Origin of the sequence: Streptococcus sp. 2100 (assembly GCF_013276335.1) — a bacterium.
In the GTDB taxonomy this organism is placed as follows: Bacteria; Bacillota; Bacilli; order Lactobacillales; family Streptococcaceae; genus Streptococcus; species Streptococcus pseudopneumoniae.
Genome location: NZ_VMKV01000001.1, coordinates 1 through 55,417, shown reverse-complemented (window position 1 = coordinate 55,417; position 55,417 = coordinate 1). Strand labels below are relative to the sequence as shown.

Annotated in this window: 50 protein-coding genes, 3 tRNA genes and 2 pseudogenes; 24 read left to right on the top strand and 31 right to left on the bottom strand. The window is 36.5% G+C overall.

Annotated features, from left to right (window positions below; translation table 11 throughout):
- Positions 1-506: 506 nt before the first annotated feature.
- From cbpD to HT669_RS00230, 8 genes are all read right to left on the bottom strand, one after another.
- Positions 507-1,625, bottom strand: coding sequence for a choline binding-anchored murein hydrolase CbpD (cbpD, locus tag HT669_RS00265; protein WP_172922144.1), 1,119 nt, complete (start codon positions 1,623-1,625; stop codon positions 507-509).
- An 88-nt stretch (positions 1,626-1,713) separates the two neighbouring features.
- Positions 1,714-1,980 carry a Veg family protein gene (locus tag HT669_RS00260; RefSeq protein ID WP_001278160.1) on the bottom strand — a complete coding sequence of 89 codons (267 nt, stop codon included), beginning with the start codon at positions 1,978-1,980 and terminating at the stop codon, positions 1,714-1,716.
- Position 1,981: 1 nt separating this feature from the next.
- Positions 1,982-3,334 carry a replicative DNA helicase gene (gene dnaB, locus HT669_RS00255; RefSeq protein ID WP_000852490.1) on the bottom strand — a complete coding sequence of 451 codons (1,353 nt, stop codon included), beginning with the start codon at positions 3,332-3,334 and terminating at the stop codon, positions 1,982-1,984.
- A gap of 43 nt (positions 3,335-3,377) precedes the next feature.
- On the bottom strand, positions 3,378-3,830 hold the full coding sequence (rplI, locus tag HT669_RS00250; RefSeq protein WP_000864214.1) for a 50S ribosomal protein L9: 453 nt from the start codon (positions 3,828-3,830) through the stop codon (positions 3,378-3,380).
- Positions 3,827-5,800 carry a DHH family phosphoesterase gene (locus HT669_RS00245; protein ID WP_172933592.1) on the bottom strand — a complete coding sequence of 658 codons (1,974 nt, stop codon included), beginning with the start codon at positions 5,798-5,800 and terminating at the stop codon, positions 3,827-3,829. The genes rplI and HT669_RS00245 overlap by 4 nt, the downstream gene beginning before the upstream one ends.
- Positions 5,801-5,935: 135 nt before the next feature.
- Positions 5,936-6,484 (bottom strand): ribosome-associated translation inhibitor RaiA, encoded by a 549-nt coding sequence (raiA, locus tag HT669_RS00240; RefSeq protein ID WP_000599099.1) that lies wholly within the window; start codon positions 6,482-6,484, stop codon positions 5,936-5,938.
- A gap of 79 nt (positions 6,485-6,563) precedes the next feature.
- The gene (locus HT669_RS00235; protein WP_023936284.1) at positions 6,564-7,226 is read right to left on the bottom strand and encodes a ComF family protein; all 663 of its coding nucleotides are present in this window, start codon (positions 7,224-7,226) and stop codon (positions 6,564-6,566) included.
- Positions 7,223-8,521 carry a DEAD/DEAH box helicase gene (locus tag HT669_RS00230; protein WP_055387780.1) on the bottom strand — a complete coding sequence of 433 codons (1,299 nt, stop codon included), beginning with the start codon at positions 8,519-8,521 and terminating at the stop codon, positions 7,223-7,225. Before HT669_RS00230 ends, HT669_RS00235 begins: the two co-directional genes overlap by 4 nt.
- A gap of 55 nt (positions 8,522-8,576) precedes the next feature.
- Between HT669_RS00230 and HT669_RS00225 the strand changes: the two genes are divergently transcribed.
- The 3 genes and pseudogenes from HT669_RS00225 (at position 8,577) to cysK (ending at position 10,423) form a co-directional block, all read left to right on the top strand.
- Positions 8,577-9,212 (top strand): YigZ family protein, encoded by a 636-nt coding sequence (locus HT669_RS00225; RefSeq protein ID WP_055387779.1) that lies wholly within the window; start codon positions 8,577-8,579, stop codon positions 9,210-9,212.
- 104 nt (positions 9,213-9,316) lie between these two features.
- Positions 9,317-9,400 (top strand): annotated as a pseudogene (locus tag HT669_RS10910) (PH domain-containing protein); the annotation flags it as partial.
- Between the two features lie 96 nt (positions 9,401-9,496).
- On the top strand, positions 9,497-10,423 hold the full coding sequence (gene cysK, locus HT669_RS00220; RefSeq protein WP_172922142.1) for a cysteine synthase A: 927 nt from the start codon (positions 9,497-9,499) through the stop codon (positions 10,421-10,423).
- A gap of 121 nt (positions 10,424-10,544) precedes the next feature.
- Here the strand turns inward: cysK and tsf are convergent, their stop codons facing one another.
- From tsf to HT669_RS00160, 12 genes are all read right to left on the bottom strand, one after another.
- On the bottom strand, positions 10,545-11,585 hold the full coding sequence (tsf, locus tag HT669_RS00215; protein WP_023936278.1) for a translation elongation factor Ts: 1,041 nt from the start codon (positions 11,583-11,585) through the stop codon (positions 10,545-10,547).
- Positions 11,586-11,663: 78 nt separating this feature from the next.
- Positions 11,664-12,443 (bottom strand): 30S ribosomal protein S2, encoded by a 780-nt coding sequence (rpsB, locus tag HT669_RS00210; RefSeq protein WP_000268466.1) that lies wholly within the window; start codon positions 12,441-12,443, stop codon positions 11,664-11,666.
- Between the two features lie 222 nt (positions 12,444-12,665).
- Complete coding sequence (locus HT669_RS00205; protein WP_055356775.1) at positions 12,666-13,853, bottom strand: CHAP domain-containing protein; 1,188 nt, start codon at positions 13,851-13,853, stop codon at positions 12,666-12,668.
- A gap of 93 nt (positions 13,854-13,946) precedes the next feature.
- Entirely contained in the window at positions 13,947-14,441 is a 495-nt protein-coding gene (mreD, locus tag HT669_RS00200; RefSeq protein ID WP_023933023.1) for a rod shape-determining protein MreD, read from the bottom strand.
- Positions 14,441-15,259: a rod shape-determining protein MreC gene (gene mreC / locus HT669_RS00195; RefSeq protein WP_001078988.1), complete on the bottom strand. Its 819-nt coding sequence runs from the start codon at positions 15,257-15,259 to the stop codon at positions 14,441-14,443. Before mreC ends, mreD begins: the two co-directional genes overlap by 1 nt.
- Before the next feature lie 59 nt (positions 15,260-15,318).
- The gene (locus tag HT669_RS00190) at positions 15,319-16,113 is read right to left on the bottom strand and encodes an energy-coupling factor transporter transmembrane protein EcfT (RefSeq protein WP_050207771.1); all 795 of its coding nucleotides are present in this window, start codon (positions 16,111-16,113) and stop codon (positions 15,319-15,321) included.
- Complete coding sequence (locus HT669_RS00185) at positions 16,106-16,945, bottom strand: energy-coupling factor transporter ATPase (RefSeq protein ID WP_023936271.1); 840 nt, start codon at positions 16,943-16,945, stop codon at positions 16,106-16,108. Before HT669_RS00185 ends, HT669_RS00190 begins: the two co-directional genes overlap by 8 nt.
- On the bottom strand, positions 16,930-17,757 hold the full coding sequence (locus HT669_RS00180) for an energy-coupling factor ABC transporter ATP-binding protein (protein WP_000835726.1): 828 nt from the start codon (positions 17,755-17,757) through the stop codon (positions 16,930-16,932). Before HT669_RS00180 ends, HT669_RS00185 begins: the two co-directional genes overlap by 16 nt.
- Positions 17,754-18,299: a CDP-diacylglycerol--glycerol-3-phosphate 3-phosphatidyltransferase gene (gene pgsA / locus HT669_RS00175; protein WP_000712127.1), complete on the bottom strand. Its 546-nt coding sequence runs from the start codon at positions 18,297-18,299 to the stop codon at positions 17,754-17,756. Before pgsA ends, HT669_RS00180 begins: the two co-directional genes overlap by 4 nt.
- Before the next feature lie 10 nt (positions 18,300-18,309).
- Positions 18,310-19,152 (bottom strand): cytoskeleton protein RodZ, encoded by an 843-nt coding sequence (gene rodZ / locus HT669_RS00170; protein WP_023936269.1) that lies wholly within the window; start codon positions 19,150-19,152, stop codon positions 18,310-18,312.
- 41 nt (positions 19,153-19,193) lie between these two features.
- Entirely contained in the window at positions 19,194-20,477 is a 1,284-nt protein-coding gene (locus HT669_RS00165) for a pitrilysin family protein (protein ID WP_000170199.1), read from the bottom strand.
- The gene (locus HT669_RS00160; protein ID WP_000424266.1) at positions 20,474-21,724 is read right to left on the bottom strand and encodes a pitrilysin family protein; all 1,251 of its coding nucleotides are present in this window, start codon (positions 21,722-21,724) and stop codon (positions 20,474-20,476) included. The genes HT669_RS00165 and HT669_RS00160 overlap by 4 nt, the downstream gene beginning before the upstream one ends.
- Positions 21,725-21,882: 158 nt before the next feature.
- Here HT669_RS00160 and yaaA point away from each other — a divergent pair, with 158 nt between their 5' ends.
- Together yaaA and recF are read left to right on the top strand one after the other, a co-directional pair.
- Complete coding sequence (yaaA, locus tag HT669_RS00155; RefSeq protein WP_000455902.1) at positions 21,883-22,251, top strand: S4 domain-containing protein YaaA; 369 nt, start codon at positions 21,883-21,885, stop codon at positions 22,249-22,251.
- A 2-nt stretch (positions 22,252-22,253) separates the two neighbouring features.
- A complete protein-coding gene (gene recF, locus HT669_RS00150) occupies positions 22,254-23,351 on the top strand; it encodes a DNA replication/repair protein RecF (RefSeq protein ID WP_000266672.1) in 1,098 nt (365 codons plus the stop codon).
- A 49-nt stretch (positions 23,352-23,400) separates the two neighbouring features.
- On the opposite strand, the gene guaB is transcribed toward recF, so the two are convergent.
- Both guaB and trpS read right to left on the bottom strand, forming a co-directional pair.
- Positions 23,401-24,879, bottom strand: a complete 1,479-nt coding sequence (gene guaB / locus HT669_RS00145) for an IMP dehydrogenase (protein ID WP_000073428.1) — start codon at positions 24,877-24,879, stop codon at positions 23,401-23,403.
- Between the two features lie 151 nt (positions 24,880-25,030).
- Positions 25,031-26,056 (bottom strand): tryptophan--tRNA ligase, encoded by a 1,026-nt coding sequence (gene trpS, locus HT669_RS00140; RefSeq protein WP_023936262.1) that lies wholly within the window; start codon positions 26,054-26,056, stop codon positions 25,031-25,033.
- Positions 26,057-26,261: 205 nt separating this feature from the next.
- Between trpS and HT669_RS00135 the strand changes: the two genes are divergently transcribed.
- Both HT669_RS00135 and HT669_RS00130 read left to right on the top strand, forming a co-directional pair.
- Positions 26,262-27,884 (top strand): ATP-binding cassette domain-containing protein, encoded by a 1,623-nt coding sequence (locus tag HT669_RS00135; protein WP_000958774.1) that lies wholly within the window; start codon positions 26,262-26,264, stop codon positions 27,882-27,884.
- A gap of 59 nt (positions 27,885-27,943) precedes the next feature.
- The gene (locus HT669_RS00130; RefSeq protein WP_172933591.1) at positions 27,944-30,487 is read left to right on the top strand and encodes a YfhO family protein; all 2,544 of its coding nucleotides are present in this window, start codon (positions 27,944-27,946) and stop codon (positions 30,485-30,487) included.
- 29 nt (positions 30,488-30,516) lie between these two features.
- On the opposite strand, the gene HT669_RS00125 is transcribed toward HT669_RS00130, so the two are convergent.
- Positions 30,517-33,156 (bottom strand): YhgE/Pip domain-containing protein, encoded by a 2,640-nt coding sequence (locus HT669_RS00125; RefSeq protein ID WP_050207765.1) that lies wholly within the window; start codon positions 33,154-33,156, stop codon positions 30,517-30,519.
- 127 nt (positions 33,157-33,283) lie between these two features.
- Here HT669_RS00125 and HT669_RS00120 point away from each other — a divergent pair, with 127 nt between their 5' ends.
- Complete coding sequence (locus HT669_RS00120) at positions 33,284-33,826, top strand: TetR-like C-terminal domain-containing protein (RefSeq protein ID WP_001158278.1); 543 nt, start codon at positions 33,284-33,286, stop codon at positions 33,824-33,826.
- 40 nt (positions 33,827-33,866) lie between these two features.
- Here the strand turns inward: HT669_RS00120 and HT669_RS00115 are convergent.
- The 7 genes from HT669_RS00115 to rlmH form a co-directional block, all read right to left on the bottom strand.
- Positions 33,867-33,940 (bottom strand) — tRNA-Asn (locus HT669_RS00115).
- Positions 33,941-33,945: 5 nt separating this feature from the next.
- Positions 33,946-34,017: transfer RNA gene (locus HT669_RS00110), tRNA-Glu, on the bottom strand.
- Positions 34,018-34,068: 51 nt separating this feature from the next.
- The gene (comE, locus tag HT669_RS00105) at positions 34,069-34,821 is read right to left on the bottom strand and encodes a competence system response regulator transcription factor ComE (protein WP_000866065.1); all 753 of its coding nucleotides are present in this window, start codon (positions 34,819-34,821) and stop codon (positions 34,069-34,071) included.
- The gene (comD, locus tag HT669_RS00100) at positions 34,818-36,143 is read right to left on the bottom strand and encodes a competence system sensor histidine kinase ComD (RefSeq protein ID WP_172933590.1); all 1,326 of its coding nucleotides are present in this window, start codon (positions 36,141-36,143) and stop codon (positions 34,818-34,820) included. The genes comE and comD overlap by 4 nt, the downstream gene beginning before the upstream one ends.
- Before the next feature lie 20 nt (positions 36,144-36,163).
- On the bottom strand, positions 36,164-36,289 hold the full coding sequence (comC, locus tag HT669_RS00095) for a competence-stimulating peptide ComC (protein ID WP_000799687.1): 126 nt from the start codon (positions 36,287-36,289) through the stop codon (positions 36,164-36,166).
- Between the two features lie 164 nt (positions 36,290-36,453).
- Positions 36,454-36,527, bottom strand: a tRNA-Arg gene (locus HT669_RS00090).
- 40 nt (positions 36,528-36,567) lie between these two features.
- Positions 36,568-37,047 (bottom strand): 23S rRNA (pseudouridine(1915)-N(3))-methyltransferase RlmH, encoded by a 480-nt coding sequence (gene rlmH / locus HT669_RS00085; protein WP_000695932.1) that lies wholly within the window; start codon positions 37,045-37,047, stop codon positions 36,568-36,570.
- Positions 37,048-37,229: 182 nt separating this feature from the next.
- Here rlmH and HT669_RS00080 point away from each other — a divergent pair, with 182 nt between their 5' ends.
- From HT669_RS00080 to HT669_RS00010, 16 genes are all read left to right on the top strand, one after another.
- The gene (locus HT669_RS00080) at positions 37,230-38,411 is read left to right on the top strand and encodes a S1C family serine protease (protein ID WP_000681604.1); all 1,182 of its coding nucleotides are present in this window, start codon (positions 37,230-37,232) and stop codon (positions 38,409-38,411) included.
- A gap of 57 nt (positions 38,412-38,468) precedes the next feature.
- Positions 38,469-39,227, top strand: a complete 759-nt coding sequence (locus HT669_RS00075) for a ParB/RepB/Spo0J family partition protein (protein ID WP_050207760.1) — start codon at positions 38,469-38,471, stop codon at positions 39,225-39,227.
- 212 nt (positions 39,228-39,439) lie between these two features.
- Complete coding sequence (gene dnaA / locus HT669_RS00070) at positions 39,440-40,801, top strand: chromosomal replication initiator protein DnaA (protein WP_023936251.1); 1,362 nt, start codon at positions 39,440-39,442, stop codon at positions 40,799-40,801.
- Between the two features lie 158 nt (positions 40,802-40,959).
- Complete coding sequence (gene dnaN, locus HT669_RS00065; RefSeq protein ID WP_172925058.1) at positions 40,960-42,096, top strand: DNA polymerase III subunit beta; 1,137 nt, start codon at positions 40,960-40,962, stop codon at positions 42,094-42,096.
- Positions 42,097-42,160: 64 nt separating this feature from the next.
- A complete protein-coding gene (locus HT669_RS00060; protein ID WP_000285186.1) occupies positions 42,161-42,355 on the top strand; it encodes a DUF951 family protein in 195 nt (64 codons plus the stop codon).
- A gap of 83 nt (positions 42,356-42,438) precedes the next feature.
- Positions 42,439-43,554, top strand: a complete 1,116-nt coding sequence (ychF, locus tag HT669_RS00055) for a redox-regulated ATPase YchF (protein WP_001218709.1) — start codon at positions 42,439-42,441, stop codon at positions 43,552-43,554.
- Positions 43,555-43,625: 71 nt separating this feature from the next.
- Entirely contained in the window at positions 43,626-44,195 is a 570-nt protein-coding gene (pth, locus tag HT669_RS00050) for an aminoacyl-tRNA hydrolase (RefSeq protein WP_000163938.1), read from the top strand.
- Positions 44,196-47,705, top strand: a complete 3,510-nt coding sequence (mfd, locus tag HT669_RS00045; protein ID WP_172922139.1) for a transcription-repair coupling factor — start codon at positions 44,196-44,198, stop codon at positions 47,703-47,705. It abuts the gene before it with no gap.
- Between the two features lie 57 nt (positions 47,706-47,762).
- On the top strand, positions 47,763-48,029 hold the full coding sequence (locus tag HT669_RS00040) for an RNA-binding S4 domain-containing protein (RefSeq protein WP_001234978.1): 267 nt from the start codon (positions 47,763-47,765) through the stop codon (positions 48,027-48,029).
- Positions 48,022-48,390: a septum formation initiator family protein gene (locus tag HT669_RS00035; protein ID WP_050216165.1), complete on the top strand. Its 369-nt coding sequence runs from the start codon at positions 48,022-48,024 to the stop codon at positions 48,388-48,390. Before HT669_RS00040 ends, HT669_RS00035 begins: the two co-directional genes overlap by 8 nt.
- Positions 48,391-48,394: 4 nt before the next feature.
- Positions 48,395-48,517 (top strand): SP_0009 family protein, encoded by a 123-nt coding sequence (locus HT669_RS11315; RefSeq protein ID WP_000429334.1) that lies wholly within the window; start codon positions 48,395-48,397, stop codon positions 48,515-48,517.
- Complete coding sequence (locus HT669_RS00030) at positions 48,510-49,778, top strand: serine hydrolase (protein ID WP_172922138.1); 1,269 nt, start codon at positions 48,510-48,512, stop codon at positions 49,776-49,778. The genes HT669_RS11315 and HT669_RS00030 overlap by 8 nt, the downstream gene beginning before the upstream one ends.
- Positions 49,775-51,052, top strand: a complete 1,278-nt coding sequence (gene tilS / locus HT669_RS00025; protein ID WP_172922137.1) for a tRNA lysidine(34) synthetase TilS — start codon at positions 49,775-49,777, stop codon at positions 51,050-51,052. The genes HT669_RS00030 and tilS overlap by 4 nt, the downstream gene beginning before the upstream one ends.
- A gap of 4 nt (positions 51,053-51,056) precedes the next feature.
- A complete protein-coding gene (gene hpt, locus HT669_RS00020; RefSeq protein WP_000892174.1) occupies positions 51,057-51,599 on the top strand; it encodes a hypoxanthine phosphoribosyltransferase in 543 nt (180 codons plus the stop codon).
- A gap of 15 nt (positions 51,600-51,614) precedes the next feature.
- Entirely contained in the window at positions 51,615-53,573 is a 1,959-nt protein-coding gene (ftsH, locus tag HT669_RS00015; protein WP_000744568.1) for an ATP-dependent zinc metalloprotease FtsH, read from the top strand.
- Positions 53,574-53,692: 119 nt separating this feature from the next.
- On the top strand, positions 53,693-54,172 hold the full coding sequence (locus tag HT669_RS00010; protein WP_050207750.1) for a transcriptional regulator: 480 nt from the start codon (positions 53,693-53,695) through the stop codon (positions 54,170-54,172).
- 296 nt (positions 54,173-54,468) lie between these two features.
- Here HT669_RS00010 and HT669_RS00005 read toward each other — a convergent pair.
- Positions 54,469-55,417 (bottom strand): annotated as a pseudogene (locus HT669_RS00005) (ISNCY family transposase); the annotation flags it as partial.

Here is a 55,417-nt window from a genome sequence, read left to right as displayed (position 1 = left end):
CTTGTTACTACGCTTTCAGAGCTCATGAGACCTCACGGGATAAGTCCTACATCTTTCCTCGTTTATACAAGATATGAGGACGTTAAAAGGTTAGAGTGAAAATAGGAAATCTGACGCAGAGTCTTTAGACTCTAGAAAGATTTATCTTTTTCACACAAACCTTAGTCCGAATTCAATTACTCTCGTGATTTACGCATATGGGTTACGACTACCTTTTTGGACTTTAGAGTTTCTGGCCCCCTTATCCGCTATATACGCCTTACTATCACCTTCCTGTTCGTAGAGCCACGATTTCGCTATCCCTTCCTCTGACGATTCTTATTTCCAGTGTCAGACTTAAAACGGTCTATCCCCAGACCGTTTTAATCCGCTACCTCACGATAGTCAGGCTTGGGAATCGCTATTGGGTTCACCGGTAGCAGGTGCCCACCGAGGACTTACACCTCAGATGCACGACATGCCCGTCGTACCAGAAAAGAGCAGGAAAAATTTCCTACTCCAATTTTCTACACTCGTTCTCCATCACTGTTTACTCTGTAGCCATCCACCGTCGTATTAACAGCTAGGGCACCTGAAGAGTAAGAATAATACCACTTACCAGAAACTTGATACCAGCCTGTTTTCATTGCCCCTGAACTATCCAGATAATACCACGAGCCATTTTCCTTTAACCATCCTGTCTGCATTTCACCAGATAATTTCAAATAATACCAGCTAGAACCGTCTTTCAGCCAGCCTGTTGATTTAGAACCATTTGATTTGAAATGATACCAACTACCATTTATTTTCTTCCAACCGACAGTTGGACTACTATTGGATATATAGCTAGAGCTATTTCCTGATTGATTCTGATAATTTTGTGAAGAAGTCACTCCCTCTAGCTGTATATAGCGACGACTTCCGTTATAAGCCGTATAACTCAACCACTTGTAGCCATCTTTTTCGAGAATTTGATCATAATGAACCTTCTCCCCAGGATAATAGTAATCAATCACAGTTGCGCTAGCTAGAGGTTGATTTTTGATAGCTGACTTAGTCTTAAAATAATGTGTGCCCCCTGTTGAAGCTAAGGATTGACTAGTCCCAACACTGCCACCAGCCAAATCTTTAAAATGAATAAATCCTGTCATCGTATTTGCTTTTATACTTCGTTTATTATAGGCTTCTGTATAACCATAGTTATATTCCTCGATCTCAATCTGATCTCCCATTACATTTGACACCCAGGCAACATGCCCATAAGTTCCTGCAGTAGACCAAGCAATGGAGCCAATCGTCGGTGTATTATCTACACGATAGCCTTCACGACGAGCACGATGCCCCCATTCATTCGCATTTCCATAAGCCCTTGGAATCTCAAAACCATTGACATTACTCAAACGAAAGGCTGCGAAAGAAGTACACTGACGAGAATACATGCGCCACTGATCAATCTCCTGGCTCCCATTTTTATAATAAGCAGGATAATCATCTCCACGCGCAATCGATCCATTCCCTCCAGAGTAGGCATAGACACTATCACCCGCTGCTAGCATCAATCCTACTACTAAAAAAGAAACAAGCTTTTTAACTGACATCTTCAAGTAATAACTTGTCCCTCTTGCTATAAACGGTAAAATTTTCATTCTTCCTCCTTGAAAAATAATATAAATCGAAGATTGCCTTCACTTAAACTATTCGGAGAAAAAAGAAAAAGTGAGAAAATCTCTCACTTTAGTCCAGATAATGAATCAAATTCTTTTCTGTAAGGATATCTGAGTAGGTAAAGGATTCAACGTAAACATTAGCTTGTTTATCTCCTTCAACGTTCCCAAATTCCACAATAAATAGGGATGGATAAACTTCAATTAACTTACCCAATCTATTTTTTTGGCGCTTGCGCCCATTTTCCAAAGTCATTTCAATTACATGACCCTCATGCGCCTTGATTTCCTCTTTGATTTTTTTCATCTTGGCTACATCTGTAAATGCATCTGACATCTTATGCCTCCCTCTTTGAGATACTTGAAAATTTATTGTATTCTTTTTGGAAAATCAATTCCACAGTTCCACGAGCTCCACTACGGTTTTTCTCGATAATAACTTCCACCTTATTATTTGGTATGCCTTCCTCTTCTTCACCACCACGCTCATAGTAATCGTCGCGATAAAGAAAGGCTACGATATCAGCGTCCTGCTCGATAGACCCAGATTCACGAATATCAGACAAGACTGGTCTTTTATCCTGACGTTGTTCTACACCACGAGACAACTGACTCAGAGCGATTACTGGAACCTTCAGTTCCTTGGCTAGGATTTTCAACTGACGTGAAATTTCTGAAACTTCTTGTTGGCGGTTTTCTCGCCCAGTTCCCGTGATAAGCTGCAAGTAATCTATCAAAATCAAACCTAGATTGCCCGTTTCTTGAGCCAGTTTACGAGAACGAGAACGAATCTCTGTAATTCGAATCCCTGGCGTATCATCGATATAGATACTTGCGTTTGCTAGGTTCCCTTGAGCAATGGTATACTTTTGCCACTCCTCATCAGTCAATTGACCCGTACGGATAGAATGGGATTCCACCAAACCTTCTGCCGCCAACATACGATCCACTAGACTTTCCGCACCCATTTCCAGTGAGAAAATAGCTACCGTCTTGTCCAACTTAGTCCCAATATTCTGAGCGATATTCAAGGCAAAGGCTGTCTTACCAACCGCCGGACGAGCTGCTAAGATAATCAACTCCTCTTCATGCAGACCAGTCGTCATATGATCTAAATCACGATAGCCTGTCGCAATACCTGTAATATCAGTCGTTTGCTGCGAGCGAGCTTCCAGATTTCCAAAGTTAACATTCAACACGTCTCGAATATTCTTAAATCCACTTCGATTAGCATTTTCACTAACATCAATCAGCCCTTTTTCTGCCTGAGCAATGATTTCATCAGCTGGTTGTGAAGCCTCGTAAGCTTGATTGACAGACTCTGTCAACTTGGCGATTAATCGCCGTAACATAGCCTTTTCTGCAACAATTTTAGCATAATACTCCGCATTAGCAGAAGTTGGCACAGAATTGACAATCTCAACCAAGTAAGACAAGCCACCAATATTCTGCAAATCGCCTTGATTATCAAGAATAGTACGAACCGTTGTTGCATCTATAGCATCACCACGATCGGATAAATCGACCATAGCTTGGAAAATCAAACGATGGGCATACTTAAAAAAGTCCCGAGACTCAATATATTCTCGCACAAAAACAAGCTTACTCTCATCAATAAAGATAGCCCCCAAAACGGATTGTTCAGCTAAGATATCTTGAGGTTGTACTCGTAACTCTTCTACTTCTGCCATCAGACTTCCCTTCCTTTTACAATCTTGTCAAGAAGGTGTAAACTTATCCTTCTTTCACACGAAGATTGATTACACTTGTGATATCTTGATAGATTTTCACTGGCACATCAATCAAACCAACCGCTCGAATCGGAGCTTGTACTTGAATATGACGTTTATCAATCTTAATTCCAAATTGCTTTTGCAATTCTTCTGCAATCTTCTTATTGGTAATAGAACCAAAGGTACGACCATCTGGACCAACTTTTTCAACAAATTCTACAACCGTTTCTTCTGCTTCAAGCTGGGCTTTAATTGCTTTTGCTTCTGCAATCATCTCAGCGTGAGCTTTCTCTTCAGATTTTTGTTTACCACGAAGTTCACCTACAGCTTGAGCAGTCGCTTCTTTTGCTAGGTTCTTTTTGATAAGAAAGTTTTGCGCATACCCTGTTGGTACTTCCTTAATTTCGCCTTTTTTACCTTTTCCTTTAACATCTGCTAAAAAGATTACTTTCATTCTTCTTTCTCCTTTTCCTTTATTTCATTTAATACAATTTCTGTCAGTTTTTCACCTGCTTCTGACAAGGTTAAATCTTTAATTTGAGCTGCTGCCAAATTAAAGTGACCTCCACCGCCTAACTCTTCCATAATCCGTTGCACATTCAGTTTACTACGACTCCGAGCTGAGATGGATATAAAGCCTTGTGTATTTTTCGCAAGAACAAAACTCGCTTCAATACCTGACATAGCTAACATGGCATCTGCTGCCTTACTAATAACAACTGTATCATAGCATTTCGTGTCCTTAGCCTCTGCTATTAGTACATCTGAACCTAATTTACGCCCCTGTAAAATCAGTTCATTGACCTCACGATATTCTTCAAAATCTGTCGCAGCGATTTCTTGGATAGCAACACTATCACTTCCGCGCGTTCTGAGATAGCTAGCAACATCAAATGTCCGACTAGTCACTCGTGAGGTGAAATTTTTAGTATCCAACATCATACCAGCCATCAAGACACTTGCTTGCATACGACTCAAACGATTTTTCTTAGAATTTTGGAACTGAATCAACTCCGTTATCAACTCACTGGCACTACTTGCACCACTTTCGATATAAGTGATAACTGCATTATCTGGAAAATCCTGATCCCTTCTGTGGTGGTCAATAACAATAGTTTGGGTAAATAAATCATAAAATTCTTTTGATAATGTTAAGGCTGTCTTTGAATGGTCTACAAGAATCAACAAAGAACGATTGGTCACCATCCCCATTGCATCCTTAACAGACAACAACTTCGTAACTCCTTCTTTTTCTAAGAATGAAACAGCTCGTTCAATATCTGGAGACATTTGTTCTTCGTCATAAAGAGCATAGCTATTTTCAATCACATTGCTGGCGAACAACTGCATACCTACAGCAGAGCCCAAAGCATCCATATCTAAATTTCTATGCCCAACTACAAACACTTGATCCACACTACGAATCTTATCAGATATGGCTGTCATCATTGATTGAGTACGGGTACGAGTGCGCTTGATGGACGCAGCCGACCCACCGCCAAAGTAGACTGGATTTTTCGTTTCATCATTCTCCTTGACAACCACCTGGTCGCCACCACGTACTTCAGCCAAGTTCAAGTTGAGCAAAGCAACTTTCCCTATTTCATCATGATTTCCATCGCCATAAGAAAATCCCATACTTAAGGTCAAGGGCAACTGCCTCTGTTTCGACTCTTCTCTGAAAGCATCAATAACAGAAAATTTATCATTCATCAAGCCCTCAAGCACCGTATAGTCAGTAAATAGATAAAATCGATCCATACTTACCCGACGAGAAAACATCATGTATTTTTCTGAAAACTCTGATATAAAATTAGCTACAAAACTATTGATTTGACTAATATCTGACTCAGAAGTTGCATCCTCCAAATCATCATAATTATCCACAGACACAACTCCAATCACTGGTCGACTCGTTACTAATTCATCTGTTATGGCTTGCTCCCTGGATACATCTACAAAATACAAAACACCGGAAGAAGAATCCATATGAACAGCATAACGCTTCTCACCCAGCTTAGCATAAGTAGACGGATTTCCTACTGAAGCCTTGATAATCGTTTGAACAGCTTCTAAATCAAAATCGCCATCTTCCTTGGTCAAAATCAATTCAGCATAGGGATTAAACCACTCAACCTCTCCAGAAGATAAATTCAATTTCATAACACCTACAGGCATCTGTTCCAATAGAGCTGTCAAACTTTCTTCCGCTTGGTGGTTTACATACTGTATCTGTTCTACATCACTCCTTGTATAATGCACTCTCAGTTTCTTAAATAAAAAAACATAGCCTCCTACAAAAAGAAACAAAATTAAAACCGTCAACAGATTATTATTAACAAAAATAATGAAAGTGGATAAGACTCCAAACGCAATCAATCCTACTAGAATAGGAAAAATTGGACTTACATAAAATTTTTTCATTCAAAACCTCTTGGCACCCATTATACCATAATACCCCTCAAAAAGCGACTTTTTAAAAGTGTAATCAGTAATTCTATCAATTATAAGAAAAAGGTAGTTTACAATTCAGTAAACCTACCTTTACACATATTGAAATTAAGATTCTTTAACCTCTAACAAACCAATTTCGCCATCCTCACGACGATAAATCACATTGGTTGTCTGATCTTCAACATCCACATAGATAAAGAAATCATGCCCCAATAAATCCATTTGTAGAATTGCTTCTTCCAAATCCATTGGTTTTAAATCAATTTGTTTTGAACGAACAACTTTAGACTGGACAACATTTGAATCTTCCACCAAAGCATCTGTAAATAATTGACCAGTTGCTACCTTATTTTTATTTTTACGCTCGATTTTTGTTTTATTTTTACGAATCTGACGTTCAATTTTATCAGTTACAAGGTCAATTGAACCATACATATCTTGAGATACATCTTCTGCACGAAGAGTAATAGAGCCAAGCGGAATCGTTACTTCCACTTTAGCAGTTTTTTCACGATACACCTTCAAGTTAACTCGAGCATCCAACTCTTGTTCAGCTTGAAAATACTTTTCGATCTTTTCGAGTTTAGAAACTACATAATCACGAATTGCTTCTGTTACTTCTAGGTTTTCACCACGTATACTATATTTAATCATATGAGTACCTTCTTTCTAAACATTTTTGTTTTTATGATTTTATTATAACGCTTTCATTCTATTTTTGCAAATTTTTTCCTCATCTTACAAGGGAAAATGTTTTTACATCCTTAGCACCAGCTTCTTCCAACAGTTTCTTGACACGATTTATAGTTGCTCCTGTAGTATAGATATCATCTATAAGTAGGATTTTTTTAGGAATAGTGACTCCACTTTTTATAAAGAAAGGAAGTTCTGTCCCCAAGCGTTCTGAACGATTTTTAGAAGAACTGGCTCTCTCTTCTCTTTTCCCTAGTAAATCCAGATACGAAAAACCTGCTGCCTCTACCAAGCCCTCAACCTGATTAAATCCTCTGTTAACATATCTATCAGGACTTAGGGGAATGACTACAAATTGATACTCTTTGTACTTTTTTAACTCCTCACTTAAAACTGAAGCAAACACTTTTCTTAAAAGGAAGTCTCCATCAAACTTATACCGACTGAAAAAATCCTTCATAGCTTGATTGTAAGTAAAAATCGCTCTATGACTGACTTCAACTCCTTCTTTACACCAAAATTGACAACCTTGACACTTTGTTGACAATCCTATTTTCATACAGTTTGGACAGTGCTCTTCTCCAATCCTCTCAAAAGTAGAATCACAATCTAAACAAAGACAGGAGGCATCATTCTTCAGAAGTAAGAGACTACTAAAAGTTAAAACAGTCTTCATAGTCTGCTCACATAACAAGCACTTCATAGACCAGCCTCCTTATTCATCATCTGAATTTCCTTAATCGCCTTCTTAATTGAAGCATTTAACCCATCATGGAAGAAAAGCAAATCTCCTGTCGGTCTATCCATACTTCGTCCAACTCGTCCACCAATTTGAATCAAACTAGACTTGGTAAACAAACGATGATTAGCCTCTACTACGAAAACATCCACACAAGGGAATGTAACTCCACGCTCCAAGATTGTCGTACTGATAAGTATTGTCAGCTCCCCATCTCGAAAAGCTTGTACTTGCTCTAATCGATCCTCTGTTACAGAAGATACAAAGCCAATTTTCTCATTTGGAAATTGCTCCTGTAAGATTTCTTTTAACTGCTCCCCTTTCTTAATTTCTGAAGCAAAAATAAGTAACGGATAACCTGTCTTTCTCTGCTTATCAATATAGGACTTTAACTTTGGCGACAAACACTTCTTATCTAAGTAGCGATTAAAATCCGATAACCAAATTGGTTTTGGAATAATCAACGGATTTCCATGAAACCGTCTCGGTAAGCTCAATCTTTTTAGTTCTCCTAAACGGACTTTCCTATCTAACTCATCTGTCGAAGTCGCTGTTAAAAAGATTCTCAATCCATTCTCCTTTACACTATTCTTGACAGCATGGTAAAGCGTGGGATTGTCAACATAAGGAAAGGCATCTACTTCATCCACTATCAGCAAATCAAAAGCTTGATAAAACTTCAATAACTGATGGGTCGTCGCAACAACTAGTGGTGTTCGAAAATACGGCTCTGATTCTCCGTGTAGTAAAGATATCTCGCAAGCAAAATCATCTTGCAGGCGCTTATACAGCTCCAAACAAACATCTATGCGAGGACTAGCCAAACACACTGCACCACCTCCATTAATCACTTTAACCACTACTTGATAAATCATTTCTGTCTTTCCAGCTCCTGTTACCGCATGAACTAAGGTTGGCTTTTGCTTGTCTACTGCTTGAAGTAGTCCCTCTGACACCTTCTCTTGAAAAGGAGTTAATTGGCCGCGCCATTTGAGAACATCTTGCTTCGGAAAATCCTCCTGCGGAAAATAGTATAAAGTTTGATCACTTCTGACTCGCTTCATCAGCAAGCACTCTCGACAATAGTAAGCACCGATGGGCAAATACCATTCTTCTAGAACAGTACTATTACAACGTTGACAGAAAAGTTTCCCCTTCTCCTTTCTCATTGCTGGAAGTTTCTCCGCCAACTGACGTTCTTCTTCTGTTAATTCATTCTCAGTAAATAAACGACCGAGATAATTTGGATTTACTTTCATACTTCTTTATTCGTAAAAACTAGCACTTTAGATGATTTTTTAGTACAATTAAATCATGGAATTTAGAACAATTAAAGAGGACGGTCAAGTCCAAGAAGAAATCAAAAAATCTCGCTTTATCTGCCATGCCAAGCGTGTTTATAGCGAAGAAGAGGCTCGTGACTTCATTACTGCCATCAAAAAAGAACACTACAAAGCGACACATAACTGCTCTGCCTTTATTATTGGAGAACGTAGTGAAATTAAACGTACAAGTGATGATGGTGAGCCTAGTGGTACTGCTGGTGTTCCCATGCTTGGGGTACTAGAAAATCACAATCTCACCAATGTCTGTGTGGTTGTGACACGCTACTTTGGTGGTATTAAACTAGGCGCTGGAGGACTAATTCGTGCTTACGCCGGCAGTGTCGCCTTAGCTGTCAAAGAAATTGGCATCATTGAAATAAAGGAACAGGCGGGCATTGCTATTCAAATGTCTTATGCTCAGTACCAAGAGTACAGTAACTTTCTTAAAGAACATAATCTCATGGAGCTGGATACAAACTTTACAGATCAAGTCGATACGATGATTTATGTTGATAAAGAAGAAAAAGAAACTATTAAAGATGCACTGGTAGAATTTTTTAATGGAAAAGTCACTTTAACTGATCAAGGTTTACGCGAAGTTGAGGTTCCTGTAAACCTAGTGTAAACAATAGATAATACAGTGTTTCACTGATATTTCCACCGCTACTTTAATTAGCAAAATAAAAAGATGCGTACCAAAATATACTAGAAAATGAAGCAATTCAAACGAAACCTGATATCGTTTTCCTTTACACCTATTTACTAGAATTAGCTGAACACAATCGCTTAAAAATTAATGGCTTAGACCTGTGATATAAAAAAATCCTATCACTTCGATAGGATTTCTATATTTTACAAATGGTATAGATAGCGTTATACTAGAAATATCTTATACAAAGAGGTATTCATATGTCTATTTATAACAACATTACTGAACTAGTCGGTCAAACACCGATTGTTAGACTCAACAACATTGTGCCAGAAGGTGCTGCAGATGTCTATGTAAAACTTGAAGCATTTAATCCTGGTTCATCTGTAAAAGACCGTATTGCCCTTAGCATGATTGAAAAAGCTGAACAAGATGGTATTCTGAAACCTGGTTCTACTATTGTTGAAGCAACAAGTGGAAACACTGGTATTGGACTTTCATGGGTAGGGGCTGCTAAAGGGTATAAAGTTGTCATCGTTATGCCTGAAACTATGAGTGTAGAACGCCGTAAGATTATCCAAGCCTATGGTGCTGAACTCGTCCTTACGCCTGGTAGCGAAGGAATGAAGGGTGCTATTGCTAAGGCTCAAGAAATCGCTGCTGAACGTGATGGCTTCCTTCCTCTTCAATTTGACAATCCAGCTAATCCAGAAGTACACGAAAGAACAACAGGAGCTGAAATACTAGCTGCTTTCGGTAAAGATGGACTAGATGCCTTTGTTGCTGGAGTGGGTACCGGTGGAACGATTTCTGGTGTTTCTCATGCACTCAAATCAGCAAATTCAAACATTCAAGTTTATGCAGTGGAAGCTGATGAATCTGCTATTCTATCTGGTGAAAAACCTGGTTCTCACAAAATTCAAGGTATCTCAGCTGGATTTATTCCTGATACACTTGATACTAAAGCCTATGATGGTATCGTTCGTGTAACATCAGATGATGCTCTTGCACTCGGACGTGAAATTGGTGGAAAAGAAGGCTTCCTTGTAGGGATTTCCTCAGCTGCAGCTATCTACGGAGCCATCGAGATTGCCAAAAAATTAGGTACAGGTAAAAAAATCCTTGCTCTAGCACCAGATAACGGTGAACGTTATCTCTCTACAGCACTCTATGAATTTGAAGTTTAGTCTCCTAAATACAATTGGCCCTTATTATAGGGCTTTTTATTTTTACCTTGAAAATAGGAAGCTCTCCCTATAAGGATCGACTGCATAGAAAAAAGGAAGCAAATTTACTTCCTTTCTATAATTAGTTATTCAAGGCTGCTGCCATTGTAGCTGCAACTTCAGCTTCAAAGTCGTTTGCAGCTTTCTCAATACCTTCACCAACTTCAAAGCGAGCGAACTCAACTACTGAAGCGTTAACTGATTCAAGGTATGCTTCAACTGTCTTGCTGTCATCCATGATGTAAACTTGTGCAAGAAGTGTATAAGCTTGGTCAACTTTAGTGTTGTCAAGCATGAAGCGATCCATTTTACCTGGGATAATTTTGTCCCAGATTTTTTCTGGTTTGCCTTCTGCAGCCAACTCAGCTTTGATGTCAGCTTCAGCTTGAGCAATCACTTCATCAGTCAATTGTGCTTTTGATCCATACTTCAAGTGTGGAAGAGCTGGTTTGTTAACCATTGCACGACTTTCGTTATCTTGGTCGATAACGTGGTTCAATTGTGCCAACTCATCTTTAACAAATTGCTCATCCAATTCTTTGTATGAAAGAACTGTTGGTTTCATCGCTGCGATGTGCATTGAAATTTGTTTAGCAAGTGCTTCGTCTCCACCTTCGATTACAGAGATAACACCGATACGTCCACCGTTATGTTGGTAAGCTCCAAAGTGTTGTGCGTCTGTTTTTTCAATCAATGCAAAGCGACGGAATGAGATTTTTTCTCCGATAGTTGCTGTTGCAGATACGTATGCAGCTTCAAGAGTTTCACCTGAAGGCATTGTCAAAGCAAGAGCTTCTTCGTTGTTAGCTGGTTTTCCTTCAACGATTGCTTTAGCTGTTGCGTTTACTAACTCAACAAATTGAGCGTTTTTCGCAACGAAGTCAGTTTCAGCATTTACTTCAACAACTGCTGCAATGTTACCGTCAACATAAACACCAGTCAAACCTTCTGCAGCAACACGGTCAGCTTTCTTAGCTGCCTTAGCCATACCTTTTTCACGAAGCAATTCAATCGCTTTTTCGATGTCACCGTCTGTTTCTACAAGCGCTTTTTTAGCGTCCATAACACCGGCACCAGATTTTTCACGCAACTCTTTTACAAGTTTAGCTGTAATTTCTGCCATTTTGATTCTCCTATATTTTTTAAAAATAGGAGAGCCGGGCTAAGCCCCGCCCTCCTAGGTAATTACTATTTATATAAATTAAGCGTTGTCGCCTTCTACAACTTCAACGATTTCTTCAATTGAATCTGCTTGAGTTTCTGAAGCTGCAAATTCTGCTTCAACTGCTACTGCATCCTCACCTTGACGTCCTTCGATGATAGCGTCAGCCAATTTAGCTGTGATCAATTTAACAGCACGGATAGCGTCATCGTTAGCTGGGATGATTACATCAATATCATCTGGATCAGTATTTGTGTCAACCATCGCTACAACTGGGATTCCCAATTTTTTAGCTTCTTTAACAGCGATTTGCTCTTTATGTGGGTCAACTACGTACATCACATCTGGGATACGAGGCATATCTTCGATACCACCCAAGAATTTTTCAAGACGCGCACGTTGTTTGTTAAGAAGTGCAACTTCTTTCTTAGGAAGAACTTCGAAAGTTCCATCTTCTTCCATACGTTTGATTTCTTTCAAACGAGCGATACGTTTTTGGATTGTTCCCCAGTTTGTAAGAGTTCCACCCAACCAACGGTGGTTGATGAAGTATTGACCTGAACGTACTGCTTCTTCAGCAACTGCATCAGCTGCTTGTTTCTTAGTACCAACGAACAATACAACTGCATCGTTAGCTGCTGCATCACGCATGAAGTCGTATGCTTGGTCAGCATATTTTACAGTTTGTTGCAAGTCGATAACGTGGATTCCGTTACGTTCAGTAAAGATGTACTTAGCCATCTTAGGGTTCCAGCGACGAGTTTGGTGACCAAAGTGTACACCAGCCTCAAGAAGTTGTTTCATTGAAATTACTGCCATGAGTATTTCTCCTTTTTGTTTTTTCCTCTTCTTGACTTCAACTCGCAAAACGACCCAAGGGCAACTGCTTCACAATTCATCAAGAATGAGTATTATCGTTCATACGACAATTTTTATTCTACCATACTTTTTCGATATTTTCAAGCTATTTTGATGGGATTTTTAATAGTTATTGTCTCTGGTAAAATCTGAAAAGAGGGCTCTATTCGAGTCCCTCTATAATTAGTCTGCATAAATATATGTTACAAAACCTTCAGAAGTCGTTGTTGGATTGAACCATCCACGGTGATTTCCAATTGTACGATTCCCAGCATAATTTGATTCTGATACTTGGATACGTGTTGTTGATTCAACAGCTGTAACAACCGCTACGTGACCATATCCACCATCGTTCCAACATGCAATTGCTCCAACTTGAGGTGTTGAACCTGTACGGAAACCTGCTGCTGCTGCACTTGTGGCCCACTGTGCTCCATTACCCCAATAGTCTCCAGCCCAAGGTGCTAATGTTTTAACTCCCCATGTACATTCACCAATTGGATAAGTTGAAGCATTTGTACTGTATGTTGGGCGTTGTTTGACTGCCACAGGAGTATATGTTGTTGATTCCGAAGAAGCTACAGCTTGAACCTGTGCTGCAAAAGTCGTATTTCCAGAAGCAACAACTGTTTGTTGTTGACTTACTTGTTTTGCCTTATAAGCTGCTTCTGCTGCCGCAGCTGCACGAGCCTCTGCCTCAGCTGCTGCTTTTTGCTCTAATAGACTTGCTTTTTCCCCTTCAGCTGTCGCTTTCTCAGCAGCAAGACTCAATTCAGCAGCCTTTAGTTCTGCCTGTTTCGTAGTCAATGCTTGAGCATCATCAGCTAATTTTTGTTGATTAGCAATTATAGTATTGATAGCATCATTATTTGCTACTTGTTTTTCAGAAATAGCTTTTTTATCTGCCTTTTGTTGTTCTAACATTTTGTTGTTCGCAGATACGATTTCACTCATTGCAGTAACACGTGAAATAGCTTCTGTAATTGATTTTGAGTTTACAATGGTATTGATATAGCTAGTTGCAGCTCCATTTGTTTGAGCACTACGAGCTTGTTTTTCCAAAGATTGGTTACGAGAAACAATGTTTTTGGAAAGTTCTGTAATCTCACCCTCGAGTTTCTTAGATTCTGCTTGTAATCTATCATTTTCAGATTGCAAGTTAGATTGCTCTGCTTGAATCGCAGATACTTGCTCCTGAATTTGATCAACTTGTTTTTGTGCTTCTTCTTGTTGTGCTGTTAAATTACTAATTTTATTATCTTGAGCAGCAATTTTGTCATCAGTCGTTTCTGCATGGGCAGTCGTCAATACTGCTGCCTGGGAAACCATTACTGTACTTAATAAAAGCGAGGCTAAGATTTTTTTCTTCATGGCTAATAAATACTCCTTCTGTTTAAGACAATACTAGTATACCAAAAAAAATTCCAATAAACATTACGCCTTTGTTACATTTATATGTCGTTCTTATAGATAATATTTTTCAAAAATAAATTGAAAAACAGTAATCCATAAAAAATTTAAAATCATCGTCGGTACCAAGCTATAGACTATAAAAATCGACATGCTATCTACTGTCAACCCTACCATAAAAGCCAAAAGATAACTACCCATTTCAAACAGGAATGTCAGCACAATCATAGCTAGCATTCTTGTCCAACGATTCAACAAAATAACACTATTCAATTTATGAAGGAAGGCTCCCAATAAGATAAATAAGAGAGTTGCAATCCCTATTAGATGGAAAAAGTAAACATCATAAACCAAGCCTATAACAAAACAATAGACTAGATAGAGATACTCTGATACTTCTATCGTCTCAAATAAGAGAAATAGAAACAGAAAATGACTAGCCAAATGTACATGGGGGAAAAATGAGCCCAGAAGCTGGCTAATATGGGCGTCAATTAGAACAAAGAAAGGAAGCAATAAAAATACTCCAACCTGCTTCAACTGTCTCATTATGAATTCCCCACTAATTCTATCACATCCACATTATGAGTATCTGCACTCAATTTAACAGTTACTTCTCGTGTCAAATAGTCTGTACTATGCGTTGTGGCAACCACTTCACCAACAGGAATATCCGCAACATTAAAGTTTCCTAATCCACCCGTTGTCACCTTATCGCCTGAACTAATATCGCTATTACTATTTAATTGGCTAATTTTAAGAACTTCATTTTCCTTGTCGTAGCCAACAATAATACCATAAATTGTGGTAGTGCCGTGTTGAATTTTAACAGAAATCTTATCAGCATTTTCCGTATTTGTCAGAAGGTTGACCATAGTAGAGTTGTCCTCCACTTTTGAAACACTCCCAATCAAACCACCGTTTGCAATTACTAACATATTCTCAGAAGCACCTTTTGATCTACCTGCATCCAAGGTCAACTCCTGCTTCCAAGATACCGGAGAACGCATAATAACATCTGCTGCCAAAGTCTTTGTGGCTTGCAATTTAGACTTCATATCAAGCAATTGACGCAGTTGTTCATTTTCCGTCTTTAAACTTTCCGCCTCATTTGATTTGACTTCTAACTGGTAAAGCTGTTTCTTCAAACTTTCATTTTCATTATATGCTCGTGTCAAATGAGCCAAATCTGATTTGACAGAATCAAACCACCGAAAAGGTTTTTGCACAACCCTATCAACCAATGAGATTCCATCTCCTAATTTTGTCACAATTGTACTTGAATAAGTCGTCGCTAAGAGAGCTGAGACAAGCAGAACAGTGACAAAAACAATAATGACATATTTTGATTTTTTAAAACGGTTCATATCCCTACCTTTATATCAAGAACTGTTACAGTAACTTTTTTATCAATTCCTGAAAGCTACTAAGATTTTAAGAAAAATAAGCAACAACCAAGTACGATAATAACAAGAATGGTCAGCGTATCCTTTAGAGTCCATTTCAATTGTCGGTATTGACTTCTGCCTTTTCCACCCTGATAACCACGCGCTTCCATAGCGATAGCCAAGGAATCCGCACGTTTTAAACTTGTTGCAAAAAGAGGAATCAAAATGGGAATCATCGCCTTTACTTTTTGAACAATGCTTCCTTCACCAAAATCCACTCCACGCGCTTTCTGCGCATTCATAATCCGCGTCGTATCATCCATTAATGTTGGGACAAAACGTAGACTCATGGACAGCATCAATCCAATTTCATGAACTGGAACTTTCACACGCTTTAAAGGCGCTAACAAAGCTTCGACAGCTGATGCTAAACTTAAGGGCATGGTCGTTAAGGTTAACAAAGTTGAAAAGAAAATAATCAATACAAAACGACAAAAAATAATTCCAGCTTGTTGCAAAGAATAATCCGTGATTCTCACAAACGAAAACTCAAATAAAACATTCCCATTAGAAATGAAAAATAGTTGAAAAATAGTTGTGAAGGCAATCAAGAAAAACATAGACTTCAAGCCCTGAATAAAAAATGAAAGAGATACTCCTGACAAGGCAATAAATATCCCTGTCGCTATAAAAAGAATCAGATTCGTCAAGGGGTTATTAGCCCAAAACACAATCAAAATCAGTAGCATCATAGCAAGCAATTTGCTACGTGGATCCAATCGGTGAACAATCGAATCCCCTGGGATATAACGCCCTAAAATCATACTATCCATTTAGCGACTCCTTGAACTCCTCTATCTTAATCGGTAATCGTTTAAATGACACGCCTCTATCAGCCAATCGTTTACAAAAGGCCGTAATTTTAGGTACTCCCAACTGCACTTCTTCCATAAAGACAACATCTTGAAAGACATCACTTGGCTTACCACCCTTAACTAGACGTCCCTTTTCCATCACATAGACTTGATTCGCATGTTCAGCAACATCATCCATCAAATGTGTTACCAAGACGATGGTCATCCCTGATTGGTGGAGTTTTCTGAACAGGGTCATCAACTCTTTTCTCCCTAGAGGATCTAGACCAGCTGTTGGCTCATCTAAGACTAATATAGCTGGTTCCATGGCAAGTATGCCTGCAATGGCGACACGTCTCATTTGTCCACCAGACAACTCAAACGGACTACGATTAAAAAGTGATTCATCAATTCCAACCAAAGCCAGTTTCTCACGCGCAATCTGCTCCGCATCTTCCTCAGAAACTCCAAAATTTTGCGGTCCAAAAGCAACGTCTTTCAAAACCGTTTCTTCAAAAATCTGATTTTCAGCAAACTGAAATACCAAGCCAACCTGTTTTCTAATTTGACGAATATCTTTATTTTTAGAAGTCGAGGTGATTAAGGTATCAAAAACCCTCACACTCCCTTGACTTGGCACCAATAAACCATTTAAGAGTTGTAAAATAGTTGATTTACCACTACCTGTGTGCCCAATTAAAGCCGTATAAGAACCATCTTCAATCGTCAAAGAAACATCCGACAAAGCTGTTGAAGCTAAGGGAGTCCCTTCTTGATATGTAAAACTCACATTTTCTAGAGCAATTCCCATAATTTATCCTCTAGCTCACTTTCTGTCAAATAATTTTCAGGTAAATCATAGCCATTCTGGCTCAAAGAATATTTTACTTGATTGGCAAAAGGATCGTCTAATCCAATTTGATCTAAATCATTTCGAGAGAAAAGTTCTCTTGGGCTACTAGTTGATTCAATTTCCCCTTTTTTCATGACCAATACGCGGTCACTCATGGCAACTTCTTCCAAATCATGGGTAATAGAAATGACCGTCATATCATAGTCTTTCCGAATTCCCTGTACTGTCTCAATCAGTTCTCTACGCCCCTCAGGGTCCAACATACTCGTTGCTTCATCTAAGATTAAAATAGCTGGTCTTAGGGCTACAACACCTGCAATGGCCACACGTTGTTTTTGGCCACCTGATAGACGCGCCGGCTCTCTCTTTTTAAAGTCCAACATGCCAACCAAATCTAGAGCTTCCTCCACTCTCTTTTTCATTTCTTGACGAGAAAGACCCTGATTTTCCAAACCAAAGGCTACATCATCTTCAACAGTCGCTCCAACAAATTGATTGTCTGGATTTTGAAAAACCATACCGATTTGACGACGTATTTTCCAAACATTTTCCTCAGTCAACCGTTGACCATCTATTACAATCTCTCCAGATTCTGCTTCCAGTAAGCCATCAATTAATCGAACCGTCGTTGATTTACCACTACCATTATGCCCTACAATCGAAAGCCATTCTCCACGTTTCACGTGAAACGTAATATCCTTCACATCATAGTATTCTTGACTTTCCTTATAACGAAAAGAAAGATTTTTTACATCAATTATTGATTTCATTTCGAACCAAATGTCCCTTTAAATACATAGGCACTACCCTTGAAATAATCATAGCCAGAGTAGATAGTGAAAAACAAGGCCACATAAAGTAGAACTTGACCAAGCAAAGTCCAATGTAATAGCAAGAAAATAATGGCAAACATCTGACTAAAAGTTTTAATTTTTCCAGGCATTGCTGCTGCTAAAACTGTTCCACCAGTTTCAACCAATAAAAGCCTTAAACCTGTCACAGCCAACTCACGACAGATGATCACTGCAACAATCCAAGCTGGAGCCATACCTAACTCAATCAGCATAATAAAAGCCGACATAACTAGTAACTTATCCGCCATAGGATCTGCAAATTTACCAAAATTACTGACCACATTCCATTTACGAGCTAAATATCCATCTAAATAATCTGTAATACTAGCAATAGCAAAGATAATAGCTGCCACTATATGACTCTCTATCGAATTTCCTATCGTTAAAATAAAGATAAAAATAGGTATAAAGAGAATTCGACCTATTGTTAAAAGATTGGGAATTTGTTCTTTTTTCATTCGTTTTTCCTTAATTTTTAGTAAAGGTTACAGTGATTTGTCCAGTCTGAGCTGTTAATTTCGATAAATCAACAGTCTGATTATCTACTGTCAAAGCAACACCTTTTACAACACCTAAGGTAATTGTTACAGGACTTTTAGTTGCAACTGTTGCTTCTGCACTTTTCTTCTCTGGCGATAAGGTTACACCGCCCTCAAGTTCGCTTTCTGAAACGCTGACCCAACTTGTAACATCTGAAACTGCCAATTGCAATTTAACTGTTTCCTTACTTGTCTTATAAGCGATTTCTACATGATTTCCTTCACCTGATACACTTATAGCTGATTCTATACTAGAAGAACTGCTAGATGAACTACTACTTGAGGAGTGGGGAACAGAGCTAGTTGAACTTATTGAACTTGTTGATTGAACCACACTGTAATTAGAAAGAGAAGGCCCCTCTGGTTGAGTTTGAATATAGTTCCAAACATAATAGGTCACAAAAATTAAAATAGATAAGGCAAAAAGGATAAAATAAAATAAAGGTAAAAAGGATGGTTTTTTCTTATTTTTCTTACTTGAACGTCTGCGCCCTGTCAACTCGTCTTCATCAACATCTACTTCCTCATAAGTAATCATACTCCCAGAATCATAAGCATCCAAGACAATTTGGTCATCTAACTCAACAGCCCATGCATATTTTCTCAAGAAAGAACGCGTGTAAAAAGGACTTGGAAGTTGATCGAAATCGTCTGCTTCCATTGCTTCCAACATATCTAACTGGATTTCTGTCTTTTTCTGCAATTCATCTAAACTCAATCCCTGATTGATTCTAGCTAATCGTAAAACCTCACCAATTGTTTTTTTTCTCATACTTGTCATCCCTTCTTTCTAGTGTCTATTATGATAGGTTACTACGATGGGAATATTGTGAAATCAACTATATCCCCTTCATCTATTAAGTGATGCCCTGCTTCAAGGACATCCTCTAAAGTAATTTCCTGTAAAATTTTCGGCAAATCAAAAATTGTCTCACCATGTTCAAAAGCATCATATTGCGTTGCAAGCAATTCAAGAGAGTTCATGCTACTGAAAAATTCTCCAAACATCTCTCTTTTGATAATATCTAAATGATCCTCTGTAATATCTAAATCCTTTGTAAAATTACGAATGGCCTTCCTAAATTGATGGGATAAAGCAACTGGCTCTTTCGTATCCATTGTCAACATAACAAAATGAAAACGACTTGTTACTTCAATTTCAAGAGATAAGGAAGCATCTATTTTACCTGATTCATAACATTTTTGAAAACGATCCGAAGTCCAACCAAACATCATTGCAAACAATAATTTTAATAAAATATGATGTCGATAGCAATCCGCCTCAGCAACTTCTCGCTTACCTCTAACTCCAATCGCTAGTTTGGGAGAAGATACTTCCATTCTCATACTGTCTGTTTGCTTTACAGCCTGTAAAAGAAACTTTTCTCTTGCTAGTTCCTGAACATCTAAATCTTTCAGTTTTTTTCTTTCAAAATAGTCCTGTACTTTCTCTACATCAAAATCACCAACTAAAAACAGAGACATGTTTACAGGTTTGTAAAATCTTGCAAAATTTTCTTGCAAATTAGTTAGATTTATTTGGGAAATGGACTCCTCACTTCCAACTATATCCGTCGCTAAAGGTGTACCTGGATACAAATTCGCTAAGGTTGAAAAGAATAAACACGAATCTGGATCATCTTGATACATTTCTCGTTCTTGCTGAATAATATCCTGCTCTCTTAAAATGGAATCTTCAGTAAAATGTGCTGATGTTACCAATTCATCAAGTAAATCTAAATTTTCTAAAAAATGATCCGTTGCTGAAAAAAGATAGCTTGTTTTTGTAAAGCTTGTAAAGGCATTACTATCTGCACCTAGACTCGTAAAAGCAGACATCAAATCGCTAGAATCTTCTCTCTCAAATAATTTATGTTCAAGAAAATGAGCAATTCCCGCAGGATATTCTTTTACATCTCCGTCAACTTCTGTGACAAGCGTATCTACCGAACCAAACTGTACAGTGACACTCCCGTAAACCTCTTTAAATTCCTTTTTAGGCAAAAGAACAACTGTTAATCCATTTGACAAACGAGTTCGATAAATCATTTCTTTTACAGCTGGATAGTATTTTTCTTCAAAAACAACCTTTGTCATTCTATTCCTTCCATAAAGTAAATCGCCTGTAGTTTCACATTATTAGCTGCTCTACAAATAGCATCTTTGTCAACTTGCTCGAGTTTTGCAATCCAACCTTTAAAGTCTGCTGAAGATTTTCCAAGTAAGGCATTTTGATAAGCACGTTCAATCAATGAACCTTGATTATCTTGAGAAAGCAACAAAGACCGACGAATCATTTCCTTGGTCTGCTCTAGCTCAAGCTCTGTAAAATAACCTTTTTTTAAATCAAGTAATTGATTATTCATCATTTTTCGAGCCTGATTCCTATTTTCTCGATTGATACCAGCATACATTCTCAAGAATCCACTAAATAAATCAAGCTGACTTGAAATGGTATAAGCTAATCCAGCATTTTCACGGACATTTGTAAAGAGCTTAGAATGAGCAAATCCACCAAGTAAACCATTCATTACAATCATGGGTAAATGTTGCTCATCGCCATATTCAGCAGAGCAATAATATCCCAACTCTAAAATAGACTGTCCCACATTTTTCCGAACCATACCTTCCTGAAGGATATTGGAATAAGGTTGACAATACTGAACCTTCATATCTCCTTTTCGAGCTTTAAAGCCAAATGATTCTAATACATTTTGAATTTCAACCTCATTAAAATCACCTAGGAAAAAGAAATCTATTCGATCATTGGCCAAAAATTCTTGGAAACAAGAATAAGAACTTTGTGGAGTTTCAGCTAAAATACGATTTCGTAAATCACTATATTCCAATTGAAGACGTTCATCATGAAAAAACAATTTATCCAATTCTTTATGTGCAAAATAAAAAGAATCATCCATATCAGCTGCTAAACTTGCTAGCAATTGTTTTTTCTCAATTTCAAATAAGGCCGGATCAAACCCATTATCAACTACTACGGGTGAAAAAAGAGTTTCTTTTACAAGTTCCAAAATCTGAGAAGTTAGCACGTTTTTCCTACTTAAAAACTCATCACGAACATAGGTAAATGTCAATTCTATAATGTGGCTTTGCCCTCTTCTGAAACAATTGGTTGACATATCTGTACCGTATAGACTGGCCAAGTGTCTCCTCAAATCTTGAGAAGTGGGGTACATCTGATTAGCAGTCTCTAGCATACTTGCACTCAACATGTGACCTGCAATCGTATCAAGGGATAATGGAGCGGTAAAACGCACGGTAATTTTGTTTGTTTTAAACTTTTTTGATTGGATAAAATGTGTTGAAATTCCATGCACTAACTCCATGATTTACCTCCTTATATACAGACTTCTATTATATCACGAAAACCTGAAATTTTCTTGTTCCCTGTAACACTTTTGAAATAAAAATCGCTTACATTTCTAGCTGTCTCTCTCACTATTTTTAGGAAAATATGGTATAATACCAAAGATTGAGGTGAATTATGGAATACAAATTATTTGAAGAATTTATTACCCTCCAAGCACTACTCAAAGAACTTGGAATTACACATAGCGGAGGAGCTATTAAATCATTTCTCTCTGAACATTCTGTTTACTTTAATAGGGAATTAGAGAGTCGTCGTGGAAAAAAACTTCGTATTGGCGATAAAGTTGACATCCCTGACATGAACATTGACATCTTGTTGACACAACCTACTTCTGAAGAACAAGATGAATACCAAGCTGATAAAGTTGAAAAAGAACGGATCGCTAAACTTGTCAAAAAGATGAATAAGGGAGTTAAAAAAGACAAATCGAAACCTGCTTCATCACCAAAAAGCAAACAAGCTCCACGATTCCCTGGTAGATAATCATGTGGCTACAACACCTATCTCTCAAAACTTTTCGTAACTACAAAGAGACGAAAATAGACTTTAATCCTAAATTAAATGTCTTTTTAGGACGTAATGCACAAGGTAAAACAAATATGTTAGAGGCTATCTATTTTTTAGCCTTAACACGTAGCCATCGAACTCGAACAGATAAAAATCTCATTCATTTTGATGAGGAACAACTTCATCTTTCAGGTCTCGTTCAGAAAAAAACGGGATCTATTCCTCTCGAAATTGAACTAACACAAAAAGGACGTGTTACAAAAGTTAATCACTTAAAACAGGCACGACTTTCAGACTATGTAGGACACATGAATGTTGTCTTATTTGCTCCTGAAGATTTACAACTAATTAAAGGGGCACCTTCAGTTCGACGAAAATTCATTGATATGGAGCTTGGGCAAATTAAGCCAATCTATTTATCAGATTTAACCAATTATAACCACATCCTAAAACAAAGAAACACTTACCTAAAATCAGCTCAAAAAATAGATGAAACCTTCCTTTCAGTCTTAGATGATCAGCTAGTTGATTATGGATGTCGTGTAATGAATCACCGCTTAGATTTCATAAAAAAACTAGAGCATTTTGGTCGTAAGAAACATTTTGAACTTTCTAATCAGATTGAAGAACTGTCACTATCCTATCAATCTTCTGTAAAGATAACTGACAAAGAAGACTTATCAGAATCTTTCAAAATTGCTTTAGAAAAAAGTAGATCCAGAGATTTATTTAAAAAGAATACTGGTGTCGGTCCTCATCGAGATGACATTTCTTTTTATATAAATGGGATGGATGCTAGTTTCGGAAGTCAAGGGCAACATCGTAGTCTCGTCCTTTCTATAAAATTAGCAGAAATCGAATTAATGGAAAGTATTACTACAGAATCTCCGATATTATTGCTTGACGATGTGATGAGTGAACTTGACAACACTAGACAACTAAAATTATTAGAAACGATTTCTCATTCAATCCAAACCTTTATCACAACAACAAGCTTAGACCATCTTCAAAATCTGCCAGAAAATCTAAGTATTTTCACTATTCAAGATGGTAAAGTTGTTGTAAATAAAACTTAACAGCATTGTAAAAGAACTCCTGTTTTCGCAGGAGTTCTTTTCATTTCTTTTACATAGAATAATTTGGTGCCTCATTCGTAATTTGTACATCGTGAGGGTGGCTTTCTTTCAAACCAGCACCAGACATTTCAATAAATTGAGCATTATCGTGTAGTTCTTTAAGGTTAGCTGCACCACAGTAACCCATACCAGAGCGAATACCACCAATCATTTGGAAGACAATATCAGCTGCCGCACCTTTATAAGCAACACGACCTTCAATTCCTTCTGGAACAAGTTTGTTTGCTTCATTAACAGAACCTTGGAAGTAACGATCGCTTGAACCTTTCTTCATAGCAGCAATTGATCCCATACCACGGTAAGTCTTGAACTTACGTCCTTGGAAGATTTCAGTTTCACCTGGTGCTTCATCAGTTCCAGCAAACATTGATCCAAGCATAACAGCATTTCCACCAGCCGCAAGTGCTTTTACAATATCTCCAGAATACTTGATTCCACCGTCAGCAATGATAGTCTTACCATATTCACGCGCAACAGCTGCAGCATCGTAGATAGCTGTTACTTGCGGAACACCAACACCTGCAATCACACGAGTAGTACAGATAGAACCTGGACCAATCCCAACCTTGACAACGTCTACACCTGCTTCATAAAGAGCACGTGCACCTTCAGCAGTAGCAATATTTCCAGCAATTAAAGTACGATCTGGAAAATGAGCACGAATCTCAGCAATTTTACGCAAGACACCTGCAGAATGACCATGTGCAGTATCAATAACAATCGCATCCGCTCCTGCCTCAAAAAGAGCCTCTGCACGTTCAAATGTATCTGAAGTAACACCTACTGCACCTGCAACTAGAAGACGACCAAACTCATCTTTAGCCGCATTTGGAAACTCAATAACTTTTTCAATATCTTTGATAGTGATCAAACCAGAAAGACTGCCTTCTTCATCGACCAACGGAAGTTTTTCAATACGATGCTCTTGAAGAATACTCTCAGCCGTTGCAAGATCCGTACCCACAGGAGCAGTAACAAGATTTTCACTAGTCATATGGTTTGAAATTGGTTGATTATAATCTGAAATAAAACGAAGATCTCGGTTTGTCAAAATACCAACCAATTTACGATTTTCAAGTGTTTCAACAACTGGAACACCACTGATGCGGTAACGACCCATAAGCTCATCTGCTTCAGCAATTGTATGTTCAGGCGTCAAGAAGAACGGATCAATAATAACTCCATTTTCAGAACGTTTTACCTTACGAACCTCGTCTGCTTGTTGAGCAATTGACATGTTTTTATGGATAACTCCGAGACCGCCTGCACGAGCAATAGCAATGGCCATTTGACTCTCTGTAACTGTGTCCATGGCAGCGGTAATAATTGGGATATTTAAAGTCAAATTATCTGCCAATTTAGTTGTTAAATCTGCATCGTTAGGCAACACATGACTTTCAGCTGGAATAAGCAATACATCATCAAAGGTAAAACCTTTTTTCAAAAATTTAGTGTCCCAATTAGACATTCGAAGTTTCCTCTTTTCTTTCTTTTTGAGCTTGACTCTTTTTATATTGTATCTATCATACCATTCTATAAAAATTTGTCAAATGTTACAGGGGTAAATAAAAAACTATCTTTTCTTTGAGATAGAAATGATAGTTTCTTGTAAAATAAACCTAGTTAAAGTAATGAAGTCCCATTGCTCCTTTAACCTCAGATAAGGTCTGACCTGCAACTTCACGTGCTCTTTCACTACCTTTTTGAAGCATATTATAAACTTCTCCCATATCCTTAGTAAATTCAATACGGCGCTCACGAATAGAACCCAGTTCACGTTCTAATATTTCAAGTAGATAACGCTTGGTCTTCACATCACCAAGACCACCTCGTTGATAATGTTCTTTCATGTCAGCAATTTCTTGAGCATCTTCTGGACGACCAAAAACATCTAGATAATGGAAAACCATATTTCCCTCAATCTTACCTGGATCTTCCACTCGAATATGATCTGGATCTGTATACATACTCATTACTTTTTTACGTAAAGTATCCGCATCATCAGCTAAATAAATACCGTTATTGAGTGATTTAGACATTTTAGCATTCCCATCCAAACCAGGCAAACGCCCTGCTCTTTCATTTTCTGGGTAAATACCTTCCGGTTCTACCAAGACATCACAGTTATATGCATTGTTAAAAGAACGAACAATTTCACGAGTTTGCTCAATCATTGGTTTCTGATCTGTCCCAACAGGAACATAATTAGCCTTGAAAGCTGTGATGTCAGCTGCTTGAGCTATTGGATAGACCAAGAATCCTGTCGGAATGCTTTCTCCAAATCCTTTCTGAGCAATTTCTGTCTTGACAGTTGGATTACGCTCCAGACGTGCTAATGAAACCAGATTCATATAATACATAGACAACTCAGCCAGCTCTGGAATCTGGCTTTGAATAAAGATAGTTGATTTACTTGGATCCAATCCAACTGCAAGATAATCCAAAGCCACATTTCCGATAGACTCTACAATGGTTTGAGGATCTTTGGCATGATCTGTCAAGGCTTGTTGGTCAGCCAAGAACACAAACATATCATACTTATCCTCTTCCTGTAATAATACTCGATTTTTGAGACTTCCAACATAATGTCCAATATGCAATTTTCCTGTTGGACGGTCTCCTGTTAAAATAATGGGTTTAGTCATTTTGTTCTCCTTCGATATAGTCCCTTCAATTATAGCATTTTTTTAATGAAATAACCGCAATTTATCAAAATAAATCAACCTTACTATTCACGGATTTGTGTAAAGTATGCTGTAAAATTAATTTACACAAAATTGACAGATAAAAATTTGAATATTTCCGTATTTTCTAGTAGAATAAATATATTACACATATAGGAGAAAAACATTGCTTACAGTATCTGATGTTTCACTACGTTTTAGTGATCGCAAACTTTTTGATGATGTCAATATCAAATTTACAGAAGGAAATACTTACGGATTAATCGGTGCTAATGGTGCCGGAAAATCAACCTTTTTAAAAATTTTAGCCGGAGATATCGAACCTACTACTGGTCACATCTCTCTTGGTCCAGATGAACGTCTCTCTGTTCTTCGTCAAAATCACTTTGACTATGAAGATGAACGTGCCATTGATGTTGTTATCATGGGAAATGAAAAACTTTATAGCATCATGAAAGAGAAAGATGCTATCTACATGAAGGAAGATTTCTCAGACGAGGACGGGGTTCGTGCTGCCGAACTCGAAGGAGAGTTTGCTGAGCTTGGAGGCTGGGAAGCAGAAAGCGAAGCCTCTCAACTCCTTCAAAACCTAAACATTCCAGAAGAATTACACTACCAAAACATGAGCGAATTGGCCAACGGTGAGAAAGTAAAGGTTCTCCTTGCCAAAGCACTTTTTGGTAAACCAGATGTTCTTCTCTTGGACGAGCCTACCAACGGTTTAGACATCCAATCAATTACATGGTTAGAAGACTTCTTGATTGACTTTGATAACACAGTTATCGTAGTATCCCACGACCGTCACTTCTTAAACAAAGTATGTACTCACATGGCCGACCTTGACTTTGGAAAAATCAAACTCTATGTCGGAAACTACGACTTCTGGAAGGAATCTTCTGAACTCGCTGCTAAATTGCTAGCAGACCGTAATGCTAAAGCAGAAGAAAAAATTAAACAATTGCAAGAATTCGTTGCTCGTTTCTCTGCTAATGCTTCTAAATCAAGACAAGCAACATCACGTAAGAAAATGCTTGATAAGATTGAACTAGAAGAGATTGTACCATCTAGTCGTAAATATCCATTTATTAACTTTAAAGCGGAGCGTGAAATAGGTAATGATCTCCTGACAGTAGAAAATCTAACTGTAAAGATTGATGGTGAGACTATTTTAGATAATATCAGTTTTATCTTGCGTCCAGGTGATAAGACAGCGCTTATTGGTCAAAATGACATCCAAACGACTGCATTAATTCGTGCAATCATGGGGGACATTGACTATGAAGGAACTGTCAAGTGGGGAGTAACTACTAGCCGTTCTTACTTGCCAAAAGATAACTCGGCAGATTTTGCAGGAGGAGAGTCAATCCTTGACTGGTTGCGTCAATTCGCAAGTAAAGAAGAAGATGACAATACTTTCCTACGTGGCTTCCTCGGCCGTATGCTCTTCTCTGGAGATGAGGTTAACAAACCTGTAAATGTCTTGTCAGGGGGAGAAAAAGTTCGTGTCATGCTTTCAAAACTCATGCTTTTAAAATCAAATGTCCTTGTACTTGATGATCCAACAAATCACTTGGACTTGGAATCTATCTCAAGCTTGAATGATGGATTGAAAAACTTTAAAGAATCAATCATCTTTGCCAGCCATGACCACGAGTTTATTCAAACTCTAGCTAACCATATCATTGTCTTGTCTAAAAATGGCGTCATTGACCGTATCGATGAAACCTATGATGAATTCCTAGAAAATGCAGAAGTACAAGCAAAAGTTAAAGAACTTTGGAAAGACTAAAAAAATTCAAAACTCAGTTGGGTTAACCAGCTGAGTTTTCTAACATTTTATGAGGTAACATGAAATTATTTTTTAAAACATATTGGATCTATTTTGTTTCTTTCATCATTCCTGTAGTAATTATGATAGGAGTATATCTATCTCAAGGTATCTACTGGAATAGCGACAAATCTCCTCTATTAGGAGATGGCTTTCATCAATACGTTATTTTTGATATAGCTCTAAGAAATATCCTACATGGAAATAGTAGTCTGTTTTACACCTTTACAAGTGGTCTAGGGCTAAACTTCTATGCTCTATCTAGTTATTACTTGGGTAGTTTTCTTTCACCTCTGGTTTACTTTTTTGATCTAACGAATATGCCAGATGCTGTCTATCTGACCACTCTCTTAAAATTTGGATTGATTGGTCTGTCAACCTTTTTTAGTTTGAATAAATTGTTTCAATCTATCCCTCAGACTTTAAAACTAGCCTTATCTACTTCCTATACTCTGATGAGTTTCACTGTCAGTCAATTAGAGATAAAAACCTGGCTAGATGTTTTTATCTTGATTCCTTTAATTATAACTGGTTTACATCTACTGATAACTGAAAAGAAACTCCTATTGTACTTTACAAGTCTGTCAATCTTATTTATTCAAAATTATTATTTTGGATATATGACAGTATTGTTTCTTATTTTCTGGTATCTCTGTCAAATTTCGTGGGACTTTAAGACTCGAAAATCATCTGTTCTTGATTTCATAGTTATCTCCTTTTTAGCTGGTATGGCTAGTTTGATTATGACTCTTCCCACTCTGTTTGATTTACAGACACATGGGGAAAAATTGACTGAAGTTACAAAGTTTCAAACTGAAAGTAGCTGGTATCTTGATCTCTTTGCTAAGCAATTCATTGGTTCCTTTGACACAACAAAGTATGGGGCCATCCCAATGATTTTTGTTGGACTACTTCCCTTTATTTTGACCATTTTATTTTTTACGCTGAAATCTATTAAGTTTCACGTGAAACTCATATATGTAATATTCTTTGCATTTCTAATTGCAAGCTTTTACATAGAAGCTCTTGACTTATTTTGGCAAGGTATGCATACTCCAAATATGTTTTTACATCGCTATTCTTGGATTTTCTCTACCTTGTTAATTTACACAGCAGCGGAAGTCTTAAATCGTCTGAAAGAAATTAAAATCTGGAATTTTTTAGTTTCGCTTTTTCTTATAGTAACAGGATTTTTAGCTACCATCTATCTAAAATCACATTATTCTTTTTTAACAGATTTGAATATTCTACTGACTCTTGAATTTTTAGTTGTCTATTCTCTTTTACTCCTTGCAGTTATCAAAAAGTTTATCTCTGTAAATCTATTTGCCATTCTAATCTCTTTATTTATAATGGTTGAAATAAGTTTAAATGCTTCATCTCAAATAGACGGAATTGCTAAAGAATGGGGATTTGCTTCTCGAAGTGCATATAATCGAGATATCCCAGCTATGAAATCTTTCTCAACATATATTGGAAATCAATTTACTCGTACTGAAAAACTAGAGACTCAAACAGGAAATGACAGTATGAAATTCAACTACAATGGAATATCTCAATTTTCATCTGTTCGAAATCGTTCAGCAAGCTCTACTTTGGATAAACTTGGGTTTAAATCCTCTGGGACTAATCTCAATCTACGCTATGCAAATAATAGTATTTTGGCTGATAGTTTATTTGGTATCCAGTACAATATCTCAGACAGTCCTAGTGATAAGTATGGTTTTAAAGATATCTATCAAAAAGATAATCTTACCCTATATGAAAATCAATTCTCTCTTCCGATTGCCTTTGCTAGTCAATCTGTTTACAATGATATCAAGTTCAATGAACATACTTTAGATAATCAAGCCTCGTTTTTAAATCAACTTGCTAACGTCGATTTTGATTATTTTTCTACAATCCCTTATGACAAAACAGAAAATACTAATGATTTGATTATTGTCACAAGTTCTTCAAATGAGGATGCAGCAATCCAGTATCAAATTGAAGTGCCAGAAAACAGCCAAGTTTATCTTTCTTTCACAAACCTTCACTTTTCTAATGATAAACAAAAAAAGGTTGACATCCTTGTAAATGGAGAAAAGAAAACTTTTACAACTGATAATATCTTCTCCTTCTTTAATCTAGGCTATACAAAAGAGAAAAAAACTTTCAATATCAATGTTAGTTTCCCTGGAAATTCACAAGTATCATTTGAATCTCCTACCTTCTACCGTTTAGATACCAAAACATTCACCGAGGCAATTCAAAAAATTAAAGAACAACCTGTCACAGTATCAACTTCTAAAAACAAGGTCTTTGCTACATATGATGTTAAACAAGATACGTCCATTTTCTTCACCATTCCTTATGACAAAGGTTGGTCTGCCTACCAAGATGGTAAGAAAATAGAAATTAAACAAGCTCAAACTGGATTTATGAAAGTTGAGGTTCCCAAGGGGAAAGGAACTATTACACTCTCCTTCATTCCCAATGGTTTTATTACTGGAGCAATTTGTTCCTTTACTTCTCTCTTACTATTTGGAACCTATAATCACAGACGAAAGTCATCTAAGGCATAAAAAATCGACCAATTAATCGGTCGATTTTTTTAATCTTCTTCCATTTTCTTAGGTTGATAGGCTAGCATACCTAAACCAGTAAATAGAGCTAGTATGGCATCTAGGAAAATGACTTGCTGATGAATATTTCCTGTCATAGAGATTGTTTGTCGTAATCCCGAAACTGAATAACTCATTGGTAACCAAGGACTAATAGTTCTAAAGAAATCATTTGTCAAGGCAAGTGGATAAGTACCGGCACTTGATGCTAACTGTAATAAAAGCAAAATAAGTGAGAAGAAAGCTCCTATACGGCTATTCCATGTTGTTAATGCGGTCACCATGGACATGAATACTAAACTTGTTAGGATAATGAGAATAAATGTTCTCATCTCATGATTAGCCGTTAGACCAATAAGATGAACTCCTCCATATACCAAAATTCCTGCCAAAACAGCTATAATACCATTTATTTCAGCCCGAGATTTCAACCAAGCCCAACGGCTCTCTGGATGACGTCCTGAAGGCAGCTTCGCAAAGATCATATTCGTTGATATTGCTGCAACAAAGAGAGCAACTGATATCATATAAGGAGCCATTGCAATTCCATTTACAGGAACTTGGTCATTGTCTGTTTTGGAAAGATTGAGTGGATTTGACAAAATATCTGCATTTTGAGATTCCGTAGATGCTGATTTGAGTTGATCACTAGCATTACTTAGTCCTTGTCCTAAAGAAGCAACTCCTGTCTGTAAACCTTCCAATCCAGAAGTTAACTTTGTTCCACCTTCTGCTAATTTCCCAGCTCCATCTGCCAATTTATTAGCTCCACTTTCTAATTGAGAAGCACCTGAAAGTAACTGACTGGATTTGTCAGCTAGTCGGCTAGATCCTGACTGCAATTTATCAACTCCTGCTATCAATTCTTGACTCTTTTGATTCAATTGGTTAGAGCCAGTTGATAATTTTTCAATACCAGATACTAATTCTGGAGTTTTTTCAACTAATTGACTAACTCCTGCTGTCAAGCTAGAAGATTTTTGTGTCAAGGTGTTTGAGCCTGAAACTAGTTGATCCAAACTACCTGTCAAGGTGGCATTTTTTTCACTTAGTTTACTTGCTCCCTGAGAAACTTTATCAACACCTGTAGTATATGCGTTTACACCTGATGCAATCGACTGACTATCAGGAACTAATTTGCTAGTAACAGCTCCTTGTATCTCTGTTAATCCACTTGACAATCTTGTCAAAGAAGTAGAAGCAATAGGTAATACTTGATTAGCTTGATTTTTTAAAGTCGCAAGATTAGAAGATTGATTTTGTAAGTTTTCTAAACTTCCCTGTAAACCTTTAACTACAGCTACAATTGACTGTGCTGATTGAATACTATCAGTCGAATTTTGAGATACAGAAGCACTTATTTCAGCTTGTTGCTCACTTGTCAAAGATTGATAAGCTGCTGTCGATTGAATATTGGCTAATGTAGTCGCTTTAGCAGACTGAGCACTTGCTAACATTTGATTAGAAAGAGATACTATACTTGATAAAACAGAATCTAATTGTTTTGTATCTCCAACATCAATATTTTGAATGGCTTGATTTAACTGATTCAGACCAGAAGATAATTGATTAATTTGATCTTTTTTCCCAGACGAAGCATCTAACTTGCTAGAAAGTTGTTGAATCCCTTCACTTAATTGCTCCACCCCTATTCGAAGTGTAGCTGATTGATTAGATAACTGATTAGCACCTGTTGCAAGACTTCCCACTCCATTGGTGTAGGCACTAACACCAGATGAAAATTGATTAAGACCAGCATTAAGCTGAGAAACACCGCCAGTATAGGATTCTACACCAGAATATAACTGATTGATTCCTCCTACTAATTCAGGACTTTTAGAAGATAATTGACCTAATCCGCTATCTAATTGACTCACTGCACCAGTATATGTAACTAAACCACTATTAAAATTCCCTAAGCCAAGATGAAGTTGTTCAACACCAGAGACATAAGAGGATAATCCTTTAGTAAACTGCTCCGTTCCATTTGAAAATGTTAAACTTGAAGCTGCTAAAGAGTGTAGGTTAGTAGTTAATGTTTGACTTCCTGCCACTAACTGATTCGCTACATCAGTTAGTTTTTCACTTCCAGAATCTGCTTGGCTCATACCATCCTTTAAATAGACCATTTTGTTGAATAAAGCTTTAGTATAGGTCTCGGTTACATTGGTAGAAACACTCTGCTTTAATTGTGTCATAGCAGAATCGCTCATCTTGCTGGCAATAAAACTATGACCACTTGAAGTCTGATAATCGATTTGCATTTGCTCTGGATAATCCATTAAAATAGAAGCTGCTTTTTCAGATAAATCACTTGGTAAAGTCACTACCATATAGTAATCGCCATTTTCTAAACCCTTCTTACCTTCTTCATCTACAAAATGAAAATCCAAGGTTTTATTTTCTTTTAAATTGGACACCATGTCTTTTCCTATAGACATGCTATTACCATTATAGGAAGCCTCTTTATCATTATTGACAACTGCCACAGGTAAGTCAGACAATTGCCCATATGGATCCCACATTGATGACAAAAATATGATATTGTACAGAGCTGGAATAAGAGAAATCCCTATCATGACAATAATAAAGGTTGGTTTTTTAAAAATTGCTTTCCATTCTTTAAACATAGTTTCTCCTTTTTTAAACATATTGTCTAAAATTTTGATATAATAGATTATACAATAAAAAATCTAAATTACAATATAAAAAATCCATTTTTAGACATATAGTCTAATTTGTTTACAAGGAGGAAATATGCAAGAAAGTAACAAACGCTTAAAAACAAAGCGAACTATTGAAAATGCTATGGTACAATTACTAATGGAACAGCCATTTGATCAAATTTCTACTGTCAAGTTAGCAGAAAAATCCAGAATTAGCCGTTCCAGCTTCTATACGCACTATAAGGATAAGTATGATATGATTGAGCACTATCAAAGCAAGCTATTTCATACATTTGAATATATTTTTCAAAAACATGCTCATCACAAAAGAGACGCTATTTTAGAAGTTTTTGAATATCTAGAGTCAGAACCACTTCTGGCTGCCCTTCTTTCTGAAAATGGGACTAAAGAAATCCAAAATTTCTTACGAAATAAACTTCATATCATGCTCAGTACAGATTTACAAAAGCGATTTATGCAACTGAATCTAAATACCACTGAATTAGAATATAGTAGCATCTATCTAACTCATGCACTTTTTGGTGTCTGCCAAACTTGGATTGCACATGGAAAAAAAGAAAGTTCTCAAGAAATAACAAACTTCCTTATGAAAATGCTTGGTGATACAAATTGATACAAAAAGAGGAACACAGCTGTGTTCCCTTTTATCTATACTCCGCCAGTAGGACTCGAACCTACGACATCATGATTAACAGTCATGCGCTACTACCAACTGAGCTATGGCGGATAAAATAGTCCGTACGGGATTCGAACCCGTGTTACCGCCGTGAAAAGGCGGTGTCTTAACCCCTTGACCAACGGACCTTCTATCTGTAGCAGATATAACCATTATATCAATTTCTTGCTAATTGTCAATCACTTCTGAGATTTTTTCTCTAAAATATCTTTTAATTTTCTAATTTTTAATCTTGAAATAGGACAACGATGATCTTCATAGAAAACAATTTCTAGATTTTTTCGATCAATCTCTCTAATATTGCCTATATTTACCAAAAATGACTTATGAGGAGAATAAAATCGCTGAGTATGTTTGTCCTTTTCCTGAATATCTGTCATAGTACCGTAAAACTCTTTGGCAAAATTCTTACCAATAATACGTAATTTATGAGAGACTCCTGTCGTTTCAATATACAAAATATCATGGTAAGGGATTTTTAAATCATTTCCCTTGTAATTGTAGTCAAAATAATCCACCACATCTTCATTTTCAAGTAACATACTCTTCGTGTAAAAGATATTTTGCTCAATTCTCTTCTTAAACATCTCATCGTTGATATCCTTATCAACAAAATCTAGGGCTGATACCTGGTATTTATAGGTTAGAGTCGCAAACTCTGATCGACTGGTGATAAAGACGATAATAGCGTAAGGATTGTAATGACGAATGAGCTGAGCCACTTCAAATCCCTTTTTCTCAATTCCATGAATATCAATATCTAGGAAATAAAGCTGATTTACTTCATCGTTTTCAATGTATTCTTCAAATTCACGGACTTTTCCCGTTGTCTTGTATGATATTGGAATATTCGATTCTTTCGAAATTTCATCCAATATTCTCTCTAGTCTCACTTGATGTTCAATAACATCTTCTAAAATTAAAACTTTCATTCAAATTCCCTCTTACATCTAATGATTTGTCTAAATGTACTGCCTTCCATCTCTGTTTCTAAAATAATATTGTTGTACATATCTAGTAGTTCCTTCACATTATTTAATCCGACTCCGCGATTTCTTCCCTTAGTGGAGAATCCTAAGGCAAATAGATTTCCTGAAGGAGTCATCGTCATTTTACATGAATTCTGAATCACAATCACTGTTTCAGTTTCCATCTTAATAACTGCTACTTCCATCTGCTTTTTATAACTATCAGCCGATCCTTCGACAGCATTGTTCAATAAAACACTCATAATACGAACCAAATCCAATAGTTCAATTGGGAGCTTGGTAATCGTATCTTTTACTTCCAGTGTAAACTCTACACCATTATTTCGAGCATAGACAATGGACTGAGCAACCAAACTTCGTAAAGCTGAATCTTCTATGTTGTTCAAATCAAAGTAAGTGTACTTATCTGAACGCAGTTTGTGATTAGCTTTGACCAAAACTTCATTGTAAACTCTGTCAATTTCTTGTAAATCACCACTGTCAATTGCCATCTGCATGCTGACAAGCATTCCAGCATAGTCATGTCGAAAACCACGGATTTCATTATACAGTCCGACAATTTCGTCTGTATAGTTTTGTAAATGTTTCTGTTCAAATTTCTTCTGCTTCAAAGCAATCTCTTTTTCCATTTGTTCTTTATGCGAATTCATTGCAAAGAAGGTCAAAAGTAACGAGATAAAAACAATAGATGACAAAATACTTCCAAAACTATTCAAATGTTTAACCGTACTTACCATATCTGAAACGAAAGATACAATATGGAGCAGTAGTAAGGCAAAAAATACTTTTTTCAAGAAAGGATAGAGGTAGTCTTTGTCAAAATAGGCTAGTTCCAAATGGAAATAATGAATGATTTTTAAGACAACAAAATAGGTCAACACCGTTACAACGAAAAAGAATGGGGCATGATATTGTGAAACAAAATTGTCTCCTGTTATAGAAGAGAAAGTTACGGACAGAAAGTTATGAGTGCTCTCATATAAAAGAGATAGTAGTAAACTTAGGAATAGTCCTCTATCCCTCTCATACTGTTTAATCCATCGAAAATAGGAATATAGGCCCAAAGGAAATAAAAATCTTTCAATCACTATTTCATCTAAATATAGAAGATAAAAGGAAAGTTCAAGTACTGCTTCTACTAGTAATGTATAGAGACCAAAAAAATATAGTTCCTTTGATTTTATTTGACCTTTACAAATTAAACGGTAACTGTGACTAATAATTAAAAAATGACCAATAACTGTCCCAAATCCAAATAAATTCATTACTCTTTCCCCTTATTTTATTACTTTTTTCTTGGGAAAATAAAATCACGGAGGATTTTTGGAAGTCTCATTTCCCCACCTTTAATCTTTTGCAAGTCTTTTTCCTTCAAGGCTACAAACTGTTCCAATTTAACTGTGTTTTTCATAATAAAATCTCCTAAAATGTTTTTTCTTGTAAGCTAACTTACAAAAACCATTATACAAAATGGAATTTCGTTTTAGATAAAATTCTCTCAACTGTCATTTTTTTCTCCCAAAGTGTACTTTTTTAAGAAAAAAGCCGGGAAAATTCCCAGCTTTGCTATTATATTGATCCCAGCAGGATTCGAACCTGCGACCGTTCGCTTAGAAGGCGAATGCTCTATCCAGCTGAGCTATGAGACCTAACACAATTATTCTACCAAAAATTCAATTAAAAGTCAATTTATTTATGATAGGGTGATCCCTGCTGAATCGTAAAAGCGCGATAGATTTGTTCAACAAGAACTAGTCTCATTAACTGATGGGGCAAGGTTAGGCGACCAAAACTGACAGAAAGATTGGCTCTATTTTTTACAGCTGATGACAATCCTAAACTTCCCCCAATAATAAAGGTAAGAGTAGAAAATCCTTTTATAGAAGCTTCTTCTAACTGCTTACTAAATTCTTCTGAAGAGAACATTTTCCCTTCAATAGCTAATGCAATAACAAAATCACGGTCAGCAACTTTTGATAAAATTCTCTGACCTTCTATTTCTAAAATCTTTTGATTTTCTGATTCACTGGCCTTATCTGGTGTTTTTTCATCTGATAACTCAATCATTTCAAACTTAGCAAATCTAGAAATTCGTTTTGAATACTCTGCGATACCATCTTTTAAATACTTTTCTTTCAGTTTCCCAACTGTTACAACTTTAATTTTCATGACTCTATTCTAACATATTCTCTATTTTTTCACATCTTATTCACAAAATAAAAAATAGATTTCAATTAAGAAAATCACAGCTTCAAAAGAGTTATCCACAGTTTGTGTAAAACTTTTGTGTTTAAGTTATAATTAAGCTAGTCAGTTTATACTTTCAGTAATTCAAACATATGGAGGCAAATATGAAACATCTAAAAACATTTTACAAAAAATGGTTTCAATTATTAGTCGTTATCGTCATTAGCTTTTTTAGTGGAGCCTTGGGTAGTTTTTCAATAACTCAACTAACTCAAAAAAGTAGTGTAAACAACTCTAACAACAATAGTACTATTACACAAACTGCCTATAAGAACGAAAATTCAACAACACAGGCTGTTAATAAAGTAAAAGATGCCGTTGTATCCGTTATTACTTATTCAGCAAATAGACAAAATAGCGTATTTGGCAATGATGAGACTGATACAGATTCTCAGCAAATCTCTAGTGAGGGATCTGGCGTTATTTATAAAAAGAATGATAAAGAAGCTTACATCGTCACCAACAATCACGTTATAAATGGCGCTAGCAAAGTAGATATTCGATTATCAGATGGGACTAAAGTACCTGGAGAAATTGTCGGAGCGGATACTTTCTCTGATATTGCTGTCGTCAAAATCTCTTCAGAAAAAGTGACAACAGTAGCTGAGTTTGGTGATTCTAGCAAGTTAACCGTAGGAGAAACTGCTATTGCCATTGGTAGTCCGTTAGGTTCTGAATATGCAAATACTGTCACTCAAGGTATCGTATCTAGTCTTAATCGAAATGTATCTTTAAAATCTGAAGATGGACAAGCCATTTCTACAAAAGCCATCCAAACTGATACTGCTATTAATCCAGGTAACTCTGGTGGCCCACTGATCAATATCCAAGGACAGGTTATCGGAATTACCTCAAGTAAAATTGCCACAAATGGAGGAACATCTGTAGAAGGTCTTGGTTTTGCAATCCCTGCAAATGATGCTATCAATATTATTGAACAGTTAGAAAAAAACGGAAAAGTGACGCGTCCAGCTTTGGGAATCCAGATGGTTAATTTATCTAATGTGAGTACAAGCGACATCAGAAGACTCAATATTCCAAGTAATGTTACATCTGGTGTAGTTGTTCGTTCGATACAAAGTAATATGCCTGCCAATGGTCACCTTGAAAAATACGATGTAATTACAAAAGTAGATGACAAAGAGATTGCTTCATCAACAGACTTACAAAGTGCTCTTTACAATCATTCTATCGGAGACACCATTAAGATCACTTACTATCGCAACGGTAAAGAAGAAACTACATCTATTAAACTTGACAAGAGTTCAGGTGATTTAGAATCTTAATTGACATCTATGTAAAGAAAGCTTTACATAAGAGAAAAGATGTGTTAGTGTAGAATCATGGAAAAATTTGAAATGATTTCTATCACAGATATACAAAAAAATCCCTATCAACCCCGAAAAGAATTTGATAGAGAAAAACTAGATGAACTAGCACAGTCTATCAAAGAAAATGGGCTCATTCAACCGATTATTGTTCGTCAATCTCCTGTTATTGGTTATGAAATCCTTGCAGGAGAAAGACGCTATCGGGCTTCACTTTTAGCTGGTCTACGGTCTATCCCAGCTGTTGTTAAACAGATTTCAGACCAAGAGATGATGGTTCAGTCCATTATTGAAAATTTACAGAGAGAAAATTTAAACCCAATAGAAGAAGCACGCGCCTATGAATCTCTCGTAGAGAAAGGATTCACCCATGCTGAAATTGCAGATAAAATGGGCAAGTCTCGTCCATATATCAGCAACTCCATTCGTTTACTTTCCTTGCCAGAACAGATTCTCTCAGAAGTAGAAAATGGCAAACTATCACAAGCCCATGCGCGTTCCCTAGTTGGGTTAAATAAGGAACAACAAGACTATTTCTTTCAACGGATTATAGAAGAAGATATTTCTGTAAGGAAGTTAGAAGCTCTTCTGACAGAGAAAAAACAAAAGAAACAGCAAAAAACGAATCATTTCATACAAAATGAAGAAAAACAGTTAAGAAAACTACTCGGATTAGATGTAGAAATTAAACTATCTAAAAAAGACAGTGGAAAAATCATTATTTCTTTTTCAAATCAAGAAGAATATAGTAGAATTATCAACAGCCTGAAATAAGGCTGTTCTTTTATTTTTTTATCTCACAAGGTTATCCACTATGTTTTTCGATAAAAAGCTTAATAAATCAATAATTTTTTCTTTTATCCCCAACCTGTGGATAAAGTTTGGTAACATTGTGGATTATTTTTCACAGCTTGTGGAAAATTCTTGCTATCTATGGTAAAATATCTCTAGTATTAAACTTTTAAATAGTAAAGGAGGAGAAAGGATTGAAAGAAAAACAATTTTGGAATCGTATATTAGAATTTGCACAAGAAAGACTGACTCGATCCATGTATGATTTCTATGCTATTCAAGCTGAACTCATCAAGGTAGAGGAAAATGTTGCCACTATATTTCTACCTCGCTCTGAAATGGAAATGGTCTGGGAAAAACAACTAAAAGATATTATTGTAGTAGCTGGTTTTGAAATTTATGACGCTGAAATAACTCCCCACTATATTTTCACCAAACCTCAAGATACGACTAGCTCACAAGTTGAAGAAGCTACAAATTTAACTCTTTATGACTATAGTCCAAAGTTAGTATCTATTCCTTATTCAGATACGGGATTAAAAGAAAAGTATACCTTTGATAACTTTATTCAAGGGGATGGAAATGTTTGGGCTGTATCAGCCGCTTTAGCTGTCTCTGAAGATTTGGCTCTGACCTATAACCCTCTTTTTATCTATGGAGGACCAGGCCTTGGTAAGACTCACTTATTAAACGCTATTGGAAATGAAATTCTAAAAAATATTCCAAATGCACGTGTCAAATACATACCTGCTGAAAGCTTTATTAATGACTTTCTTGATCACCTAAGACTTGGGGAAATGGAAAAATTTAAAAAAACCTATCGTAGTCTTGATCTTTTGTTAATCGATGATATCCAGTCACTCAGCGGAAAAAAAGTCGCAACTCAGGAAGAATTTTTCAATACCTTTAACGCCCTTCATGACAAGCAAAAACAGATTGTCCTAACCAGTGATCGTAGTCCAAAACATTTAGAAGGGCTCGAGGAGAGGCTTGTCACGCGCTTTAGTTGGGGATTGACACAAACTATCACACCCCCTGACTTTGAAACACGCATTGCCATTTTACAAAGTAAAACGGAACATTTAGGCTACAATTTCCAAAGTGATACTCTAGAATACCTAGCTGGGCAATTTGATTCAAATGTTCGAGATCTTGAGGGAGCCATCAACGACATCACTTTAATTGCCAGAGTAAAAAATATCAAGGATATCACTATTGATATTGCTGCAGAAGCTATTAGAGCTCGAAAACAAGATGTTAGCCAAATGCTCGTCATCCCAATTGACAAAATCCAAAATGAAGTTGGTAACTTCTATGGAGTTAGTGTCAAAGAAATGAAGGGAAGCAGACGCCTTCAAAACATTGTGTTAGCCCGTCAAGTAGCCATGTATTTATCTAGAGAACTAACAGATAATAGTCTTCCAAAAATTGGGAAGGAATTTGGTGGAAAAGATCATACAACAGTTATTCATGCCCATGCTAAAATTAAATCTTTGATTGATGAAGACGATAATTTACGCTTAGAAATTGAATCAATCAAAAAGAAAATCAAATAAGTTGTGGATAACTTTTACTTTATTATCTTTTTTATCCACATTTTTTAAACAAGCCAAAAAACTTGATATGACTTGTTTAAAGTCTGTTTTCCACAGATTTCACAGACTCTATTATTACTATTATCCTTCTAATACTAAAAATAAATAAAGGAGAATCCATGATTCATTTTTCAATTAATAAAAATTTATTTCTACAAGCATTAAATATTACTAAGAGAGCTATTAGTTCTAAAAATGCCATTCCTATTTTATCAACTGTCAAAATTGACGTGACAAACGAAGGGGTTACTTTAATTGGTTCAAATGGTCAGATTTCAATTGAAAATTTTATTTCTCAAAAAAATGAAGATGCTGGTTTGTTAATTACTTCTTTAGGTTCGATCCTTCTTGAAGCTTCTTTCTTTATCAATGTTGTATCTAGTCTACCTGATGTGACTCTTGATTTTAAAGAAATTGAACAAAATCAAATTGTTTTAACCAGTGGAAAATCAGAAATTACCCTAAAAGGAAAAGATAGCGAACAATATCCACGAATCCAAGAAATTTCAGCAAGCACTCCTTTGGTTCTTGAAACAAAATTACTCAAGAAAATTATCAATGAAACAGCTTTTGCTGCAAGTACCCAAGAGAGTCGTCCAATTTTAACAGGTGTTCATTTTGTATTGAGTCAACACAAGGAGCTAAAAACAGTTGCAACAGACTCTCATCGTTTAAGCCAGAAAAAATTAACGCTTGAGAAAAATAGTGATGATTTTGATGTCGTGATTCCTAGCCGTTCTCTACGCGAATTTTCAGTGGTATTTACAGATGATATCGAAACTGTAGAGATTTTCTTTGCCAATAACCAAATCCTCTTTAGAAGCGAAAATATTAGCTTCTATACTCGTCTCCTAGAAGGAAACTATCCTGATACAGATCGCTTGATTCCAACAGACTTTAACACTACTATTACTTTTGATGTGGTAAACTTACGCCAGTCAATGGAACGTGCTCGTCTTTTATCAAGTGCGACTCAAAATGGTACTGTGAAACTTGAAATTAAAGATGGGGTTGTTAGTGCCCATGTTCACTCTCCAGAAGTTGGTAAAGTAAACGAAGAAATCGATACTGACCAGGTTACTGGGGATGATTTGACCATTAGTTTCAACCCAACTTACTTGATTGATTCTCTTAAAGCTTTAAATAGCGAAAAGGTGACCATTAGCTTTATCTCAGCTGTTCGTCCATTTACTCTTGTGCCAGCAGATACTGACGAAGACTTCATGCAGCTCATTACACCAGTTCGTACTAATTAAGTGAAAGAGGTTGAGCTTAGCTCGCCTCTTTTATGATATAATCGAAAAAGAAAAGGAGAGTAGTATGTATCAAGTTGGAAATTTTGTTGAGATGAAAAAACCACATGCTTGCACCATCAAGTCAACAGGCAAAAAAGCTAATCGTTGGGAAATTACACGTGTAGGAGCAGATATCAAAATAAAATGCAGTAATTGTGACCATGTTGTCATGATGGGACGCTATGATTTTGATCGAAAAATGAATAAAATTATTGACTGAGAACCCTTAGTTAGAGGGTTAGCACTTTATCCCTTTTTGTGTTATAATATTAGGGATTGAAATGAAAACGGAGAATGAGAAATATGGCTTTGACAGCAGGTATCGTTGGTTTGCCAAACGTTGGTAAATCAACACTATTTAATGCAATTACAAAAGCAGGAGCAGAGGCAGCAAACTACCCATTTGCGACGATTGATCCAAACGTTGGAATGGTTGAAGTTCCAGATGAACGCCTACAAAAACTAACTGAAATGATTACTCCTAAAAAGACAGTGCCAACAACATTTGAATTTACAGATATTGCAGGGATTGTAAAAGGAGCTTCAAAAGGAGAAGGGCTAGGGAATAAATTCTTGGCCAATATTCGTGAAGTAGATGCGATTGTTCACGTAGTTCGTGCTTTTGATGATGAAAATGTGATGCGCGAGCAAGGACGTGAAGACGCCTTTGTAGATCCACTTGCCGATATTGACACCATTAACCTAGAATTGATTCTTGCTGACTTAGAATCGGTGAACAAACGATATGCGCGTGTAGAAAAGATGGCACGTACGCAAAAAGATAAAGAATCAGTAGCTGAGTTTAATGTTCTTCAAAAGATTAAACCAGTCCTTGAAGATGGGAAATCAGCTCGAACTATTGAATTTACAGATGAGGAACAAAAGGTTGTAAAAGGTCTTTTCCTTTTGACGACTAAACCAGTGCTCTATGTTGCTAATGTTGACGAGGATGTGGTTTCAGAACCTGACTCTATCGACTATGTCAAACAAATTCGTGAATTTGCAGCGACAGAAAATGCTGAAGTAGTCGTCATTTCTGCGCGTGCTGAGGAAGAAATTTCTGAATTGGACGATGAAGATAAAAAAGAGTTTCTTGAAGCCATTGGTTTGACAGAATCAGGTGTAGATAAGTTGACGCGTGCAGCTTACCACTTGCTTGGATTGGGAACTTACTTCACAGCTGGTGAAAAAGAAGTTCGCGCTTGGACTTTCAAACGTAGTATGAAGGCTCCTCAAGCAGCTGGGATTATCCACTCAGACTTTGAAAAAGGATTTATTCGTGCAGTAACCATGTCATATGAGGATTTAGTGAAATACGGATCTGAAAAGGCCGTAAAAGAAGCTGGACGCTTGCGTGAAGAAGGAAAAGAATATATCGTTCAAGATGGCGATATCATGGAATTCCGCTTTAATGTCTAAAAAATTAATAAATGGTGTCAATTAGGTTGGAAAAAAATTCCAACCCTTTTGGCTTTTGAAAGGAAAAATAAATGACCAAATTACTTGTAGGCTTGGGAAATCCAGGAGATAAATATTTTGAAACAAAACACAATGTTGGATTTATGTTGATTGACCAACTAGCGAAAAAACAAAATGTCACTTTTACACATGATAAGATATTTCAAGCTGACCTAGCATCCTTTTTCCTAAATGGAGAAAAAATTTATCTTGTCAAACCAACGACATTTATGAATGAAAGTGGAAAAGCGGTTCATGCTTTATTGACTTATTATGGTTTGGATATTGAAGATTTACTCATCATTTACGATGATCTTGACATGGAAGTTGGAAAGATTCGTTTAAGAGCAAAAGGTTCAGCAGGTGGTCATAATGGTATCAAGTCTATTATTCAACATATTGGAACCCAAACCTTTAATCGTGTTAAGATTGGAATCGGAAGACCTAAAAATGGCATGTCAGTTGTTAACCATGTTTTGAGTACCTTTGACAAGGATGATTATATCGGTATTTTACAGTCTATTGACAAAGTTGACGACTCTGTAAACTACTATTTACAAGAGAAAAACTTTGAAAAAACGATGCAGAGGTATAACGGATAAATGGTGACCTTATTAGATTTATTCTCAGAAAATGATCAGATAAAAAAATGGCATCAAAATCTGACAGATAAGAAAAGACAATTAATGTTAGGTTTGTCAACTTCTACAAAAGCTTTAGCAATAGCTAGTAGTTTGAGACAGGAAGATAAGATTGTGTTATTGACGTCAACTTATGGAGAAGCAGAAGGACTTGTTAGTGATCTTCTATCTATCTTGGGTGAGGAATTTGTCTATCCATTTTTGGTAGATGACTCCCCTATGGTAGAATTTTTGATGTCTTCACAAGAAAAAATCATTTCACGGGTTGAAGCCTTGCGTTTTTTGACTGATTCATCTAAGAAAGGGATTTTAGTTTGTAATATCGCAGCAAGTCGATTGATTTTACCGTCTCCAAATGTATTCAAAGATAGTATTGTAAAAATCTCAATCGGTGAAGAATATGATCAACACGCGATTATCCATCAGTTGAAGGAAATTGGCTATCGAAAAGTTACACAAGTACAAACTCAAGGCGAATTTAGTCTTCGAGGAGATATTTTAGATATTTTTGAAATATCCCAGTTAGAACCTTGCCGAATTGAGTTTTTTGGTGATGAAATTGATGGTATCAGGTCATTTGAAGTAGAAACACAATTATCGAAAGAAAATAAGACAGAACTCACCATATTTCCAGCTAGCGACATAATTTTGAGAGAAAAGGATTATCAACGAGGTCAGTCAGCTTTAGAAAAACAGATTTCAAAAACGTTATCACCTATTTTAAAATCATACTTAGAAGAAATTCTTTCAAGTTTTCACCAAAAACAAATGCATTCTGATTCACGGAAATTTTTATCTTTATGCTATGATAAGACATGGACTGTATTTGATTATATTGAAAAAAACATACCAATATTCTTTGATGATTATCAAAAATTGATGAATCAGTATGAAGTCTTTGAAAGAGAATTAGCGCAGTACTTTACAGAAGAATTACAGAATAGTAAAGCATTTTCTGATATGCAGTATTTTGCTGATATTGAACAAATCTATAAAAAACAAAGTCCGGTGACTTTTTTCTCTAATCTTCAAAAGGGACTAGGAAATCTCAAGTTTGACCAAATTTATCAATTTAATCAATATCCTATGCAGGAGTTTTTCAATCAATTTTCTTTTTTAAAAGAAGAAATTGAACGATACAAAAAAATGGATTACACTATTATCCTGCAATCTAGCAATTCAATGGGAAGTAAAACATTGGAGGATGTGTTAGAGGAATATCAGATTAAATTGGATTCTAGAGATAAGTCAAGAATCTGTCAAGAATCTGTAAACTTAATCGAGGGCAATCTCAGACATGGTTTTCATTTTGTAGATGAAAAAATTCTGGTGATTACTGAACATGAGATTTTTCAAAAGAAATTAAAACGTCGTTTTCGAAGACAACATGTTTCAAATGCAGAGCGCTTAAAAGATTATAATGAACTTGAAAAAGGGGACTACGTTGTTCACCACATTCATGGAATTGGTCAATACCTAGGAATTGAAACCATTGAAATCAAAGGGATTCACCGCGATTATGTTAGCGTCCAATACCAAAACGGGGATCAAATCTCTATCCCAGTGGAACAGATTCATCTACTGTCCAAATACGTTTCAAGTGACGGGAAAGCTCCTAAACTCAATAAATTAAATGACGGTCATTTCAAAAAAGCCAAGCAAAAAGTTAAGAACCAGGTAGAGGATATAGCTGACGATTTAATCAAACTTTATTCTGAGCGCAGCCAGTTGAAGGGTTTTGCTTTCTCAGCTGATGATGAAGATCAACATGCTTTTGATGATGCCTTCCCTTATGTTGAAACGGATGATCAACTTCGTAGTGTTGAGGAAATCAAGAGCGATATGCAGGCTTCTCAGCCAATGGATCGACTTTTAGTTGGGGATGTTGGTTTTGGAAAGACTGAAGTTGCTATGCGTGCAGCCTTTAAGGCAGTCAATGATCACAAACAGGTTGTCGTTCTAGTTCCGACAACGGTTTTAGCGCAACAGCACTATACAAATTTTAAGGAACGATTCCAAAATTTTGCAGTTAATATTGATGTGTTGAGTCGCTTTAGAAGTAAAAAAGAGCAGACTGAAACACTTGAAAAATTGAAAAAGGGTCAAGTTGATATTTTGATTGGAACCCATCGTGTTTTGTCAAAAGATGTTGTGTTTGCTGATTTGGGCTTGATGATTATTGATGAAGAACAGAGATTTGGTGTCAAGCATAAGGAAACCTTGAAAGAATTGAAAAAACAAGTGGATGTCCTAACCTTGACCGCTACGCCAATTCCTCGTACCCTTCATATGTCTATGCTGGGAATCAGAGATTTGTCTGTTATTGAAACTCCGCCGACTAATCGTTATCCAGTGCAAACCTATGTTTTGGAAAAGAATGATAGTGTCATTCGTGATGCTGTTTTGCGTGAAATGGAGCGTGGAGGTCAAGTTTACTATCTTTACAACAAAGTTGACACGATTGACCAGAAGGTTTCAGAATTACAGGAGTTGATTCCAGAGGCTTCGATTGGTTATGTTCATGGGCAAATGAGTGAGATTCAGTTAGAAAATACTCTACTGGATTTCATTGAAGGTCAGTATGATATTTTAGTGACGACTACCATTATTGAGACAGGGGTGGATATTCCAAATGCCAATACTTTATTTATTGAAAATGCGGACCATATGGGCTTGTCAACCTTGTATCAGTTAAGAGGAAGAGTCGGTCGTAGTAATCGTATTGCTTATGCCTATCTCATGTATCGTCCAGAAAAATCAATCAGTGAAGTCTCTGAGAAGAGATTAGAAGCCATCAAAGGATTTACAGAATTGGGATCTGGATTTAAGATTGCTATGCGAGATCTTTCGATTCGCGGAGCAGGGAATCTCCTAGGAAAATCCCAGTCTGGTTTCATTGATTCTGTTGGTTTTGAATTGTATTCGCAGTTATTAGAGGAAGCTATTGCTAAACGAAACGGTAATGCTAATGCTAACACAAGAACCAAAGGTAATGCCGAATTGATTTTACAAATTGATGCCTATCTTCCTGATACTTATATTTCTGATCAACGACATAAGATTGAAATTTACAAGAAAATTCGTCAAATTGACAATCGTGTCAATTACGAAGAGTTACAAGAAGAGCTGATGGACCGTTTTGGAGAATACCCAGATGTAGTTGCTTATCTTTTAGAGATTGGTTTAGTCAAGTCATATTTGGACAAGATCTTTGTTCAACGTGTGGAAAGAAAAGATAATAAGATTACAGTTCAATTTGAAAAAGTCACTCAACGACTGTTTTTAGCTCAAGATTATTTTAAAGCGTTATCCGCAACGAACTTAAAAGCGGGTATCGCTGAGAATAAGGGATTAATGGAGCTTGTATTTGATGTCCAAAATAAGAAAGATTATGAAATTTTAGAAGGTCTGCTGATTTTTGGAGAAAGTTTATTAGAGATAAAAGAGTCTAAGAAAGAAAATTTCATTTGATATTTTTCTTCTATAAAGTAGATAAAAATGGTACAATAATAAATTAAGGTAATAAGTATGAGATTAGATAAATATTTAAAAGTATCGCGAATTATCAAGCGTCGTACAGTCGCAAAGGAAGTAGCAGATAAAGGTAGAATCAAGGTTAATGGAATCTTGGCCAAAAGTTCAACGGACTTGAAAGTTAATGACCAAGTTGAAATTCGCTTTGGCAATAAGTTGCTACTTGTAAAAGTACTAGAGATGAAAGATAGTACAAAAAAAGAAGATGCAGCAGGCATGTATGAAATTATCAGTGAAACACGGGTAGAAGAAAATGTCTAAAAATATCGTACAATTGAATAATTCTTTTATTCAAAATGAATATCAACGTCGTCGCTACCTGATGAAAGAACGGCAAAAACGGAATCGTTTTATGGGGTGGGTATTGATTTTGATTATGCTATTATTTATCTTGCCAACTTTTAATTTAGCGCAGAGCTATCAACAATTACTCCAAAGACGTCAGCAACTAGCAGACTTGCAAACTCAGTATCGGACTTTGAGTGATGAAAAGGATAAGGAGACAGCATTTGCTACCAAGTTGAAAGATGAGGATTATGCTGCCAAATATACACGAGCGAAGTACTATTATTCTAAGTCGAGGGAAATAGTTTATACGATTCCTGACTTGCTTCAAAGGTGATAAAATGGAAAATTTATTAGATGTAATTGAGCAATTTTTGAGTTTATCAGATGAAAAGCTGGAAGAATTGGCTGATAAAAATCAATTATTGCGTTTACAAGAAGAAAAGGAAAGGAAGAATGCGTAAATTCTTAATTATTTTGTTGCTACCGAGTTTTTTGACCATCTCAAAAGTCGTTAGCACAGAAAAAGAAGTCGTCTATACTTCGAAAGAAATTTATTACCTTTCACAATCTGACTTTGGTATTTATTTTAGAGAAAAGCTAAGTTCTCCTATGGTTTATGGAGAAGTTCCTGTCTATGCGAATGAAGATTTAGTAGTGGAATCTGGAAAATTGACTCCTAAAACAAGTTTTCAAATAACCGAGTGGCGCTTAAATAAACAAGGAATTCCGGTATTTAAGCTATCAAATCATCAATTTATAGCTGCGGACAAACGATTTTTATATGATCAGTCAGAGGTAACTTCAACAATAAAAAAAGTATGGTTAGAATCTGACTTTAAACTGTATAATAGCCCTTATGATTTAAAAGAAGTGAAATCATCCTTATCAGCTTATTCGCAAGTATCAATCGACAAAACCATGTTTGTAGAAGGAAGAGAATTTCTACATATTGATCAGGTTGGATGGGTAGCTAAAGAATCAACTTCTGAAGAAGATAATCGGATGAGTAAAGTCCAAGAAATGTTATCGGAAAAATATCAGAAGGATTCATTCTCTATTTATGTTAAGCAACTGACTACTGGAAAAGAAGCCGGTATCAATCAAGATGAAAAGATGTATGCAGCTAGCGTTTTGAAACTCCCTTATCTCTATTATGCGCAAGAAAAAATAAATGATGGTCTTTATCAGTTAGATACGACTGTAAAATACGTATCTGCAGTCAATGATTTTCCAGGTTCTTATAAACCAGAAGGAAGTGGTAGTCTTCCTAAAAAAGAGGATAATAAAGAGTATTCTCTCAAGGACTTAATCACAAAAGTATCTAAAGAATCTGATAATGTAGCTCATAATCTATTGGGTTATTACATTTCAAACCAATCTGATGCCACATTCAAATCCAAGATGTCTGCCATTATGGGAGATGATTGGGATCTAAAAGAAAAATTGATTTCTTCTAAGATGGCCGGGAAGGTCATGGAAGCTATTTATAACCAAAATGGATTTGTGCTAGAGTCTTTGACTAAAACAGATTTTGATAATCAGCGAATTGCCAAAGGTGTTTCTGTGAAGGTAGCTCATAAAATTGGGGATGCGGACGAATTTAAGCATGATACGGGTGTTGTCTACGCAGATTCTCCATTTATTCTTTCTATTTTCACTAAGAATTCTGATTATGATACGATTTCTCAGATAGCCAAGGATGTTTATGAGGTTCTAAAATGAGGGAACAAGATTTTTTAAATCATTTTCTTAAGAAGGGATATTTCAAAAAGCATGCTAAGGCGGTTCTAGCTCTTTCTGGTGGATTAGATTCTATGTTTCTATTTAAGGTATTGTCTACTTATCAAAAAGAGTTAGAGATTGAATTGATTCTGGCTCATGTGAATCATAAGCAGAGAATTGAATCAGATTGGGAAGAAAAGGAATTAAGGAAGTTGGCTGCTGAAGCAGAGCTTCCTATTTATGTCAGCGATTTTTCAGGAGAATTTTCAGAAGCGCGTGCTCGACATTTTCGTTATGATTTTTTTCAAGAGGTCATGAAAAAGACAGGTGCGACAGCCTTAGTCACTGCCCACCATGCGGATGACCAGGTGGAAACGATTTTGATGCGTTTGATTAGAGGCACTCGTTTGCGCTATCTATCAGGAATTAAGGAGAAGCAAGTAGTCGGAGAGATAGAAATCATTCGTCCCTTCTTGAATTTTCAGAAAAAAGACTTTCCACCAATTTTTCACTTTGAAGATACATCAAATAAGGAAAATCATTATTTTCGCAACCGTATTCGAAACTCTTATTTACCAGAATTAGAGAAAGAAAATCCTAGATTTAGAGATGCCATCTTAAGCATCGGCAATGAAATTTTAGATTATGACTTAGCTATAGCTGAATTATTAAAGAATATTGATGTAGAAAATTTAGATCAGCTATTGTCTTACTCTGAGTCGACACAAAGAGTTTTACTTCAAACTTATCTGAATCGTTTTCCAGATTTGAAGCTTACAAAAGCTCAGTTTGAAGAAGTTAGACAAATTTTAAAAACTAAAAGCCAGTATAGTCATCCGATTAAAAATGGTTATGAATTGATAAAAGAGTATCAACAGTTTCAGATTTGTAAAATCAGTCCGCAGGCTGATGAAAAGGAAGATGAACTTGTGTTACACTATCAAAATCAGGTATCTTATCAAGGATACACATTTTCCTTTGGAATTCCTTTAGAAGGTGAATCAATTCAACAAATACCTGTTTCACGCGAAACATCCATACACATTCGTCATCGAAAACCAGGAGATGTTTTGATTCAAAATGGGCATAGAAAAAAACTCAGACGTCTATTTATTGATTTGAAAATCCCTATGGAAAAGCGAAAATCTACTCTGATTATTGAGCAATTTGGTGAAATTGTCTCAATTTTGGGAATTGCGACCAGTAATTTGAGTAAAAACACGAAAAATGATATAATGAACACTGTACTTTATATAGAAAAAATAGATAGGTAAAAAAATGTTAGAAAACGATATTAAAAAAATCCTCGTTTCACACGATGAAATTACAGAAGCTGCTAAAAAATTAGGTGCTCAATTAACTAAGGACTATGCAGGAAAAAATCCAATCTTGGTTGGGATTTTAAAAGGATCTATTCCTTTTATGGCTGAATTGGTTAAACATATTGATACACATATTGAAATGGACTTCATGATGGTTTCTAGCTACCATGGTGGAACAGCAAGTAGTGGTGTTATCAATATTAAACAAGATGTGACTCAAGATATCAAAGGAAGACATGTTCTATTTGTAGAAGATATCATTGATACAGGTCAAACTTTGAAGAATTTGCGAGATATGTTTATTGCAAGAGAAGCAGCTTCTGTTAAGATTGCAACCTTGTTGGATAAACCAGAAGGACGTGTTGTAGAAATTGAGGCAGACTATACCTGCTTTACTATCCCAAATGAGTTTGTAGTAGGTTATGGTTTAGACTACAAAGAAAATTATCGTAATCTTCCTTATGTTGGAGTATTGAAAGAAGACGTGTATTCAAATTAGAAAGAATAATTTTTAATGAAAAAACAAAATAATGGTTTAATTAAAAATCCATTTCTATGGTTATTACTTATTTTTTTCCTAGTTACAGCTTACCAGTATTTTAGTACAGGTAGTGTTGCAGGGAAAAGTGAGCAAATTAATTATACAGAATTGGTAAAAGAAATTACCGATGACAATGTAAAAGAATTAACCTACCAACCAAATGGCAGTGTTATCGAAGTTTCGGGTGTTTATAAAAATCCTAAAACAAGTAGAGAAGAAACAGGCATTCAGTTTTTCACGCCATCTGTTACTAAGGTAGAGAAATTTACCAGCACTATTCTTCCTGCAGATACTACCGTATCAGAATTGCAAAAACTTGCTACTGACCATAAAGCAGAAGTAACTGTTAAGCATGAAAGTTCAAGTGGTATGTGGATTAATCTACTCGTATCCATTGTGCCATTTGGAATTTTATTCTTCTTCCTATTCTCTATGATGGGAAATATGGGAGGAGGAAATGGCCGTAATCCAATGAGTTTTGGACGTAGTAAGGCTAAAGCTGCAAATAAAGAAGATATTAAAGTAAGATTTTCAGATGTTGCTGGAGCTGAGGAAGAAAAACAAGAACTAGTTGAAGTTGTTGAATTCTTAAAAGATCCAAAACGATTTACAAAACTTGGGGCTCGTATTCCAGCAGGTGTCCTTCTGGAGGGACCTCCGGGAACAGGTAAAACTTTGCTTGCTAAAGCAGTCGCCGGAGAAGCAGGTGTTCCATTCTTGAGTATCTCAGGTTCTGATTTTGTAGAAATGTTTGTCGGAGTTGGAGCTAGTCGTGTTCGTTCTCTTTTTGAAGATGCCAAAAAAGCAGCGCCAGCTATTATCTTTATCGATGAAATTGATGCTGTTGGTCGCCAACGTGGTGTCGGCCTCGGTGGAGGAAATGATGAACGTGAGCAAACCTTGAACCAACTATTGATTGAGATGGATGGTTTTGAGGGAAATGAAGGGATTATCGTCATTGCTGCGACAAACCGTTCAGATGTACTAGACCCGGCCCTTTTACGTCCAGGACGTTTTGATAGAAAAGTATTGGTTGGTCGCCCTGATGTTAAAGGTCGTGAAGCAATCTTGAAAGTTCATGCTAAGAACAAGCCTTTAGCAGAAGATGTTGATTTGAAATTAGTGGCTCAACAAACTCCAGGCTTTGTTGGTGCTGATTTAGAGAATGTCTTGAATGAAGCAGCCTTGGTTGCTGCTCGTCGCAATAAATCGATAATTGATGCTTCAGATATTGATGAAGCAGAAGATAGAGTGATTGCTGGACCTTCTAAGAAAGATAAGACAGTTTCACAAAAAGAACGTGAATTGGTTGCCTACCATGAGGCAGGACATACCATTGTTGGCCTAGTCTTATCGAATGCCCGCGTTGTTCATAAGGTTACAATTGTACCAAGAGGTCGTGCAGGGGGTTACATGATTGCACTTCCTAAGGAAGATCAAATGCTTCTATCTAAAGAAGATATGAAAGAGCAATTGGCTGGTTTAATGGGTGGACGTGTAGCTGAAGAAATTATCTTTAATGTCCAAACTACAGGAGCTTCAAACGACTTTGAACAGGCGACACAAATGGCGCGTGCAATGGTTACAGAGTACGGTATGAGTGAAAAACTTGGTCCAGTTCAATATGAAGGAAATCATGCTATGTTTGGTGCACAAAGCCCTCAAAAATCAATTTCAGAACAAACAGCTTATGAAATTGACGAAGAGGTTCGTTTATTATTGAATGAAGCACGAAATAAAGCTGCTGAAATTATTCAGTCAAATCGTGAAACTCACAAGTTGATTGCAGAAGCACTATTGAAATACGAAACATTGGATAGTACACAAATTAAATCTCTCTATGAAACAGGAAAGATGCCTGAAGCAGTAGAAGAGGAATCTCATGCATTATCTTATGATGAAGTAAAGTCAAAAATGAATGATGAAAAATAACCCAAAGAGAGGCAAGACCTCTCTTTTTTGTGCAGTTGAGGAGCTAAAGGGTGCAGAATGGATGAAATGTACCAAAAGTGTTTCTAATCTGTTAGACTGTATCTAGAAAGGGGAAAATTATGATTAAAGAATTGTATGAAGAAGTCCAAGGGACTGTGTATAAGTGTAGAAATGAATATTACCTTCATTTATGGGAATTGTCGGATTGGGATCAAGAGGGAATGATATGTCTACATGAATTGATTAGTAGAGAAGAAGAGCTGGCAGAAGATATTCCTCGTTTACGTAAATACTTCAAAACAAAATTCCGGAATCGAATTTTAGATTATCTTCGTAAGCAAGAAAGCCACAAACGAAGATATAATAAAGAACCATATGAAGAAGTAGGTGAGATTAGTCATCGTATAAGTGAGGGAGGTCTGTGGATAGATGACTATTATCTCTTTTATGAAACACTAAGAGATTATAGAAACAAACAAAGTAAAGAGAAACAAGAAGAGCTAGAACGCATTTTAAGAAATGAACGATTCCGAGGGCGTCAAAGAGTGTTAAGAGACTTACGTATTGTGTTTAAAGAGTTTGACATCCGTAGCCGGTAAGAAGCAATGCAAAAAAATGAAAAAAATAGGAAAAGGTGTGTCAATCGAAAGTGATGATGCCCCAAAAAATGGTGAGATTGAGGGCAATTATTTTGCTTTCATTTGACACGAGGAACCCTTGAAGCTGTTTTTTCAGCTAAACCAAGGCTAGTCTTAGCCTTGGCTCTCCAGCCTCACAGCTCCAAGCCTCTTATCAAATGAAATGCTTGTCTTAGACTCCTTATTTTCTCTCTCCTAAATGTAAGGGATAGAGTGATTTCCTTTAAGGAACAGCTTCCCATTTAGCGAGAAATAGATTATACTTGTAGCTGAGGAGAATGAAGCTCCTCACTAGTAAACTCTTCATAATCCTTTTTATTTTTCTGAAGATATTGTTTGAAAGATGTGAGTTTCCACGGATGGGTTTGTGGAGGGACATACTTGCGTCTTTCTTTTTTTGTTCTGGTTCTGATTCAAAGTTTTTCGAATAGAGTTCATGAACTAGTAGCTCCTTTGTGTGATAGATCTTGTCAGCGATATTGAGGTAGATGTCACCGTCAACTTCTTTTATAACGAATGCTTTCGTCTTTCTGCTGAAGTAGACTTCTTTTCCTTGTTCAACAGGGATATAGCAACGATTTTGGAATCGGATATGGTGTCCACGATCCACGACTCTCTCCGCCAGTCTAGCTAGAATGAGATTTCGTTCAGAGGGCTTAGGAGCCACCTCGAAGACAGAGAGTTTTGTCTTGTTTCCAAACTGTTCATTAAAGGTTTGAATGTAGGAAAGAAGGAAAGTATTGGCTTCTTCCAAGGTATGAATATTGTTTCGTTCCAGTTCAATAGGCAGGCGAGATTGTAGTGCCTGATTGAGTCTTTCGACTCTCCCTTTAGTTTGAGGGATAGCGGTTGTCTCAAGGAGAATCCCCAGTTGGTGACAGGCGTATCCAAACTGTGTATGGGTATCGTCCTCCATTTTCTTAGAGTTGGAGGCTTGATAGGTAAAGACCGTTCTCTTATCTGTTTTAATTTGAAGGGGAATGCCGTGATTGGCTAAGATTTGTTCAAGGACATGATAGTAAGCATTCAAGTTCTCTTTTTTATCAAAATAAGCCCCTAGGATATTGCCGGAAGCATCATCAATGGCTAAGTGTAAGTTAGAGGTTTCTGCTCCAAACCAGGCATGAGGGCTAGCCTCCATTTGGATGAGTTCTCGCCAAAAAATTGTAAAAAGTAAAAAAAGTTTAAAAAAGGTGTTGACAAAGT

Excerpts from the sequence above, each read along its gene's own strand:
- cbpD (WP_172922144.1), bottom strand. The coding sequence starts at position 1,625 with ATGAAAATTTTACCGTTTATAGCAAGAGGGACAAGTTATTACTTGAAG.
- HT669_RS00260 (WP_001278160.1), bottom strand. The coding sequence starts at position 1,980 with ATGTCAGATGCATTTACAGATGTAGCCAAGATGAAAAAAATCAAAGAG.
- dnaB (WP_000852490.1), bottom strand. The coding sequence starts at position 3,334 with ATGGCAGAAGTAGAAGAGTTACGAGTACAACCTCAAGATATCTTAGCT.
- rplI (WP_000864214.1), bottom strand. The coding sequence starts at position 3,830 with ATGAAAGTAATCTTTTTAGCAGATGTTAAAGGAAAAGGTAAAAAAGGC.
- HT669_RS00245 (WP_172933592.1), bottom strand. The coding sequence starts at position 5,800 with ATGAAAAAATTTTATGTAAGTCCAATTTTTCCTATTCTAGTAGGATTG.
- raiA (WP_000599099.1), bottom strand. The coding sequence starts at position 6,484 with ATGATTAAATATAGTATACGTGGTGAAAACCTAGAAGTAACAGAAGCA.
- HT669_RS00235 (WP_023936284.1), bottom strand. The coding sequence starts at position 7,226 with ATGAAGTGCTTGTTATGTGAGCAGACTATGAAGACTGTTTTAACTTTT.
- HT669_RS00230 (WP_055387780.1), bottom strand. The coding sequence starts at position 8,521 with ATGAAAGTAAATCCAAATTATCTCGGTCGTTTATTTACTGAGAATGAA.
- HT669_RS00225 (WP_055387779.1), top strand. The coding sequence starts at position 8,577 with ATGGAATTTAGAACAATTAAAGAGGACGGTCAAGTCCAAGAAGAAATC.
- cysK (WP_172922142.1), top strand. The coding sequence starts at position 9,497 with ATGTCTATTTATAACAACATTACTGAACTAGTCGGTCAAACACCGATT.
- tsf (WP_023936278.1), bottom strand. The coding sequence starts at position 11,585 with ATGGCAGAAATTACAGCTAAACTTGTAAAAGAGTTGCGTGAAAAATCT.
- rpsB (WP_000268466.1), bottom strand. The coding sequence starts at position 12,443 with ATGGCAGTAATTTCAATGAAACAACTTCTTGAGGCTGGTGTACACTTT.
- HT669_RS00205 (WP_055356775.1), bottom strand. The coding sequence starts at position 13,853 with ATGAAGAAAAAAATCTTAGCCTCGCTTTTATTAAGTACAGTAATGGTT.
- mreD (WP_023933023.1), bottom strand. The coding sequence starts at position 14,441 with ATGAGACAGTTGAAGCAGGTTGGAGTATTTTTATTGCTTCCTTTCTTT.
- mreC (WP_001078988.1), bottom strand. The coding sequence starts at position 15,259 with ATGAACCGTTTTAAAAAATCAAAATATGTCATTATTGTTTTTGTCACT.
- HT669_RS00190 (WP_050207771.1), bottom strand. The coding sequence starts at position 16,113 with ATGGATAGTATGATTTTAGGGCGTTATATCCCAGGGGATTCGATTGTT.
- HT669_RS00185 (WP_023936271.1), bottom strand. The coding sequence starts at position 16,945 with ATGGGAATTGCTCTAGAAAATGTGAGTTTTACATATCAAGAAGGGACT.
- HT669_RS00180 (WP_000835726.1), bottom strand. The coding sequence starts at position 17,757 with ATGAAATCAATAATTGATGTAAAAAATCTTTCTTTTCGTTATAAGGAA.
- pgsA (WP_000712127.1), bottom strand. The coding sequence starts at position 18,299 with ATGAAAAAAGAACAAATTCCCAATCTTTTAACAATAGGTCGAATTCTC.
- rodZ (WP_023936269.1), bottom strand. The coding sequence starts at position 19,152 with ATGAGAAAAAAAACAATTGGTGAGGTTTTACGATTAGCTAGAATCAAT.
- HT669_RS00165 (WP_000170199.1), bottom strand. The coding sequence starts at position 20,477 with ATGACAAAGGTTGTTTTTGAAGAAAAATACTATCCAGCTGTAAAAGAA.
- HT669_RS00160 (WP_000424266.1), bottom strand. The coding sequence starts at position 21,724 with ATGGAGTTAGTGCATGGAATTTCAACACATTTTATCCAATCAAAAAAG.
- yaaA (WP_000455902.1), top strand. The coding sequence starts at position 21,883 with ATGGAATACAAATTATTTGAAGAATTTATTACCCTCCAAGCACTACTC.
- recF (WP_000266672.1), top strand. The coding sequence starts at position 22,254 with ATGTGGCTACAACACCTATCTCTCAAAACTTTTCGTAACTACAAAGAG.
- guaB (WP_000073428.1), bottom strand. The coding sequence starts at position 24,879 with ATGTCTAATTGGGACACTAAATTTTTGAAAAAAGGTTTTACCTTTGAT.
- trpS (WP_023936262.1), bottom strand. The coding sequence starts at position 26,056 with ATGACTAAACCCATTATTTTAACAGGAGACCGTCCAACAGGAAAATTG.
- HT669_RS00130 (WP_172933591.1), top strand. The coding sequence starts at position 27,944 with ATGAAATTATTTTTTAAAACATATTGGATCTATTTTGTTTCTTTCATC.
- HT669_RS00125 (WP_050207765.1), bottom strand. The coding sequence starts at position 33,156 with ATGTTTAAAGAATGGAAAGCAATTTTTAAAAAACCAACCTTTATTATT.
- HT669_RS00120 (WP_001158278.1), top strand. The coding sequence starts at position 33,284 with ATGCAAGAAAGTAACAAACGCTTAAAAACAAAGCGAACTATTGAAAAT.
- comE (WP_000866065.1), bottom strand. The coding sequence starts at position 34,821 with ATGAAAGTTTTAATTTTAGAAGATGTTATTGAACATCAAGTGAGACTA.
- comD (WP_172933590.1), bottom strand. The coding sequence starts at position 36,143 with ATGAATTTATTTGGATTTGGGACAGTTATTGGTCATTTTTTAATTATT.
- comC (WP_000799687.1), bottom strand. The coding sequence starts at position 36,289 with ATGAAAAACACAGTTAAATTGGAACAGTTTGTAGCCTTGAAGGAAAAA.
- rlmH (WP_000695932.1), bottom strand. The coding sequence starts at position 37,047 with ATGAAAATTAAAGTTGTAACAGTTGGGAAACTGAAAGAAAAGTATTTA.
- HT669_RS00080 (WP_000681604.1), top strand. The coding sequence starts at position 37,230 with ATGAAACATCTAAAAACATTTTACAAAAAATGGTTTCAATTATTAGTC.
- HT669_RS00075 (WP_050207760.1), top strand. The coding sequence starts at position 38,469 with ATGGAAAAATTTGAAATGATTTCTATCACAGATATACAAAAAAATCCC.
- dnaN (WP_172925058.1), top strand. The coding sequence starts at position 40,960 with ATGATTCATTTTTCAATTAATAAAAATTTATTTCTACAAGCATTAAAT.
- HT669_RS00060 (WP_000285186.1), top strand. The coding sequence starts at position 42,161 with ATGTATCAAGTTGGAAATTTTGTTGAGATGAAAAAACCACATGCTTGC.
- ychF (WP_001218709.1), top strand. The coding sequence starts at position 42,439 with ATGGCTTTGACAGCAGGTATCGTTGGTTTGCCAAACGTTGGTAAATCA.
- pth (WP_000163938.1), top strand. The coding sequence starts at position 43,626 with ATGACCAAATTACTTGTAGGCTTGGGAAATCCAGGAGATAAATATTTT.
- mfd (WP_172922139.1), top strand. The coding sequence starts at position 44,196 with ATGGTGACCTTATTAGATTTATTCTCAGAAAATGATCAGATAAAAAAA.
- HT669_RS00040 (WP_001234978.1), top strand. The coding sequence starts at position 47,763 with ATGAGATTAGATAAATATTTAAAAGTATCGCGAATTATCAAGCGTCGT.
- HT669_RS00035 (WP_050216165.1), top strand. The coding sequence starts at position 48,022 with ATGTCTAAAAATATCGTACAATTGAATAATTCTTTTATTCAAAATGAA.
- HT669_RS11315 (WP_000429334.1), top strand. The coding sequence starts at position 48,395 with ATGGAAAATTTATTAGATGTAATTGAGCAATTTTTGAGTTTATCAGAT.
- HT669_RS00030 (WP_172922138.1), top strand. The coding sequence starts at position 48,510 with ATGCGTAAATTCTTAATTATTTTGTTGCTACCGAGTTTTTTGACCATC.
- tilS (WP_172922137.1), top strand. The coding sequence starts at position 49,775 with ATGAGGGAACAAGATTTTTTAAATCATTTTCTTAAGAAGGGATATTTC.
- hpt (WP_000892174.1), top strand. The coding sequence starts at position 51,057 with ATGTTAGAAAACGATATTAAAAAAATCCTCGTTTCACACGATGAAATT.
- ftsH (WP_000744568.1), top strand. The coding sequence starts at position 51,615 with ATGAAAAAACAAAATAATGGTTTAATTAAAAATCCATTTCTATGGTTA.
- HT669_RS00010 (WP_050207750.1), top strand. The coding sequence starts at position 53,693 with ATGATTAAAGAATTGTATGAAGAAGTCCAAGGGACTGTGTATAAGTGT.